Annotated in this window: 45 protein-coding genes and 2 pseudogenes (2 of these 47 cut by a window edge); 22 read left to right on the forward strand and 25 right to left on the reverse strand. The window is 62.1% G+C overall.

Going from position 1 to position 57,671, the window contains the following annotated elements:
• Nucleotides 1–1,171 carry the 3' portion of an FAD-dependent oxidoreductase gene (locus IHQ43_RS19155; RefSeq protein WP_192561719.1) on the forward strand. Its footprint begins 359 nt before the window's first position, so only the last 1,171 of its 1,530 coding nucleotides appear in the window; the start codon falls outside the window, past its left edge; the stop codon is at nt 1,169–1,171.
• Between the two features lie 129 nt (nt 1,172–1,300).
• On the opposite strand, the gene hemB is transcribed toward IHQ43_RS19155, so the two are convergent.
• A complete protein-coding gene (gene hemB / locus IHQ43_RS19160; RefSeq protein WP_007958982.1) occupies nt 1,301–2,275 on the reverse strand; it encodes a porphobilinogen synthase in 975 nt (324 codons plus the stop codon).
• A gap of 253 nt (nt 2,276–2,528) precedes the next feature.
• A complete protein-coding gene (locus IHQ43_RS19165) occupies nt 2,529–3,227 on the reverse strand; it encodes a glutathione S-transferase family protein (protein ID WP_039770231.1) in 699 nt (232 codons plus the stop codon).
• Nucleotides 3,228–3,522: 295 nt separating this feature from the next.
• Between IHQ43_RS19165 and IHQ43_RS19170 the strand changes: the two genes are divergently transcribed.
• The gene (locus IHQ43_RS19170) at nt 3,523–4,197 is read left to right on the forward strand and encodes a histidine phosphatase family protein (RefSeq protein WP_192561720.1); all 675 of its coding nucleotides are present in this window, start codon (nt 3,523–3,525) and stop codon (nt 4,195–4,197) included.
• A gap of 78 nt (nt 4,198–4,275) precedes the next feature.
• On the opposite strand, the gene mnmH is transcribed toward IHQ43_RS19170, so the two are convergent.
• Nucleotides 4,276–5,379, reverse strand: coding sequence for a tRNA 2-selenouridine(34) synthase MnmH (gene mnmH, locus IHQ43_RS19175; protein ID WP_192561721.1), 1,104 nt, complete (start codon nt 5,377–5,379; stop codon nt 4,276–4,278).
• Complete coding sequence (gene selD / locus IHQ43_RS19180; protein WP_192561722.1) at nt 5,379–6,413, reverse strand: selenide, water dikinase SelD; 1,035 nt, start codon at nt 6,411–6,413, stop codon at nt 5,379–5,381. The genes mnmH and selD overlap by 1 nt, the downstream gene beginning before the upstream one ends.
• Before the next feature lie 154 nt (nt 6,414–6,567).
• Between selD and IHQ43_RS19185 the strand changes: the two genes are divergently transcribed.
• The 3 genes from IHQ43_RS19185 (at nt 6,568) to IHQ43_RS19195 (ending at nt 10,576) form a co-directional block, all read left to right on the forward strand.
• The gene (locus IHQ43_RS19185; RefSeq protein WP_192561723.1) at nt 6,568–7,545 is read left to right on the forward strand and encodes a hypothetical protein; all 978 of its coding nucleotides are present in this window, start codon (nt 6,568–6,570) and stop codon (nt 7,543–7,545) included.
• Between the two features lie 13 nt (nt 7,546–7,558).
• Complete coding sequence (locus IHQ43_RS19190; protein ID WP_192561724.1) at nt 7,559–9,214, forward strand: lactate permease; 1,656 nt, start codon at nt 7,559–7,561, stop codon at nt 9,212–9,214.
• Between the two features lie 123 nt (nt 9,215–9,337).
• Nucleotides 9,338–10,576 (forward strand): OmpA family protein, encoded by a 1,239-nt coding sequence (locus IHQ43_RS19195; protein WP_192561725.1) that lies wholly within the window; start codon nt 9,338–9,340, stop codon nt 10,574–10,576.
• Nucleotides 10,577–10,661: 85 nt separating this feature from the next.
• Here the strand turns inward: IHQ43_RS19195 and IHQ43_RS19200 are convergent, their stop codons facing one another.
• Entirely contained in the window at nt 10,662–21,182 is a 10,521-nt protein-coding gene (locus IHQ43_RS19200; RefSeq protein WP_192561726.1) for an autotransporter-associated beta strand repeat-containing protein, read from the reverse strand.
• Nucleotides 21,183–21,501: 319 nt separating this feature from the next.
• On the opposite strand from IHQ43_RS19200, the gene IHQ43_RS19205 reads away from it, so the two are divergent.
• On the forward strand, nt 21,502–22,461 hold the full coding sequence (locus tag IHQ43_RS19205) for a nucleoside-specific channel-forming protein Tsx (RefSeq protein WP_192561727.1): 960 nt from the start codon (nt 21,502–21,504) through the stop codon (nt 22,459–22,461).
• Between the two features lie 47 nt (nt 22,462–22,508).
• Here IHQ43_RS19205 and IHQ43_RS19210 read toward each other — a convergent pair whose 3' ends face one another.
• From IHQ43_RS19210 to IHQ43_RS19220, 3 genes are all read right to left on the reverse strand, one after another.
• The gene (locus tag IHQ43_RS19210; RefSeq protein ID WP_192561728.1) at nt 22,509–23,465 is read right to left on the reverse strand and encodes a quinone oxidoreductase family protein; all 957 of its coding nucleotides are present in this window, start codon (nt 23,463–23,465) and stop codon (nt 22,509–22,511) included.
• Nucleotides 23,466–23,496: 31 nt separating this feature from the next.
• Nucleotides 23,497–23,670, reverse strand: coding sequence for a DUF1427 family protein (locus tag IHQ43_RS19215; protein WP_007958996.1), 174 nt, complete (start codon nt 23,668–23,670; stop codon nt 23,497–23,499).
• Nucleotides 23,671–23,759: 89 nt separating this feature from the next.
• The gene (locus tag IHQ43_RS19220; RefSeq protein ID WP_192561729.1) at nt 23,760–24,548 is read right to left on the reverse strand and encodes an AraC family transcriptional regulator; all 789 of its coding nucleotides are present in this window, start codon (nt 24,546–24,548) and stop codon (nt 23,760–23,762) included.
• A gap of 137 nt (nt 24,549–24,685) precedes the next feature.
• Between IHQ43_RS19220 and IHQ43_RS19225 the strand changes: the two genes are divergently transcribed.
• Both IHQ43_RS19225 and IHQ43_RS19230 read left to right on the forward strand, forming a co-directional pair.
• Entirely contained in the window at nt 24,686–24,913 is a 228-nt protein-coding gene (locus IHQ43_RS19225; protein ID WP_011335095.1) for a DUF6555 family protein, read from the forward strand.
• A gap of 38 nt (nt 24,914–24,951) precedes the next feature.
• Complete coding sequence (locus IHQ43_RS19230; protein ID WP_192561730.1) at nt 24,952–25,224, forward strand: hypothetical protein; 273 nt, start codon at nt 24,952–24,954, stop codon at nt 25,222–25,224.
• A gap of 24 nt (nt 25,225–25,248) precedes the next feature.
• On the opposite strand, the gene IHQ43_RS19235 is transcribed toward IHQ43_RS19230, so the two are convergent.
• From IHQ43_RS19235 to IHQ43_RS19245, 3 genes are all read right to left on the reverse strand, one after another.
• Nucleotides 25,249–25,416, reverse strand: a complete 168-nt coding sequence (locus tag IHQ43_RS19235; RefSeq protein ID WP_074689145.1) for a metallothionein — start codon at nt 25,414–25,416, stop codon at nt 25,249–25,251.
• Nucleotides 25,417–25,871: 455 nt separating this feature from the next.
• Complete coding sequence (locus IHQ43_RS19240) at nt 25,872–26,327, reverse strand: DMT family transporter (protein ID WP_192561731.1); 456 nt, start codon at nt 26,325–26,327, stop codon at nt 25,872–25,874.
• Nucleotides 26,328–26,330: 3 nt separating this feature from the next.
• Nucleotides 26,331–26,819 carry a DMT family transporter gene (locus IHQ43_RS19245; RefSeq protein WP_192561732.1) on the reverse strand — a complete coding sequence of 163 codons (489 nt, stop codon included), beginning with the start codon at nt 26,817–26,819 and terminating at the stop codon, nt 26,331–26,333.
• Nucleotides 26,820–26,930: 111 nt separating this feature from the next.
• Here IHQ43_RS19245 and IHQ43_RS19250 point away from each other — a divergent pair, with 111 nt between their 5' ends.
• The gene (locus IHQ43_RS19250) at nt 26,931–27,866 is read left to right on the forward strand and encodes a LysR family transcriptional regulator (RefSeq protein WP_192561733.1); all 936 of its coding nucleotides are present in this window, start codon (nt 26,931–26,933) and stop codon (nt 27,864–27,866) included.
• Between the two features lie 138 nt (nt 27,867–28,004).
• On the opposite strand, the gene IHQ43_RS29815 is transcribed toward IHQ43_RS19250, so the two are convergent.
• From IHQ43_RS29815 to IHQ43_RS19260, 3 genes and pseudogenes are all read right to left on the reverse strand, one after another.
• On the reverse strand, nt 28,005–28,826 hold the full coding sequence (locus tag IHQ43_RS29815) for a methyl-accepting chemotaxis protein (RefSeq protein ID WP_425220308.1): 822 nt from the start codon (nt 28,824–28,826) through the stop codon (nt 28,005–28,007).
• 84 nt (nt 28,827–28,910) lie between these two features.
• Nucleotides 28,911–29,687: pseudogene (locus tag IHQ43_RS29820) on the reverse strand (cache domain-containing protein); the annotation flags it as partial.
• A 90-nt stretch (nt 29,688–29,777) separates the two neighbouring features.
• Entirely contained in the window at nt 29,778–31,094 is a 1,317-nt protein-coding gene (locus IHQ43_RS19260) for a Na+/H+ antiporter family protein (protein WP_192561735.1), read from the reverse strand.
• A gap of 1,457 nt (nt 31,095–32,551) precedes the next feature.
• On the opposite strand from IHQ43_RS19260, the pseudogene IHQ43_RS29825 reads away from it, so the two are divergent.
• Both IHQ43_RS29825 and IHQ43_RS29830 read left to right on the forward strand, forming a co-directional pair.
• Nucleotides 32,552–32,698 (forward strand): annotated as a pseudogene (locus IHQ43_RS29825) (HAMP domain-containing protein); the annotation flags it as partial.
• Nucleotides 32,699–32,800: 102 nt separating this feature from the next.
• Nucleotides 32,801–33,556, forward strand: coding sequence for a methyl-accepting chemotaxis protein (locus tag IHQ43_RS29830; protein WP_371807414.1), 756 nt, complete (start codon nt 32,801–32,803; stop codon nt 33,554–33,556).
• 132 nt (nt 33,557–33,688) lie between these two features.
• Here IHQ43_RS29830 and IHQ43_RS19270 read toward each other — a convergent pair whose 3' ends face one another.
• From IHQ43_RS19270 to IHQ43_RS19285, 4 genes are read right to left on the reverse strand one after another with little or no spacing between them, the layout of a single operon-like run.
• Nucleotides 33,689–35,002 (reverse strand): sensor histidine kinase, encoded by a 1,314-nt coding sequence (locus IHQ43_RS19270; RefSeq protein ID WP_192561737.1) that lies wholly within the window; start codon nt 35,000–35,002, stop codon nt 33,689–33,691.
• Nucleotides 34,999–35,667 carry a response regulator transcription factor gene (locus IHQ43_RS19275; protein ID WP_011335105.1) on the reverse strand — a complete coding sequence of 223 codons (669 nt, stop codon included), beginning with the start codon at nt 35,665–35,667 and terminating at the stop codon, nt 34,999–35,001. Before IHQ43_RS19275 ends, IHQ43_RS19270 begins: the two co-directional genes overlap by 4 nt.
• Before the next feature lie 3 nt (nt 35,668–35,670).
• Nucleotides 35,671–35,982, reverse strand: coding sequence for a PepSY domain-containing protein (locus IHQ43_RS19280; RefSeq protein WP_039770259.1), 312 nt, complete (start codon nt 35,980–35,982; stop codon nt 35,671–35,673).
• The gene (locus IHQ43_RS19285; RefSeq protein ID WP_192561738.1) at nt 35,982–36,290 is read right to left on the reverse strand and encodes a PepSY domain-containing protein; all 309 of its coding nucleotides are present in this window, start codon (nt 36,288–36,290) and stop codon (nt 35,982–35,984) included. Before IHQ43_RS19285 ends, IHQ43_RS19280 begins: the two co-directional genes overlap by 1 nt.
• A 259-nt stretch (nt 36,291–36,549) precedes the next feature.
• Here IHQ43_RS19285 and IHQ43_RS19290 point away from each other — a divergent pair, with 259 nt between their 5' ends.
• The 7 genes from IHQ43_RS19290 (at nt 36,550) to IHQ43_RS19320 (ending at nt 44,333) form a co-directional block, all read left to right on the forward strand.
• Nucleotides 36,550–37,629: a patatin-like phospholipase family protein gene (locus IHQ43_RS19290; RefSeq protein WP_192561739.1), complete on the forward strand. Its 1,080-nt coding sequence runs from the start codon at nt 36,550–36,552 to the stop codon at nt 37,627–37,629.
• An 86-nt stretch (nt 37,630–37,715) separates the two neighbouring features.
• Nucleotides 37,716–38,072: a 6-carboxytetrahydropterin synthase QueD gene (gene queD / locus IHQ43_RS19295; RefSeq protein WP_007955941.1), complete on the forward strand. Its 357-nt coding sequence runs from the start codon at nt 37,716–37,718 to the stop codon at nt 38,070–38,072.
• Between the two features lie 211 nt (nt 38,073–38,283).
• Nucleotides 38,284–39,096 (forward strand): alpha/beta fold hydrolase, encoded by an 813-nt coding sequence (locus IHQ43_RS19300; protein ID WP_192561740.1) that lies wholly within the window; start codon nt 38,284–38,286, stop codon nt 39,094–39,096.
• A 237-nt stretch (nt 39,097–39,333) separates the two neighbouring features.
• Complete coding sequence (codB, locus tag IHQ43_RS19305) at nt 39,334–40,605, forward strand: cytosine permease (protein ID WP_074689162.1); 1,272 nt, start codon at nt 39,334–39,336, stop codon at nt 40,603–40,605.
• Between the two features lie 13 nt (nt 40,606–40,618).
• On the forward strand, nt 40,619–41,854 hold the full coding sequence (gene codA / locus IHQ43_RS19310; protein ID WP_192561741.1) for a cytosine deaminase: 1,236 nt from the start codon (nt 40,619–40,621) through the stop codon (nt 41,852–41,854).
• Nucleotides 41,855–41,968: 114 nt separating this feature from the next.
• Nucleotides 41,969–42,625, forward strand: coding sequence for a carboxymuconolactone decarboxylase family protein (locus IHQ43_RS19315; RefSeq protein WP_192561742.1), 657 nt, complete (start codon nt 41,969–41,971; stop codon nt 42,623–42,625).
• Between the two features lie 136 nt (nt 42,626–42,761).
• Nucleotides 42,762–44,333 carry a glucan 1,4-alpha-maltotetraohydrolase domain-containing protein gene (locus IHQ43_RS19320; protein WP_192561743.1) on the forward strand — a complete coding sequence of 524 codons (1,572 nt, stop codon included), beginning with the start codon at nt 42,762–42,764 and terminating at the stop codon, nt 44,331–44,333.
• 14 nt (nt 44,334–44,347) lie between these two features.
• Here IHQ43_RS19320 and IHQ43_RS19325 read toward each other — a convergent pair whose 3' ends face one another.
• On the reverse strand, nt 44,348–45,340 hold the full coding sequence (locus IHQ43_RS19325; RefSeq protein ID WP_192561744.1) for a diaminopimelate epimerase: 993 nt from the start codon (nt 45,338–45,340) through the stop codon (nt 44,348–44,350).
• Nucleotides 45,341–45,475: 135 nt separating this feature from the next.
• Here IHQ43_RS19325 and IHQ43_RS19330 point away from each other — a divergent pair, with 135 nt between their 5' ends.
• Nucleotides 45,476–46,627: an MFS transporter gene (locus tag IHQ43_RS19330; RefSeq protein WP_064597996.1), complete on the forward strand. Its 1,152-nt coding sequence runs from the start codon at nt 45,476–45,478 to the stop codon at nt 46,625–46,627.
• A 133-nt stretch (nt 46,628–46,760) separates the two neighbouring features.
• On the opposite strand, the gene IHQ43_RS19335 is transcribed toward IHQ43_RS19330, so the two are convergent.
• The 4 genes from IHQ43_RS19335 to IHQ43_RS19350 all read right to left on the reverse strand — a co-directional run bounded on the left by IHQ43_RS19335 (nt 46,761) and on the right by IHQ43_RS19350 (nt 51,630).
• Nucleotides 46,761–49,184 carry a TonB-dependent siderophore receptor gene (locus tag IHQ43_RS19335; protein WP_192561745.1) on the reverse strand — a complete coding sequence of 808 codons (2,424 nt, stop codon included), beginning with the start codon at nt 49,182–49,184 and terminating at the stop codon, nt 46,761–46,763.
• 98 nt (nt 49,185–49,282) lie between these two features.
• The gene (locus tag IHQ43_RS19340) at nt 49,283–50,266 is read right to left on the reverse strand and encodes a FecR family protein (protein WP_192561746.1); all 984 of its coding nucleotides are present in this window, start codon (nt 50,264–50,266) and stop codon (nt 49,283–49,285) included.
• 40 nt (nt 50,267–50,306) lie between these two features.
• The gene (locus tag IHQ43_RS19345; RefSeq protein WP_045121794.1) at nt 50,307–50,807 is read right to left on the reverse strand and encodes a sigma-70 family RNA polymerase sigma factor; all 501 of its coding nucleotides are present in this window, start codon (nt 50,805–50,807) and stop codon (nt 50,307–50,309) included.
• A gap of 43 nt (nt 50,808–50,850) precedes the next feature.
• The gene (locus IHQ43_RS19350) at nt 50,851–51,630 is read right to left on the reverse strand and encodes a class I SAM-dependent methyltransferase (protein WP_244142220.1); all 780 of its coding nucleotides are present in this window, start codon (nt 51,628–51,630) and stop codon (nt 50,851–50,853) included.
• Nucleotides 51,631–51,810: 180 nt separating this feature from the next.
• Between IHQ43_RS19350 and IHQ43_RS19355 the strand changes: the two genes are divergently transcribed.
• Genes IHQ43_RS19355 through IHQ43_RS19365 form a run of 3 tightly spaced genes read left to right on the forward strand, consistent with a single transcriptional unit; the run spans nt 51,811 to nt 55,729 of the window.
• Nucleotides 51,811–52,980, forward strand: coding sequence for an aromatic ring-hydroxylating oxygenase subunit alpha (locus tag IHQ43_RS19355; protein ID WP_192561747.1), 1,170 nt, complete (start codon nt 51,811–51,813; stop codon nt 52,978–52,980).
• 39 nt (nt 52,981–53,019) lie between these two features.
• Nucleotides 53,020–54,681 (forward strand): choline dehydrogenase, encoded by a 1,662-nt coding sequence (locus IHQ43_RS19360; RefSeq protein ID WP_192561748.1) that lies wholly within the window; start codon nt 53,020–53,022, stop codon nt 54,679–54,681.
• A gap of 13 nt (nt 54,682–54,694) precedes the next feature.
• Entirely contained in the window at nt 54,695–55,729 is a 1,035-nt protein-coding gene (locus tag IHQ43_RS19365) for a GlxA family transcriptional regulator (protein ID WP_192561749.1), read from the forward strand.
• Nucleotide 55,730: 1 nt separating this feature from the next.
• Here the strand turns inward: IHQ43_RS19365 and IHQ43_RS19370 are convergent, their stop codons facing one another.
• Both IHQ43_RS19370 and IHQ43_RS19375 read right to left on the reverse strand, forming a co-directional pair.
• On the reverse strand, nt 55,731–56,459 hold the full coding sequence (locus IHQ43_RS19370) for a class II aldolase and adducin N-terminal domain-containing protein (RefSeq protein ID WP_192561750.1): 729 nt from the start codon (nt 56,457–56,459) through the stop codon (nt 55,731–55,733).
• Nucleotides 56,460–56,604: 145 nt separating this feature from the next.
• Nucleotides 56,605–57,671, reverse strand: the 3' portion of a protein-coding gene (locus IHQ43_RS19375) for a hemagglutinin repeat-containing protein (protein WP_192561751.1). 3,403 nt of this gene lie beyond the right edge of the window; only the last 1,067 of its 4,470 coding nucleotides appear in the window; the start codon falls outside the window, past its right edge; its stop codon occupies nt 56,605–56,607.

A 57,671-nucleotide genomic window follows, 5' to 3' on the forward strand; every position in this document is an offset into this window, starting at 1 on the left:
CGACGTGACCGTCGAGCGCAACACGACGCTGGAGAGTTTCACGGAAAACGGCGACGGCCTCACCGCGCATTTGCGCCTGCCGGATGGCGAGCAGGAAATCTGTCAGGCCTGCTATCTGGCCGGATGCGACGGCGCCCGTTCGGTCGTGCGCAAAACCCTCGACACCGGTTTTCCCGGTGGCACTTATCAGCAGATTTTTTATGTCGCGGATGTGCAGGCCAGCGGCCCGGCGCTCAACGGCGAGTTGCATCTGGATCTGGATGAAGCGGACTTCCTCGCTGTTTTCCCGCTGGCCGGCGAAGGCCGTGCGCGGCTGATCGGCACGGTGCGTGACGAACGCGCTGATCGCGCCGAAACCCTGGAATTTTCCGATGTCAGCAATCGCGCCATCGAACATCTGAACGTGCACATCGAGGACGTCAACTGGTTCTCCACCTACCGCGTGCATCACCGGGTGGCGGATCACTTTCGCAAGGGTCGGGCATTTCTGCTCGGCGATGCGGCACACGTACACAGCCCGGCGGGCGGTCAGGGCATGAACACCGGGATCGGCGATGCAATCAACCTGGCGTGGAAACTCGCGGCGGTGCTCGGCGGCGCTGCCACGCCCGGGTTGCTCGACAGCTACGAAACCGAACGCATCGCCTTCGCCCGGCGACTGGTGTCGACCACCGACAAGGTCTTCAGCTTCGTCACCGCCGAAGGTCGTATGGCCGACCTGCTGCGCACGCGGCTGGCACCGTTCCTGATTCCGAAAATGGCGTCATTCGAGACCAGTCGCGAATTCCTGTTTCGCACTGTCTCGCAAATCACCGTCAACTATCGGGGCATGGTGTTGAGTGAAGGCGTGGCCGGGCACGTCCACGGCGGCGACCGCTTGCCGTGGGCCCATGATGGTGAGGGCGATAATTACGAACCGTTGCGCCATCCGTGCTGGCAGGTGCATGTGTATGGCGACACCAGCGACGAGATGATCGCCTGGTGCAACGAACACCACTTGCCGCTGCACGTGTTCGACTGGCGTCCGGCGTTTGAAACGGCGGGGCTGGGGCGCAACGGTTTTTACCTGCTGCGCCCGGATACCTACGTGGCGATTGCCGACAACAGCGCGGATCCGAAGGTGATCGAACGGTATTTCCGTGATCACGGGATCCGGCCGTTTTTCACCTGACTCAAGAACACCACAAACCACTGTGGGAGCGAGCTTGCTCGCGATAGCGGTCTGTCAGTCAATGCAGGGTTGTCTGATACGCCGATATCGCGAGCAAGCTCGCTCCCACATTGGGTGTTGTGATGTTGCTTAGATTCCGGCCAGGGCCAGATCCATCGCAAAGTAGGTGAAGATCAGATCCGCACCCGCGCGCTTGATCGCGCCGAGGCTTTCGCGCACTACGCGATCTTCGTCGATCGCCCCGGCCTGGGCCCCGAACTTGATCATCGCGTACTCGCCGCTGACCTGATACGCCGCCAGCGGCAGGGTCGAGGCTTCGCGGATGTCGCGGATGATGTCGAGGTACGCGCCGGCGGGTTTGACCATCAGCGCATCGGCGCCTTCCTGCTCGTCGAGCAACGATTCGCGCAGGGCTTCGCGGCGATTCATCGGGTTCATCTGGTAGCTTTTGCGATCGCCTTTCAGCGCGCTGCCGCCAGCCTCGCGGAACGGGCCGTAGAGCGCCGAGGCGAATTTGGTCGAGTAGGCCATGATCGGAATCTGCGTGAAGCCGGCGTCGTCCAGCGCCCGGCGAATCGCCCGCACCTGGCCGTCCATCGCTGCCGACGGTGCAATCACGTCGGCACCGGCACGCGCTGCTGCAACGGCTTGTTTGCCGAGGTTGATCAGGGTCTGGTCGTTGTCGACTTCATGGTTGTGCATCACGCCGCAATGGCCGTGGTCGGTGTACTCGCAGAAGCAGGTGTCGGACATCACGATCATTTCCGGCACGGCGTCCTTGGCGATCCGCGACATGCGCGACACCAGCCCGTTTTCGCGCCAGGTGTCGCTGCCGTTGGCGTCCAGATGATGGGACACGCCGAAGGTCATCACCGACTTGATCCCGGCCCGGGCGTAACGCTCGATCTCGCCGGCCAGTTTGCGCTCCGGAATGCGCATCACGCCGGGCATGCTCTTGATCGGTACGAAGTCGTCGATCTCTTCTTCGACGAAGATCGGCAGCACCAGATCGTTGAGGGAAAACTCGGTTTCCTGGAACAGGCTGCGCAGGCTCGCATTGCGGCGCAGACGGCGTGGACGTGCTTCGGGGAACTGACTGGACATGGGGCCTTTCCTGAAAACAGCGGATGAGACGAAAGTCGTAGGGGGCGAAGCTTATGCCTTGCGGGGATCGGGGTACAAACCTGGATCAATCAACAGTGCGTTACCCAGGACGCAATAATCATAAGAACCACCCGATGACCTGTGGGAGCTGGCTTGCCAGCGATAGCAATGGGTCAATCAGCATCGATGTTGACTGTGACAGCCTCATCGCTGGCAAGCCAGCTCCCACAGGGTCAGGTGTAGAACCCTGAAATCAGGACGGGATAGTCAGGCCGCGCACAACGGCCGGCCGTGCCAGGAAGCGCTCCAGCACCCGGGTGACGTTCGGGAAGTTGTTGATGCCGACCAGATCGCCGGCCTCGTAGAAGCCGATCAGGTTGCGCACCCACGGGAACGTGGCGATGTCGGCAATGGTGTAGCGCTCGCCCATGATCCAGTCGCGCCCTTCCAGGCGGGTGTTCAGGACGCTGAGCAGGCGGCGGCTTTCTTCGACGTAGCGGTCACGGGGACGTTTGTCTTCGTAGTCCTTGCCGGCAAATTTGTTGAAGAAACCGAGCTGGCCGAACATCGGGCCGATACCGCCCATCTGGAACATCAGCCACTGAATGGTTTCGTAGCGCAGCGCACCTTCCTGGGCCAGCAACTGACCGCTCTTGTCGGCGAGGTAGATCAGGATCGCGCCGGACTCGAACAACGGCAGCGGTTTGTCTTCAGGGCCGTGGGGGTCGAGGATCGCCGGGATCTTGTTGTTCGGGTTCAGCGACAGGAATTCCGGGGACATCTGGTCATTGGTGTCGAAGCCCACGCGGTGCGGCTCGTAGGGCAGGCCGATTTCTTCGAGCATGATCGAGACCTTGACGCCGTTGGGGGTCGGCAGGGAATAGAGCTGAATCCAGTCAGGGTACTGCGCCGGCCATTTCTGGGTGATCGGGAACGCGGACAGATCAGTCATGTGTAGCATCCAGTCACAAAATGAAAGGCCTGAGCATAATCCACGATCAGCGCTCTGGCTCGGGTTCTTTACGCCCTCGCCCGCTGGCTTACTTAAATCCGCAACATCCTGTGGTTAACCTTCCCTCCAACCGCACAGGCTGAACGGTAAAGTGCGGCGCACTCAAGCGAATCGAACCAAACGGGCCTCAGGGGGCTCCAAGCAAGCCATTGATGACAGGGAAAACACCCGGCGCGCCTGCACCGGTGAAGAGGTTTGTCAGCCTTAACCGAACAGACTGAAGAATCCTTATCCCATGACGAACTTGATAAAAGTCGCCAAACGCTTCAAACATCGCGCGTACGTGGCCCTGCCCACCCTGCTGGCGGTGAGCGCGCTGTTCCTGTCGCTGGAATCCAGCGAAAGCCGTGCGCAACCGGTGGACGGCACCCAGACCCTGGTGTTCCTGCGCCACGCGGAGAAACCCGCCGGCGGTCTGGGCCAGCTCAACTGCCAGGGCCTGAACCGGGCCATTGACCTGTCGACCCTCCTGCCGGAAAAATTCGGCAAGGCCGACTATGTGTTCGCCGCCAACCCGACGCGCAATGTCGAGGAAGGCGAACTGGACAACTCCTACAGCTACATCCGCCCCCTGATGACCATCAGCCCGGCCGCGATCAAGCTCGGCCTTCCGGTGAACATCGAATTCTCGGCCAACGACACCAGCGATCTGGCCCGGGAGCTGATCGAAGACAAGTACCACAACTCGACCATCTACACCGCGTGGTCCCACGGCTACCTGCCGGAGCTGATCAACAAGGTCGCGGGCAAGGCGGTCGGCGAAAAGCAGAAGATCACCGAGGACTGGGAATCCAGCGACTACGACTCGCTGTATGTGCTGACCCTGACCTGGCACAACGGCAAGGCCAGCCTGCAGAGCCACAGCTACAAACAGGGGCTGGATAACGGGCAGGAAAGCTGTCCAACCTGAGTCATCCTTCGTCTGGGACGGCTCCATCGTCGGATCGCCGCCCGGACCAAGCCCGCGATGAGGCCGGCAGAAGCACCATCAATTTTGCTGATTCACCCGCTCACGCAAGTACTCGATAACGGCCTGCCGCTCCCCCGCAAACTCGATCCGACCGCCCTTCTTCTCGCGCTGAAACACATACATTGGGTCGTAATATTCGCGCAGCAAACCCTCGATCCACGGGCGGTGCAAGTCTACCGCCCCGCTGCGGCCCTGTTCCGCCAGCGCCTCTTCCATCAACACTCGCATCCGTCGATGCCGCTCGCCCCCCAGCCGTTTGTGCACATTGTCGAGGCTATCCAGCAACCGCTCCGAAAACCGCCCGAAACCCTCGTCTCCATGCACAGACTGAAACTCGGCGGACAAATCCACCACATAATCGCGCAGGATCCGCTCGACGCGCTGCTCGAAACGGTCCTCCAGCCAGACCATCGGGTATTGCTGCATGCCCTGATAGAGCGACAGCGGCAGCGCGCAGCTCCCCACCACCCGGCTCTCATCCTCCAGCACAAACTGATCGATGCCGGCGGCACGTTTTTTCAGGAAGTCGATGGCCAGCCGGTTCTCGAAATCGATGTTCGACGGCTGACCGGAGGCGCGTTTGCCGAAACTCGAGCCTCGGTGATTGGCATGGCCTTCCAGGTCCACGCCGTTGCGCAGTTGCACCAGCACTTCGGTCTTGCCGGTGCCGGTCATGCCGCCCAGCAACACGAAATCACAGTCGGCCTGGGTTGATTCAAGAGTGTCGATCAGAAAACCCCGCAGCGCCTTGTAGCCACCGCCGATACGCGGGTAGTCGATACCGGCCTCCGACTTCAGCCACTGCTGGACGATCTGCGAGCGCAGGCCGCCACGAAAGCAATACAGGTAACCGTCCGGATGCACCCGGGCAAAGTCCGCCCAGGCCTGAAGCCGTTCGGCCTTCACCGCGCCGGACACCAATTGATGGCCCAGCTCGATGGCGGCCTGCTGCCCGTGATGCTTGTAGCAAGTGCCGATCCGCTGCCGCTCGATATCGTTCATCAACGGCAGATTGGCCGCACCGGGGAACGCGCCCTTGTGAAATTCGACCGGCGCACGAGCGTCCATCAGCGGCCGGTCGTTGAGGAAGATGTCGTGATAGTCGGTGAAGTCGGCGGCCATCAATTCACCTCGACGGCGGTGCTCTTTCGCTCCAGCAGTTCACCGATGGGTTCCAGTGTCAGACCCAGTTCGGCGGCGACGGCGAGGAATTCGGCATTGCCTTCGGGAGTAACGGCCACCAACAGACCGCCGCTGGTCTGCGGGTCGCACAGCACCCGTTTGTGCAATTCCTGGACCCGCCCGACGCGGCTTGAATAGCTGTCGAAATTGCGCAGGGTGCCGCCCGGCACGCAGCCCTGTTCGAGGTAGTACTCGACGCTCGCCAGACGCGGCACCCGATCATAAAAAATGCGCGCCGTCAGGTGACTGCCGTCGGCCATTTCCACCAGATGCCCGAGCAGCCCGAACCCGGTGACGTCGGTCATCGCGGTGACTCCGGCCAGTTTGCCGAAACGGCTGCCGGGCTTGTTCAGCGTACACATCCAGTCCCGGGCCACGCCGATGTCGTCGGGGCGCAGCTTGCCCTTCTTCTCGGCGGTGGTGAGGATGCCGATGCCCAACGGTTTGGTCAGGTACAGCAGGCAACCGGCGGTGGCGGTGTCGTTGCGTTTCATGAAGCGCTTTTCCACCAGTCCGGTGACGGCCAGACCGAAGATCGGCTCCGGCGCATCGATCGAATGCCCGCCGGCCAGCGGAATTCCCGCCGCATCGCACACCGCGCGCCCGCCGCGAATCACCTCTCGCGCCACTTCCGGCGCCAGCACGTTGACCGGCCAGCCGAGAATCGCAATCGCCATCAACGGATCGCCGCCCATGGCGTAGATATCGCTGATGGCATTGGTGGCGGCGATCCGGCCGAAGTCGAATGGATCGTCGACGATCGGCATGAAGAAATCCGTGGTCGAGACCACCCCGCGCTCGGCATCGATTTCATACACCGCCGCATCATCGCGCGACGCATTGCCGACCCACAGTTTCGGATCAAGATTCTGCGCCCCGCTGCCGGCCAGAATCACCTCCAGCACCTTGGGCGAAATCTTGCAGCCACAACCGGCGCCGTGGCTGTATTGGGTCAGACGGATGGGCTCGGTCATGGGGACAGTCTCCTGGCAGGGAATGACGCGAATACTAGCAGAGAGCCAAATGGGGCTGCCGTGTCAATCCTTCCTAAGATAACTGAAGGCATATTGACATCACCTTTCAACAAGGGAGAATCCCCGCCATATCTGAAAAAGTCAGGGATTACTTATGAAATTTCGCGCCTACTGCCCCACGGAAGAAACGATTATCGATAGTTGGCTGCGCGAAACCGCTGCCCCTTGTGCCGCAAACTTTCGCTCGACTGACATTTTCTCTTCCATCACCAGCGCTGTAGGCCGGGCATTTGACGCGACGCGCGAGACGGTGACAGAAGCTGCGGACATCGTCGGAGATAAAGTCGGCAATCTGTATGACGCCACTGTAGAAACGATTTCCGATGCTGCGGACGTTGTAACTGAAGTAGCCGAAAAGGTCGGTGACGCTGTATCCGATGCCTACAATTCCACCGTCGAAACCGCCTCCAGCGCTGCCGATGTTGTGGCTGACGCCTACACCTCGGCTGTCGAGTCCGTGGTAGACGCGGCAGACAAAGTGGGTGATGTGCTTGGTGATGCCTACGACTTCACACGTGAAACCATAGCCAGCGGTTACGACAGCTCTCGTGACTATGTGGCCGAATTCGGCACGTCAATGGCAACCTACTGGAATGCAAAAAAAGAGCTGGAAGAGCGTAAGGAAAAAAACGCGGAAGCTCGTGGTGAAATGCGCCAGAAAGCCAAGAGTGAAATTCGGGAAAAGCGCTTCACCGAGGCACTGGCAAAAGCCAAGGCCTGCATCGATAGCCACGAAGCCTACTTCAAGATGCTGATTGCCATGCAAGCTGTCGCCCAGGCAAGTGCTGCCTGCGCCGGGGTGGCCAGCAAAGAAGATAAACAGCAGATCGACGAGTTCCTGATGGGAATGGGCGGCGGATTCCTCCCAGCGACAGTACAAAGTGCAATAAACCTGCTGTCCCTCAACCCTCCCACGCTCAAAGAAGCTTTCGTTCGCGCACGAAAAGTCGGCCCCGAGGCGCAGCCATTATTTGAAGAGATCATTGATTTCGTCACGACACTGAATGGCGAAATGAACGTGCCGCAAAAGGCGTTTCGCTCGGGATGGGCACAGTTGTCTGCCGTTGCTTGAAAGGAGAAACACCATGACGGATCGAATTGAACGTTTCAAAGCCCGGCAACGTCAGCAAGCAGCCTTGAGTAACACCGCACGACTTGTCGAATTGCCCGAGTCCGATATCGCTCGACAATTGCTTGAAGAACCCTTGCTCCGTACGACGGAGGACGTGTTTATCAGCGCTGATTTTTCGGTGGACTTGCACGTTGCCGACGACGAAGCAGAGGCCATTCTCAAAGGGTATTCGCAAACCTTCAACCAGCAACGATTCGATCAGTTGATCGGAGACAGCAAACGCGAAGTCTTGCAGGCCATCGCGGTGCCTTTCGGTCTGGGCCGCGTGTTGGCGGTGTACGACAAAAAAGGTGGCAACGTCGATACCATTAACAATGCGCGAAACAAGGTGTATGCGACCGATGCTGCAGCAGACAAATATGCAGATCTGCCCAAGTACGACTCGAACAAGTTCCATGGGGACAAGGCTTACATCGCAAAAAACGCAAAAGACACTCTCGCTCAGAATTCAGGCGTGCTCAAGGACGCCTACACCAACGAAACCTTCAGTCAGAACAAAAACCATGACCCGCGTAACCTTGATCACACCATTTCAGCCAATGTGATTCACAACGATGCAGGACGTGTACTGGCCGATGTGGATGGGCCGACGCTGGCCAATGCAGATTCGAATCTGAACCCGACCAAAAAAGCTTTGAACCAGTCAAAGGGCAAAAAAAACGCCACTCAATTCGTCGAGGAGCTGCAAAAGAACACCCAAAGCCGCCAGGAAGAAATGCAGCGTTTGTCCGACAAAGAAGAGCTGACGCCCAAAGACGAAAATCGTCTGCGATTACTCAAGCAACAAGAGGCCATCGCACAAACCCCCGATTTGCTCCTGGCCAAGGACAAAGCAGCGCGCGAGGCGTATGAAAAGAAGCTCAGTGATGCCTATTACAAAAGCGAAAAATTCAAATCCGACCTCGCCAAAACCAGCCTGAAGGAAGGCGGCAAGATGGCCTTTCAGCAAGCCTTCGGCGTCATGCTCATCGAATTCTTCAGCGCGACCTTCGACGAAGTTACAGATCTGTACCGCAATGGCCGATCTCATGAGTCGTTGGTGCCTGAGTTGCGGACACGTCTGGAACGCATTGCGAAGCGAGTCGCAAATCAATGGCAAACAGCCTTGGCGGCAGGCGGTGGAGGCTTCGTGGCCGGCGTTCTGGCCAACCTGGTGACAACGCTGATCAACGTCTTCGTCACCACGGGCAAACGCGCGGTGCGCATGTTTCGTGAAGGATTCATGTCACTGCTCAAGGCACTCAAAACGCTGTTGCTGCCCCCGAAAGGGCTCACATTACGTGAGGCGGCACACGAGGCAATCAAAATCACCTGCGCCGGCGGAGTCATCATCGCTGGAGTCGCACTGGAAGAAATCATCGAAAAACAGATGCTCACGATTCCCGGTCTGGGTGCCTTGGGTGCGATCTTGTCAGCCGTAATCGTCGGTGCACTGACAGGCCTGGCCAGCACTTTTGTTGTTTATCTGGTGGACAAGCTGGATCTGCTGGGCGTGAACCGAGACCGCGAGTTGATCGCGCTCAACGAACAGTCGGATCGAAACCTGCGGCAGGCGATGGCAGAAAACGACAGATTGCTTTTGGAGCTGGAAAGTAGCCTGGCTACCTGACCCCCCTCTCTGCCGAGCCAGTTTTAGCTGGCCATCGAACATGGCTCGTCGTTTCACTTGCTTGGTCAATCAAGAAAAACAAACCTGCATGCATCGCGTGCAGGCTCTTCCTCAGGAAAACTCGTGTCTGAATTACTTGAAACCCTTCAAAAACTTTCCTCCTTTGCAGCCAAATCAACCATTGCACTTGGCATTCTTATCACCTGGGGTTACTGCGCTTTCCTGATCAATTTCTTCCCGACCGGCCTCAACCTGGCAGATAGCCTGGTTTTTATTTTCATAGCACTAGGGTTTGGTTTTTTGTATTCGTACTGGTTGGGAAGCAGCTTTATAGCTTTTAACTTTGCTTTCGCTGCATTCAAAGATAAAAACCTCATCGACAAAGTATTCTCCATTTTATTCAGCTTCTTTTTCTTCAGCGCGCTTGCCCTGGTTGCTTACTTCATGCAGGACTGGGCTGCTTTCTTTGCGCCCATCGCCAGCGGATTCATCTTGTACATTGCAGTAAACCACTGGAAATCCGACCTGTCCGATACAGCTGAAAAACAAAAGCGAACACTGCAACGAATCGTTTTGCTGGTGATTGCCATCATTATCCCGGCAGCCATGGTGCCACCGGTTTTCGGCAAGTTCATTGACGGGACCTTTGGCTTTATTGGAGTCCAGCAAAAAGACGTTTCACTGGTGTTAAGCGAAGAAAATCAAAGAATCATCAGCGACACTGCAAAAGAACTGAACCTCTCGATTTATGGCTGTACGAAGGAGGGAAACCAAACCAATATTGCTCATCACTTCAATGTCCTCTGGCACGGATTGGGCGAACGCAGTCTTGTACAACTGCTCGCCTACGATACTGAAAGCAAGAAATGGAACAAAAAAATCGCAAAAATCGAACTGGATCGCAGCGGCGTTAAAGTCCTGACTCCGGAGAACAAGCGAAATAGTTTCAAGACCTGCTTAACCGTGAACACCGACACGCTTTTCGATATTTACGACGACAAAATCAGCGCTAACGGGAAGAAGCAACTCGCTCAATTTACTCAGGAAACCGAACTAAGGCTGGCAGCCGATCATCTGAAGATACTTTCCGCCAACATCATCGGCCACACCGACAGAATCCCCGTGCTCAAGCCGGGAGACTCCAATGCGGCCCTGTCCATGCGGCGCGCCGACAGCGTGTATGCAGAGATCAAAGAACTGTTTTCCGACCTGCCTGAGGCACAAGTAAAACGACTCGGACAAGGCTCGCTGGAACCCAAGTCGACATGCACCAGAGACCTGCCACTCCCTGAACAAAAGGAATGCCTGGCGGTAGACCGACGCGTTGAGATCGAACTGAAAGTACAACTAAAAGAGCAATGATCATTCCTTCATACGGATAGCAAACGAAAAGCAACGATCAAAAAAAAGCCGCCCTTGCGGGCGGCTGAAGTGCTTCGCTCCTGAATCAGAACCCGAGGCTGAAGCTGATGGTCATCGCATGGTCGTTGCTCTCGTTCGACAGCTGCCCTGAATAGCCGATGCCGAGTTTGCCGGTCGGGCTGATCTGGAAGTCCACGCCTGCTTCGACCACCGCGCTGTCCTTGGCAATCGGCACGCCCTGGGTGTTGAACGAGGCGCCGCCGTCGATGAAGGTCAGGTCGGCGTCGGGTTTGGTGTCGCCGAAGGCATGCCGCCAGCCGAGCGCCGCACGCGGGGTGAATTGCCCGCCGTTGGCCAGGGTGATGACCTTGCCGGCGCGCACGCCCAGGGTCGAGAAGGTGATGTCCTGATCGGCCTCGGCGCGCAGGCGGCCCACCCCGCCTTTTTCCTTGGCCTTGTCACTGTCGTAGTTGACGTATGCCAGGCCGGCGAACGGTTCCAGGGCAATCCCGGCCGCTTCGATGGCGTAGCCGACTTCACCGAACACCTGAGCGCTGCGCGCGTCGTAGTTGGCCTTCAAGCGGTCGTTGTAGGCGCCGACGCTGACGTCGCGCTTGGTCTCGATGTCGTGCCAGCTGTACGCCGCGCCGAGGCGCACTGCCAGAGCATCGAATTGCGAGTTGAGGTACGCCGCCAGGTGGTAGCTCTCGACCGTGGCATCCGAGCGACGATCATGGGCATCCAGATCGCTGCGGGTGTAGCCGGCGGCCATGCCGACGCGCCATTGGTCATCGATCTGCTTGTCGGTGCCGAGCATGAAGCCGCTCAGGTTGCGATCCAGTTTCGCGCTGTTGCTGTCGCCGTCCGACTCGCCCCAGGCGCCGAGTGCACGGGCCCAGCCGACCATTTCGCCGTGGCAGCCGTTGCTGCTCAGCTGATTTTCGCTCGGAGCCAGGGCGCGGCGTGGATCGTCCGGAGCACTGCACGACGGCTGGCGCATACGGTCGTTGACCGCGTCCCGCACGTAGCGCGAATCCTCAAGGATTGCGCTGGCGGTGCTGGCATGGATTTCACCCGACAGACTGTCGAAGGCGTTACGAGCGCCGGCCACACTGAGGTTGACGAGTTCGTTCTGCAACGCTGCGCCCGCTGCTCCGTTGCGCATCAACGCCGAGGCAGTGTTGCGCTGGTTGCGGGTGGCCGCGACGTCGACGAACGAGTTGCCGTTGCGGCTGACTACCAGATTCACCGCGTTAGCGTCATACACCAGCGCCGAGTCAAGGAACGCATACTGCGGCAGATCGGCGGCGCTGAACGTGCCGATCACCCCGCCTCCGGCGGTGATCAGTGAGTACACGGTATTGCCGGTGAACGGTGCCAGGCTGTTGACCTGCAGACCGCCGCCCAAGGTGGCAGTACCACCGACTGCCAGTGGTGTGGCGGTCGGCGAGCTGACAGTCAGGGCCAACACACCGTCGGCGGCGTTGGTCAGGTTGCCGGCGACACTCAAGGTGCCAGCCTCGGCACCGGACTGCACCACACCATGGTTGACCAACGAACCGACGCTGCCGTTACCGCTCAACCCGGCGCCGTTGGCCACGGTGACCCGCCCGCCGAGCGAAGCCCGGGCCGAGCGGCTGCCGACCTGCAGCACGCCCTGATCGACCGCAACGGTGCCGCTGAACGGCTGATTGCCGGTCAACAACAGGGTTGCGTCACCCCGCTTGGCCAACGCGCCGGTACCACTGAGTACCCCGTTGAACTGACCATTGGCGTTCTGCTGGAACACCAGCGATGCTTTGTTGAGGATGTTGCCCTGCAGGCTGGTGGTGTTACCGATCAGCGTACCGCCGCTGACCGTGGTCCCGCCGCTGTAGGTGTTGGCGCCGCTGAGGATCAGGGTGCCGGAATCCAGCTTCTCGATGCCGCCACTGCCCACCAGCGGTACGGAGATTTCCGCGCTGCCACCGGCATTCACCCGCACGGGTGCGAGACTGCCGTCCGCGCCGTTGACCGGTGTCAACGTACCGCCGGCGCCCGGAACCAGGCTGTAACCGTTGGTGAGGAACTGCAACCCGGTGAAGTTCTGATTGCCTTGCACGGTGACCGTGCCGCTCTGTCCGCCGAACACCGCGAACTGACCGCTCGACGCCTGCGCCTGAGTACCGGTCGGATCGGTCCAGTTGGTACCCGGGCCCCACACGCCGCTGCCGCCGCCGATGCTGCCGTCCGGGTTGGTGGTGCCGCCGTTCCAGAACTGCACCTCACCCGGCGTGTTCTGCACCAGCAGGTTGACCTGATTGGCCAACGCGGTTTGCAGAGTCAGGTTGGCCGCCGACACTGGCAGGCTGCCGTACACCAGACCGTTGTTGGTCAGGCTGCCGCCGTAGCTGAACAGTTGGTAGACCCCGGTGCCGAAGCCGCCGGCGTTGCTGATGTTCAGCGTACCGTCGAGGGTCAGGTTGCCGGCGACGTTGACCACGGTTGTGGAGCTGGCGGCCGAGCCGAGCGTGAAGTCCAGGTTGGTGCCGGAAGACAGTGCCAGCGAACCGACCGACAACGCGGTCGAGTGCCCGCCGCCGAGCAGTGTTGCCCCGTTGGCCAGTTGCACGGCGCCGCCGAGTTGACCACCGCCACCGAGCTTCGCACCACTGGCAACGTTGACGTTGGCACTGTTGAGCACACCGCTGACGTTCAGCGAACCGGCCTGCACCGCGGTGTTGCCGGTGAAGGTGTTGTTGCCGGTCAGCAGCAAGGCGCCAGTGCCGGTTTTGTTGAGGGTGCCGGCGCCCGTCAGGTTGCCGGTGTAGCTGCCGTCGCTGTTCTGCTCGAAGGTCAGCGCCGCGTTATTGACGATGGCGCCTTGCAGGCTGCTGGTGTCGCCACGGGTGCTGCCGCCGTTGAGCGTCGTACCGCCGCTGTAGGTGTTGGCGCCGCTGAGGACGAGGTCGCCGTTGCCGTTTTTCACCAGACTGCCGCTGCCGGTGATCGCCCCGATCAGGGTGGTGTTCTGGTTGCCGGCCAGGGTCAGTTGCGCACCCAGGTTGATGGCGTTGGCCAGTTGCAGCGCAGAGGTGCTGTCGAGGGTACCGTTGCCGAGCACGCTGAGGGCGCCGCTGCTGATCGCGCTGTTGTTGCCCAGGATCAGCGAGCCGCCGGACAGTTGAGTGCCGCCGCTGTAAGTGTTGCTGCCGTTAAGGGTCAGGCTCGATGCGCCGGTCTTGATCAGACTGCCGCTGCCACTGACCACACCGCCAAGGGTCAGCGCGTTGGAACCGGTGACGGTGAGTCCGCCATTGAGCACCACATCGTTGGCCAGACTGGCCGCCGTGTTGCTGTCCAGCGCCGTGCCATTGGCGGCGGTCAACACGCCAGTGCCGAGGGCGGCGTTGTTGCCAACCACGATCTTGCCGCCATTGAGCGCGGTGCCGCCGGTGTAGCCGTTGGCCGCATTGAGCACCAGGGTGCCAGTGTCGTATTTGCCCAGCGTACCGGCACCGTTGAGCGCGACGCCCACGGTGGCGGTGACATTCGGATCGACCCTTACGGTCGCATTGCCCAGCGAACCGTCGACCAGATTCAGCGAACCGGCCGTGCCGTTCTGCAGGCTGTAGCCATCGGTGACGAACTGCATGCCGGTGATGGTTTGCGCGCCGTTGACCGTGACCGTGCCCGCGGTGCCCTGGAACACTGCGAAGTTGTTGGTCCAGGCCTGATTGGTGGTGCCGTTGACGTCGGTCCAGTTGGTGGTGCCAGTGCCCCACGTGCCGCTGCCGCCATCCACCGAACCGTTGGCGACGAGTTGGTTGCCGTCCCAGAACTGCACGGTGACGCCCGGTGCGGTGACCAGCAGGTTGATCTGGTTGGCCAGCGCGGTTTGCAGGGTCAGGTCACCCGGGGTGACGCTGCCCGGCACGGTGCCGATCAGCATGCCGTTGTCGGTCAGGCCGCCGGTGTAGTTGATCAACCGGTACACACCGCTGCCGAAACCGCCGATGTCGCTGACGTTGAGGGTGCCGTCGAGGGTCAGGTTGCCACCGACGTTGACCAGCGCGTTGCCGCCACCGGACACCGGCGCGCCGAGGCCGACATCGAAGTTGGAGTTGGCGTTGAACACCAGCGAATTCACCGACAGGGTGCTGCCGGTAGCGCCGGCCAGATGACCGCCATCCGCCACGGTCACGGTCCCGCCGAGCGAACCGCCGCCGGTCAGGGTGCCGCCGCTGTTGACCAGCACACTGGCGCTGTCCAGCGAACCGCTGACGTTCAAGGTGCCGGCGTTGACCGTGGTGTTGCCGGTCAGGCTGTTGAGGCCGGTCAGGGTCAGCGTACCGGTGCCGAGTTTGCTCAGTTCGCCCGTGCCCGTGAGCACACCGTCAAAAATACCGCTGGCGTTGTTGCCGCCGATGCTCAGCGTGTTGCCGCCGCCGATCAGTGCGGTCCCGCTGCCGGTCAGGCTGGCGAGGCTGCCCGAGCCGCCTAGGTTGAGAGTCGCCGCAGCGCCGAGATTGACCCCGGCGTTGCTGCCCAGTGCCGAGTTGCCCAGGGTGGTCAGGCTGCCGGACTGCACATCGAAGGTGCCGCTGAAGGTGTTGTTGCCGGTCAGCGTCAGGTCGGCCAGACCGTTCTTGGTCAGGGTGCCGGCCCCGGCGATCACGCCACCGAGGGTCAGGTTGTTGTTGCCCGCCACGCTGAGGTTGGCATTGACGTTTAGGTTGTTGGCCAGTACCAGCGGCGCCGTGGTGTCGAGGGTCGACGCGCCCGCCACGGTCACCGCGCCGGAGCCCAGGCCTGACGAGGTGCCGAGGGTCACGGTGCCGGCGTTCAGCGTAGTGCCGCCGCTGTAGGTGTTGATGCCGTTGAGGGTCAGGTTGGAGGCGCCATTTTTGATCAGTCCACCGGTACCGCTGACCACGCCGCTGAGGGCCACGTCGCTGTTGCCGGTGTTGGTCAGGTTGGCGTTGAGTACCACGTTGTTGCCCAGCGACACCGAGGTGTTGCTGTCCAGCGCCGAGGCACCGGCCACGGTCAGGTTGCCCAGACCAAGGGCGCCGTTGCTGCCGGCGGTCAGGGTGCCGGCGTTGAGGGTGACGCCACCGAGGAAGTTGTTGGCCCCGCTCAGGATCAGGTTGGCCGCACCGTTCTTGGTCAGGCTGCCGGCGCCGTTGATCGCGCCTGACAACGTCAGGTTGTTGCTGCCGACGATAGCGAGGTTGCCCGCCAGGTTGATCGCATTGCCCGCACTGAAGGCGCCACTGGCATCGAGTGTGGTGCCGTTCGCCGCGTTCAGGGTGGCTGAACCCAGCGCGCTGTTCGACGCCAGAACCAGACCGCCCGCGTTCAGTGCCACCGGCCCGAGGAAGGCGTTGTTGCCGCCGAGGGTCAGGCTGGCCGAGCCGTTCTTGATCAAGCCGCCGGTGCCGGAAATGACACCGTTGAGGGTCAGCGCATTGCTGCCGAGCACGGTCAGGTTGCCATTCAGCGTGGCAGCGTTGGCCAGGGTCGCAGCGGTGTTGCTGTCGAGTTGCGTGCCGGCATTGGCGATCAGCGCGCCAGTGCCCAGTGCGGTGTTGCTGCCGACCACCAGGGTGCCGCCGTCCAGTTGCGTGCCGCCGGTGTAGCTGTTGGCGCCGTTGAGTACCAGGGTGCCCGCGTCGAGTTTGTTGAGGATGCCGCTGCCGTCGATGTTCACACCGACCGTGGCGGTCACGCCCGGATCGACCCGCATCGCCGTGGTGCCGCCGGAGCCGTTGACGGCGGTCAGCAGCCCCGATGTGCCGTTGACCACGTTGTAGCCATCGGTGAGGAACTGCATCCCGGTGAACAGTTGCGTGCCGTTGACCGACACCGTGCCGGCCGTGCCCTGGAACACCGCGAAGTCGCCGGCCCAGGTCTGGTTCACCGTGCCGCTGGAATTGGTCCAGTTGGTGCCGCCGGCAGTCCATGTGCCGGTGCCGCCATCCACGGTGCCGTTGGCGATCGTCTGGCTGCCGTCCCAGAAACGCAGGTTGGTGTTCGGCGCCGACACGATCAGGTTGACCTGGTTACCCAGGGTCTGCACAAGAATGTCGCCGAGGCCGTATCCCACCGGTACACCGGCCACGGTCAAACCGTTGTCGGTCAGCGCGCCGATGTAGTTGAACAAGCGATAGACACCGACGCCGAAACCGCCGGCATCGGTGACGTTGAGGTTGCCGTCGAGGGTCAGGTTGCCGCCGATGTTCATCAGCGAGCTGGTCGATGGCGTGGCGAGGCTTGCGTCAACATTGCTGTTGGCCGTGAGGATCAGTGACGAGGTAGACAGGGTATTGCCCGAGGACAACGCCAGATGACCACCGCTGTTGATGGTGATGAAACCAAGCGCCGATCCGGTGCCCGTGAGGGTCGCACCGTTGTTGACGTTGAGCTGGTTGCTGGCCAGCGAACCGGTAAGGTTCAGCGTACCGCCATTGACGTTGGTGTTGCCGGTGATGCCGTTGGTGCCAGTGAGGTTCAGCGTCCCGGTGCCGACTTTGGTCAGCGCACCGCTGCCACCGAGGTCGCCGTCGAAGGTGCTGGTGCTGTTCACGCCGCCCACGGTCAGGGTGTTGCCGCCGGCGATCTGCACACTGCCGCTGCCGCTCAAGCCGTTGAGGCTGGCGCTGCTGTTGAGATAGAGATTGGCACCGGCGCTGATGTTGGCGCCGGAGGTGTTGCCCAGCGCCCCGCTGCTCACGGTGGTGACGCTGCCGGAGGCGATGTTCAGCGCGCCGGTGAAGGTGTTGTTGCCGCTGAGCGTCAGGTCGCCGAAGCCGTCCTTGGTCAGGCTGCCGGCGCCATCGATCACGCCGCTGAGGTTCAGGGTGTTGCTGCCGGCCAGGGTCAGGCCGGCGTTGAGAGTGATGTTGTTGCCGACGCTCATGCCGGTGCTGGTATCCAGCGTCGATGCACCGCCGACCGTCAAGCCGCCACTGCCCAACGCAGCGGCCGAACCCAGTGTCAGCGTACCCGCGTTGAGCGTGCTGCCACCGCTGAAGGTGTTGGTGCCATTGACCGTCAGGTTGGCCGCGCCATTCTTGATCAACTGGCCGGCGCCACTGATCACGCCGCCGAGGGTCAGGTCCTGGGTGCCGCCGACGCTCAGCGCTGCATTGAGCACGACCGCGTTGGCCAGGCTGACCAGCGGCGAACTGCTATCGAGGGTTGCTGCGCCACCGACGGTCAAGGCGCCGGTGCCGAGGGCCGAGCTGTTGCCGGCGGTCACTGTACCGGCGTTCAGCGTGGTGCCGCCGGCGTAGGTGTTGGTGCCATTGAGATTCAGATTGGCTGCGCCGTTTTTCACCAGGCTGCCGGCGCCGGCGACGGTTCCGGTGAGGCTCAGATCGGCGCTGCCGCCGATGTTCATCGCACCGGCCAGGTTGACCTGGTTGCCCAGAGTGACGGCCGTGTTGGTATCCAGCGTGGTGCCGGCCGCTGCGTTCAATGCGCCGCTGCCGATCGCGGTATTGCTGCCGACAATCAGCTTGCCCACGTTCAGCGCGGTGTTGCCGAAGTAGGTGTTGGCGCCGTTGAGAATCAGGTCGGCCGGGCCGCTTTTGGTCAGGCCACCGACCCCGGAGACCACGCCCGCGAGGGTCAGCGCGTTGCTGCCGCCGATGGTCACGTTGCCGCCGAGGTTGACGTTGTTGGCCAGACTGGTCGCGGTACTGGCGTCCAGCGTGGTGTTGTTGCCGGCATTGAGGATGCCGGTGCCGAGGGCGGTATTGGAGCCGACGACCAGTGTCCCGGCGTTCAGCGACGTAGAGCCGGTGTAGGTGTTGTTGCCGGTCAGGGTCAGGGTCGAGGAGCCAGTCTTGATCAGGTTGCTGCCACCACTGATCACGCCGCCGAGGGTCAGTGGGTTGGCGCCGCCGGCGGTGAGGTTGGAGTTGAGGGCAATCGCGTTGTTCAGCGTCACGTTGGCGCTGCTGTTGAGCGTCGCACCCGCCCCGCCCACCGTCAGCGTGCCGGTGCCGAGTGCCGCGCCGTTGCCGACGGTCAGGCTGCCGGCGTTGAGCGCGGTGCCGCCGGTGAAGGTGTTGGCGCCGTTGAGGGTCAGGTTGGCGGTGCCGTTCTTGATCAACTGACTGGCGCCGCTGAGCACGCCGCCCAGGATCATGCCGTTGCTGCCGCCGATGGCCAGGTTGCCGTTGAGGGCGACGTTGTTGTTCAGGATGACCGAGGTATTGCTGTCGAGGGTCGCGGCGCTGGCGACAGTCAGGGCGCCGCTGCCCAGCGCGGCGGCGTTGCCGACGGTCAGGGTGCCGGCGTTCAGCGTGGTGCCGCCGCTGAAGGTGTTGGCACCGTTGAGAATCAGGTTGGCCGCGCCGTTCTTGGTCAGCCCGCCGCTGCCGCTGACGACACCACCGAGGGTCAGGTTGGCGTTGCCGGCGATGTTCAGGTTGCCGCCCAGAGCAACGGCGTTGCCCAGCGCCACGGTGGTGCTGGCGTCGAGAGTGGTGCCCGCCGCCGTGGTCAGTGCGCCGGTACCGAGCGCGGTGTTGGAGCCGACGATCAACGTTCCGTTGTTCAGCGCCGTGCCACCGGAGAAGGTGTTGTTGCCGCTGAGGGTCAGGTTCGCTGTGCCACCCTTGATCAGGTTGCCGGCACCGCTGATAACACCGCTCAGGCCCAGCGCCTGTGTGCCGCCAATGGTCAGCCCGCCGGCCAGCGCGACGGCGTTGGCCAAGGTCACGGCGGTGGTCGCATCCAGCGTGGTGCCGGCCGCTGCGTTCAAGGCGCCCGTGCCGAGCGCGGTGTTGCTGCCGACGAGCAAGCTGCCGCCGTTGAGCGCGGTGGTGCCGCTGTTGGTGTTGTTGCCGGTCAGGGTCAGGCTGGCGCTGCCGCTTTTGGTGATCGCGCCGGTGCCGGACACGATGCCGGCCAGGGTCAGGGCATTGCTGCCGAGCACGTTCAGCGCACCGGTGATGCCGACGTTGTTGGCCAGGGTCACGTTGCCAGTGCTGTCGAGACTGGTGCCGTTGCTGGTGTTGAGCACGCCAGTGCCCAACGCGTTGTTGTTGCCGACGCGCAAGGTCCCGGCGCTGAGGCTGGTGATCCCGGTGTAGGTGTTGATGCCGTTGAGGGTCAGGCTGCCGCTGCCGGTTTTGGTCAGGTTGGCGGCGCCGCTGATCACCCCGCCCAGAGTCAGCGCACCGGTGCCGGTCGCGGTCAGGGTGCTGTTGAGCGTGATCGCGTTAGCCAGCGAAATCGGCGTCGTCGCCGAAATGCTCGACGAGCCGCCAACGGTGATGCCGCCGGTGCTGAACGCCTGATTGTTGCCCACCAGCACCACACCGCCGTTGAGCACGGTGTTACCGGAGTAGGTGTTGATGCCGTTGAGATTGATCTGGCCGCTGCCGATCTTGGTCAGGCCGCCCGTGCCGGAAATCACCCCGTTCAGGGTCATGCCGTTGATGCCCTGCAGGGTCAGGCCAGTCCCGCCCAGGTTGATCTGGTTGGCCAGCGTCAAACCGGCATTGCTGGCCTGGAGGATCCCGCCGTTGGACGTCAGCACACCGCTGCCGAACGCCGCGTTGTCGTTGAACTGCGCGACACCGCCATTGAGGGTGGTCGCACCGCTGACCAATGGCCCCTGCAAGGTCCAGGTGCCGCTGTTGAGGGTCAGATTGTTGAAGTTGACGTAGGTCGCGCTGGACGCTGTACCGGTCCCGGTGGTGCCGCCGCCGAGGCCGATCGGGTTTTGCAGGATCAGCGTGTTGGTACCGGCCGCACCGCCATCGATCGTCCCGGTGGGTGCGAAGGTCAGGTTGACGCCGATCAGGCCACCGAGACCAACGGACACTTGCACACCGTCGCCGACGTTAACGCTGGAACCTGTGATCGCGTAGAAGGTGTTGGTGCTGCCCGCCCCCATCGACACGCCGCCCGTGATGTTACCGGCGTTGGTGAAGGTGTTGCCCGCCACCGACGTCTCGAACGCAACCCGGCCGTTGATCGTACCGCTGGCACTGTTAGTCATGTTGACTTGCGAGCCGCCATACACCCCGACCACTGGGGTATCGGCCAGGGTGATGCCGCCGACCGACAGCCCGGTCGAAGTAATCGTGCCGTCGTTGGTGATGGTCGTGGTGCCCGACACCGAGTTGTTCACCGCAATCCCCAGACCGTCGATGCTGGTCAGGTTGAGGCCGAGCAACATGCCGGTGCCGCGAATGAGCCCGGTGGTGTTGTTGGCGATGCTCACGGTGCTGGTTGCGCCGGTGCCGATGAAAGCGCCGCCACTGAGGATCGACACCAGGCCCAGCAACGCTGGGTCGATGGTCCCGGAGTTGTTCAGGTTGATGTTGGCCCCGGTCAGGTTGATGACCTTGCCGCCCAGCGTCGAGTTCATCTGCGCGCCGTTGGTGACGTTGACCGTCAGGCCGCTGGTGGCACTGCTGTAGTCATTGAGAAACAGCGGCAGGGTCGGGACACCCGAGCAGGTAATCGTGGAGCCCGCCGCCGAGCAGGTGGCGAACGCCTGCTCGCTGACACCGCCGAACAGCAGTCCGGCGACGCTCAGGTGCACAGCAAGGGACAGTGGGGAAAAACGCGAAACGAGGGCGACACCAAACCTTGCTTCCACGGGTTACTCCTTTCGTGGTCAATTTCATCCTTGAAAGCGCGCAACGGCAGGCAGATCGAACACGCGCATCAAGAGTGCGACGGTCATCACAAAAACCGTTTCATTCCCGACACACGCTAGTTGATGCCCCGCAATGGGACATTGGTTAAATGGCATTAATACTTTTGTGATAGAGCCTTCAGGAATAAGGATCCATGAGGCATTCACAGCAAAACTGGTATGAGTTATGCAAACGTTTGCGAGGCGTCAATCCCGACACTTTCACTTCACAATCGCCCTACCCCGCCGTTACGGGGCCGATCCGCAAAAAGGACTTTGAATGCACGTTTTTTCCTGCCACCGCCGTCGCGGTGTGCGCACTTTTGCTGTTTCCCTGCTACTGGCCGGCGTTACCGGAGTTCTCAGTCAGACCGCACTGGCACAAACCGCCCTGCCCGAGGAATCCGCTCAGGGCGAAGCCCTCAGCCCCGAAGCCAGCCCGCCGAAAAAAGGCGCGTACCTGTCGGACTGGTACAACCAGGACCTGATGCTGATCGGCAGCAAGGACATCAGCTTCGGCCCGCAACCGGCCGACGACATCTACCTGGAATACGAGTACTTCGGGCGCAAGGGCCCGTTCGAGCTGTACGGCTACATCGACATCCCGAAGATCTTCAACATCGGCAACAGTCACGACAAAGGCGTGTGGGATCACGGCTCGCCGGTGTTCATGGAGCACGAACCGCGCATCTCCATCGACTACCTTGCCGGCCGCAGCTTGGCCATCGGGCCGTTCAAGGAATGGTACGTGGCGTTCGACTGGATCTACGATCACGGCAGCCGCAAGGAGAACCGCGCCAACACGCTGTACAGCGGTTTCGGCACCGACATCGACACCCATTCGCGGGTCAATCTGTCGGCCAACCTGTACGGGCGCTACCAGTGGGAAAACTACGGTGCCAGCAACGAATATTCGTGGGACGGCTACCGTGCGCAGCTCAAGTACATCGTGCCGATCGACAAATTCAGCAACGGCGCGTCACTGACCTACATCGGCTTCACCAACTTCGATTTCGGCTCGGACCTGCACAAAGACAACCCGGCACGCACCGCCAATGCCACGGTGGCGACCAACGTGTTGCTGTACTCGTTCACCCACCTGCGCTTCACCCTGGTCGGGCGTTATTTCCACAACGGCGGCAACTGGGAGGACGGCAGCGAGCTGAATTTTGGCGACGGTAATTTCCGGGCGCGCTCAAATGGCTGGGGGTATTACGCGGGGGTCGGGTATCAGTTCTAATGCGCAAGGGATCGCAGCCATAGGCTGCGATCCCTTGTCGTTTTGCATCAAGGAATCAGGATGACCTTGTCACCACTGCCCTGATTCACATCGGCATACCGCGCCAGCCCCTCGACCAGCGGCGCTTCGACCAGCCCCTGCGGCAGTGGCAGCAGGTCTTCGTCGAAGAACCGGCCAAACTGCTCCAGCATCGCCGCACAGGCTTCAACGCCATACAGCAACGAGTTGATGCCGACCACCGAACCGCCCTTGCGATACAGCGCCAGCGCCGGCAGTTGCACATGCCCATCGACCGGCGCAGCGATGATCGCGATCCGCCCGAAGGTCGCCAGTGCCGCGACCGAGGCCGGCAGCCAGAATCCGGTGGTGTCGAAGATCACGTCGGCACCACCGCGATACACCGCGTTGACCTGCGCACCCAGCTCCTCGGGTTTATCCAGCTGTATCGTCTGATAACCCTGCGCCTGCAAGTCCCTGACCTGCTCCGGCCGCCGCGCCGCCGCCAGCAACTGCGAGCCGCGCACCTTGGCCAGCGCCAAGGCTGCCGTCGCCACCGCCCCGCCGCCGATCACCAACAAACGAGTTTCAGCGCTGACCAGACTACGTTCCAGCGCATCCCACGCCGTGGTGTAAGGCACGCCAAGACTGGCGGCCTGAGTGAAACTCAGGTGCGAAGGCTTGTGCGCCACGCCATTGGCCGGCAGTTTGACGAACTGCGCATGGGAGCCGTCGGCGAAAAAGCCCAGCTCACGTCCGGTGCCCCAGACCTCCTGACCGATCAACGCCTGCGGCCCTTCGACCACGACACCGGCAAAGTCCCGACCGGGAATGCGCGGCAGCGTGGTGTACGGGAAGCGCCCGAGCACGTTCTTCACGTCGCTGGGATTGAGGCCGGCAGCCTTGATCTGCACCAGCACCTCGTCAGCGCCCGGCATCGGTGTCGGCACCTCGACGTAGCGCAGGGACGACAGGTCGCCGGTTTTATCGAATTGCAGTGCTTTCATGGAAATCTCCACCGAAGAAAAAAGACAGGATTCAGGACAACCAGCCACTGACCAGTTGCCGCCCCATCGGCCACAACTGCTCACCCGCCAGCATGCCCAACAGGCCCACCAGCGCGATGGTCGGCGGCGCCGGAGAACGGACATCCAGCGCGCCATACAGCAGGCCGACACCCAGACCGACGCCCAGTGAAATCAGGTAATTCATGGGATCACTCCGCCACACGAAAGGAATGGGCTAAGTCTAGGGAAAGGCGGCGACCGGCATCGGCCAAGGACTTCTGAATTTCGGCCAAATCAGCCGGCAAGCGCCCCGCCATCGAACTGCGAAGGCGCGACACCCAGCTCACGACGGAACATGTCGCTGAAACTGCTCGGCGAATAACCCAGCTCACGGGCAATCGCGCTGACCGGCACGCCCTGGATCAACTCCGCCACCGCCGTCGCCAACTGCACCTGACGCCGCCATTCGGCGAAGCCCATGCCCAGCCCTTCCTTGAACAACCGCGCCAGAGTGCGCACGCTGGCCCCGGCATTTTCGGCATGTTGCTCGAAAGGAATATCCAGCGACGGCGCGGCCATCACCGCCTGACACAGACTCATCAACCGCCGGTCGGCATCGTCCGGCAACGGGATCTTCAACTGCGAACGCCTTGCGCGTTTCAGCTCCAGCAGCGCCAGCCCGACCAACGCCTCGTAATACTCGGTATCACCGCTGTCGCCCTGCGCCACCAGCCCGACAATCAACTCGCGCAGCAGACCACCGACCTCGATCACCTGCACCGTCTCATCCAGCGTCGCCGCCAGCGCCGGGCGCAGGTAGATATTGCGCATCTGCAAATCCGACACCACCCGAATCCCGTGCGGCACCCCCGGCGGCAACCACACAGCCCGCTGCGGCGGCACCACCAGCGCCTCGTGCGGGGTCTCGACCCACATCACGCCGCTCATCGCATACAGCAGCTGCCCCCAGACATGCTCATGCGGCTCGATGAACAACCCGCGCGGATACGTGCGCGCCAGCGGCTGCACCGGCACATCGGTATCACTCAGATCGGGGGGTGCAGCGAGGGCCATGGCGAGCATTCATCGGGGTTGGCGGGAGCACCATGGTAACCAGTGCGCCCCTTCCCTCGCCATTGATAGATACCGTCGGACAATCCGAGTGAATTTTCCCGGTGCCCAGCGATCCCTCTATTACCACAGGGAGGAAGATGGGCTTTATGAACAACGCAAAACTGTACGTCATCGATTACACCCTTCACGGCGCGCCGAAGTCGTTCATTATCCGCTCGGACAAAATGGACAACACCGAAGCGTGGCACTGGGCAAGCTGCGACGCAGGGGTCGGCCGCATCCCGCGCTTCGGCCGGGAGAAAGTGCAAAAGACCAGCAAGCCGATGGCAGAAAAATTCGGCGTGGAAAACGTCACATGGCGACCGGCCAGCTAAGCTTGCGCGCAGGCGGGGACATTTTCGGGGGAACACACATGACAACCATCTGCAGCCCGGCGCGGCTGGATTACAGCCTGGATACCGCGTCCGGCAGAGTCACCAGAGGCATCGATTGCCCGGTTGGCCTGGAACCCGTCGAAAACGATCCCTACTGCTTCGCCCTGCGCGTCCCGGCCCCGCAACCGGAAGACCTCGAACAGGCCACAACCGTCGACGTCCGAGTCGAAGGCCGACGCCTGCAAGGCACCGTCCGCCACACCGAACGCCTGGACGACGACAGCCTGAAACTGGAAGTGGAGCCCGACTAGGCTCCACTTTTTTCATGCAGCCCGTTATTTGGGGTGCGCGCACTGGCAGCCCTTGCCAGAACACTCCTCACCGCTCTTGTGATGGTGCGCACAGGCCTCACAGCAATAATGTTTACCGTGCGCCACATAAGAATGCTCACCCTCCTTGATCGTGCAACGACATCCCGGACAATCGCATTTTCTATCTGCCATGGAACAGACTCCTCTGGTGGTGGTTGTCTGAGGCCGAAAGAACAAGCCGTGCTACCAGTGTAGAAGGTGAAAACAACCCAACAACCAAACCACTCAGTCCCACCACTCAACACGATGAGCGTTAGCTCGAGTAAAGCTTTTGATCTCAAGGCCCGTCGGCAGGCTGAGTGGAGGGATTGATCCGGGGGTGGGAGCGCAGCGACCGTGCGGCGCAGCCGCATGCATCGAGAGGAGGTGCAGCGAAGCAAACCGTAGGCGATGCCCCCGGATCAATCCCGGAGCGAAGGAACCCGAGCCACAGCGAGGGCCGTACGTCAGGGCCCAAGACCTTTGGTTACTTTGGGGCGTTTGCCAAAGTGACTCGCTGTAAGAGCGAAACCGCCAGCGGCCGCACCCGCAGAAACGGATATGTACTCAATAACCCGATAACCTGGTCGGCCCGAAGGCCGCCAAGTTCAAACGGCCTGGCGCACGCTGCTGCGATACATGAATACCAGCGCCAGCCCCAAACAAACCATCGCCAGAATCCGCGCCCCGGACAATTCGATTGCGGGGTTGCCCAGCCAGCCAAAATTGTCGATCAACATGCCCATCCCAAGTTGCCCGACAATCACCGCCACCGTCGCCACAGCCGTCCCGACACGTGGCACTGCACCAACCATGACCATCATGTAAACGACGCCGAAGAGCGCACCGCTGAGCTGCCATTTCGGCACGTCCAGCAGGCTGACCGCCTGGGCTGGCTCGAAAAACAGGATCAGCAGCCCCGTACTCACCGCGCCAACCACGAAAGTCAGGAGGCTACTGCGCAACACACCAACGGTTTCCCCAAGACGCCCATTGATCGCCGCCTGCACACTCAACACCGCACCGGCCAACACCACCACCGCCAACAAAATAACCAGACTCATCACTCACCCCCGCGCAATCAAAACCAAAGCCGCCACAATCAACCCCAACGCCAGCCAACGCTCAGCATTGACCTTCTTGCGCGTAGCCCCAAACCAGCCGAAATGGTCAATCAACACACTCTTGCCCACTTGCCCCGACAGAATCGCGATCATGGTCATCGCAATCCCGATATGCGGCGTCGCCAGCGTCAGCACCACCACATACATCGGCCCCAGAAACCCGCCAATCAACTGCCAGCGCGGCAGATCCGTCAGCGCCGGTCCCTTCTGCGGTCCCGCAAACAACAACAGCAAAAACAGAATCGCCGACCCGACCCCGAAGATGCTCAAGGTCGCCCAAAAATGTCCGACCTGCTCGCCCAGCGGCCCGAGCAACCCGGCCTCCACCGACAAGCCCATGCCGGCCAGGATCACCAGCGGCAACAGCAACAAACGCAAACCCGGCCGGGCGACCGGGGCCGGCGCGGCACTCACTTCATCAAACGACTGCATCTGAAAAACCTCTGAAGGAAACGATGGCGCGGATTATCGGCTGGTGCAGCTGTGCGATAAATGGGAGCATCCTGACAACACTTTTGCGCAACTCGCACAGCAGGACACACGATGCACGGGCTCAACGAACTGGGATTCAAGGCGCTAAAGTTGTTTGTGGCGGTGCTCGACCACGGCAGTTTTTCCGAGGTCGCCCGCCGTGAGGGCGTGGCGCCCTCCTCGATTTCCCGACAGATCCAGTTGATGGAGCAAGCGCTGAACCAGCAACTGCTCTACCGCCACACCCGCGCGGTCACGCCGACCGAAGCCGGGCGCATGCTCGGCCACCACGCGCGACTGGTGCTGGTGCAACTGGAGGAGGCGGAACAGGCGTTGCAGGAACAGCAAAGCGAACCCACCGGTCTGGTACGAATCAACGCCCCGGTGGTGTTCGGTCAGCGTCATCTGACGCCATGGCTGGGCCGTTTGTGCGAGCGCTATCCGAAGCTGCAACTGGACATCCAGCAGACCGACCACTACATCGATCCGCTGCAGGAAGGCGCCGACCTGCTGTTTCGCATCGGCCCGCTGCACGACTCGAGCATGCAGGCGCGGATCCTCGCGCCACACCGCTTTCAGGTCGCGGCCAGCCCGGCGTACCTCAAGCGCTTCGGCACGCCACAGCATCCCGACGATCTCGCCCGCCACCAGTGCCTGGCCTACAAGGGCGCGACTGGCCAGCAGCGCTGGTTCTTCCGTCAGGATCAGGGCGAGTGGACGCCGTATTCGGTCAAAGGCCCGATCACCGGCAATCACGCGGACACATTGACTCAGGCCGCTGTGCAAGGGCTGGGGCTGGTGATGTTTCCGTCTTGGCTGATCGGCGAGGCGGTACGTGAGGGCACGCTGGTGCCGGTGCTGGGGGAGTATCAGGTGTCGAACAGTGTGGAGCCGCAGCAGATTTCGGTGCTGTGGCCGGGGAGCCGGCGGTTGTCGGTGAAGGTGCGGACGGTCATCGACTTTTTTGTTGAGTGTTTTGGAGAGGTGCCCTACTGGGACAGGCCCTAAATACTCAAGCACCACCCCCCCTGTGGAAGCTGGCTTGCCAGCGATGAGGCCGGCAAATCCGGCATTGATATTGACTGACTTGCCGGCATCGCTGGCAAGCCAGCTCCCAAAGGGTTTTGTGTCTGGACCAAGGTAGCTTCAGATCCGGAACTGGCCGACCAGTTTGCCCAGACGCTGCCCCAGATCCGCCAGACTCCGCGAAGTCTGCGCCCCCAACTGGGTCTCATCCGCCACGTTATCCACCGCCACCGCAATCTGATGCACGCTGCGGTTGATCTCTTCCGCCACCGCCGTCTGCTCTTCAGCGGCACTGGCAATCTGCGCGTTCATCGAGTTGATGGTCGCAATCAGATCCGCCATGGCATCCAGCGACGCACCGGCCTGATTGGCCTGAGCCGATGTACCGTCACCCGCCTCGCTGGAACGGCGCATCGCTTCAACCGCCGACTGCGTCCCCGCCTGCAAGCGGTCGATCATCCCCTGAATTTCCTGAGTGCTGATCTGCGTGCGCGACGCCAGCGCCCGCACCTCGTCCGCCACCACCGCAAACCCGCGCCCGGCCTCACCGGCCCGCGCCGCTTCAATCGCGGCGTTGAGTGCCAGCAGGTTGGTCTGTTCTGCAATCGAGCGGATCACCCCAAGCACGCCAACAATCGACGACACATCCTGCTGCAGACTGTCGAGGGACACGCCGCTGCTGCGGATGTCGTCCACCAGCGCATGAATCTGCTTGATGCTGCCGGCCACCACGCGTTTGGCGCTCTGGCCTTCTGCGTCGGTCTGTTGCGCGGCGACGGCGGCGTTCTGTGCGCTCTTGGCGACTTCCTGGGCGGCGGCGGACATTTCGTTGATCGCCGTGGCGACCTGATCGGTTTCGTGACGCTGACGCTCCATGGCTTGATCGGAACGCTGGGCCTGATCCGACACTTGGGTCACCAGCCCGGTCAGTTGCGAAGTCATCTCGGTGATCTGCCGCACCAGGCCATGGATCTTGTCGACGAAACGGTTGAACGAGCCGGCCAGTTCGCCGAGTTCGTCCTGACTGGTGATGGTCAGGCGCCGGGTCAGATCGCCCTCACCCGCCGCGATGTCATCGAGGTTGGCTTTCATCAGGGTCAGCGGTCGCAGGATCGTATTGGCCAGCAGCATTCCCGCCGCCGCGATCACCAGCAGCACCACCACCGCCACGCCGACGATGCTCAGCACCACGCCCTGCATGCGCTCTTGCACCTTGGCCTCGACCACCGCCACTTGCGCTTCGATGCCGTCGAGGTTGACCGACGTACCGACCGCCATGTCCCACTTCGCCAGGTATTCGGTGTAACCGAGTTTCGGCACCAGCACTTGCGCATTGCCCGGCAACGGTGAGCTGTATTGCAGGTAATGGGTGCCGTCCTTCGCGACTTTCACCAGGTCGCGATTGACGTAGACGCCATTCGGGTCGCGGTTGTCCTTGAAGCTTTTGCCCACGCCTTCGGGGTCGTTGGCCTTGAACAGGCGTACGGTCTCGGAGTCGTAGCCGAAGAAGTAGCCGTCCTTGCCGTACTTGATGCTCGACAGCAGTTTGATGACCTGCGCCCGTGCATCGGCGTCACCGGGGGCGGCGTCGTCGTACAACGGTTTGATGGTGGTCATGGCCACGGCGACGTAGCTGGCCAGAGTGGCCTTGGCGTCGCCGAGCAGGCGTTCGCGGGTCTGTTCGACTTCCTTGCGCGCCTGTTCCTGAAGGATGAACAGCGTGGTCAGGCTGATGACCAGCGCAAAGAGCAAGACCGGAAGGACGGCAAGGGACAGGACTTTAGCCTTGAGACTCAGGCGCATGGGGGCTCACTCTTTTGGTTTTATTGGCGTGGATAAAGGCTTTAACGGCACACCGGAACAAAAGTTGAGTGAGCCCCCGCAGGGGCAGTGTTACAGGACCATCGCGGCCACCCAGCCAAACGCCAGCAGCGGCAGGTTGTAGTGCAGGAAGGTCGGGACCACGGTGTCCCAGATGTGATGGTGCTGGCCGTCGATGTTCAGGCCGGAGGTCGGGCCGAGGGTCGAGTCCGACGCGGGCGAACCGGCATCACCCAAGGCACCGGCCGTGCCGACGATGCAGACGATGGCAATCGGGCTGAAACCCAGTTGCACGCACAGCGGCACGAAAATCGCCGCCAGGATCGGCACCGTGGAAAACGAAGAACCGATGCCCATCGTCACCAGCAACCCCACCAGCAGCATCAGCAAGGCACCGATGCCCTTGCTGTGATTGATCCACGAGGCCGACGACTCGACCAGCGTCTGCACCTCGCCGGTGGCCTTCATCACTTCGGCGAAGCCGGAAGCGGCGATCATGATGAAACCGATCATCGCCATCATCTTCATGCCTTCGGTAAACAGATCATCCGTCTCGCGCCATTTAACGATGCCCGATGCCGAAAAGATCAGGAAACCGGCCAGCGCCCCGATAATCATCGAGTCCAGCAGCAACTGAATAATGAAGGCCGCCGCAATCGCGACACCGGCGATCAACAGGCTTCGCGGGTTGTATTGCACCGCCACCTGCTCGACCTGCTCGATTTTCCCCAGGTCGTAAACGCGCTTCTTGCGATAACTGATAAAGGCGATGCCCAGCCCCACCAGCATGCCCAACGCCGGAATCCCCATGGCATGGGTGACGTTGATCCCGCTGATGTCGACGCCACTGCGGGCGACGTTGGCCAGCAGGATCTCGTTGAGGAAAATGTTGCCGAAGCCCACTGGCAAGAACATGTACGGCGTGATCAGGCCGAAGGTCATTACGCAGGCAATCAGCCGGCGGTCCAGTTGCAGCTTGGTCAGTACATAGAGAAGCGGAGGCACCAGCAACGGAATGAACGCAATGTGAATCGGCAGGATGTTCTGCGAAGCGATCGCCACCACCCACAGCAGGCCGATCAGCAGCCATTTGACGCTGCCGCCACCGGTCGCATGCTGGCGGTCGACCATCGCCAGAGCCTTGTCGGCCAACGCATGGGCCAGACCGGACTTGGCAATCGCCACGGCGAAAGCGCCGAGCAACGCGTAGGACAACGCCACGGTCGCCCCGCCACCCAGGCCACTGTTGAAGGCCTTGAGCGTGGCGTCGATGCCCAGACCACCGGTCAGGCCACCGACCAGCGCACCGACGATCAACGCGATCACCACATGCACCCGGGACAGGCTGAGGATCAGCATGATGCCGACCGCAGCAATCACTGCATTCATTTCACTACCTCGAAAACACGACGGTAAAGCCATTCACCGCCAGACAGGATGAGTCCGGGCGACAAGCCACGAGGGTCGCCAGCGGATTTGCATAGAGGGTCTTATTAGAAGGGCGCGCACTGTGCCGCAGAGCGGGCGCAGTGTCAAAGCGACCCGTCGCGCCACTGTGTAACTTTCCATGATCGAACCACTTTACAAGGCATATCTGCCACAACATGCGTCAATTCGCCATATTGCATTTACGCCATAAAGAAAGTCGAAACGCGGCCGTTACAGTGCAAAGTCTCAGATATTTATCGAATAAGGACGTTTCCATGTCGCTCAGACAACTTTCCATCCAATGGAAAATCACCCTGCTCGCCGGCCTCTGCCTGGCCGGTATCGTGACCCTGTTGGTGGGTCTTTCGCTGTATCGCATGGAGCACAGTTCCGAACTGGTGAAGGCTTCGAGCATGGAAATGCTCACCGAATCGGCTCAGGCCCGCATCGAATCCCAGGGTGAAGTTCAGGCGGCGGGCATTCGCCAGCAGTTCATGGACGCCTATCAATATGGCCACGGCTTCTCGCGTCAGGTGCTGTTCCTGCGTGAACAGGCCGAAAAGCGCTTCCTCGATGCCTTCGACCTGCGCGAGGACATGACCCGTCAGGTGAAATCGGCGCTGCAGGCCAACCCGGAACTGCTCGGCCTGTCGCTGGTGTTCGAAGCCAACGCGCTGGACGGCAAGGACGAACTGTTTGCCGGCCAGGCTGAACTGGGCAGCAACGACAAAGGCCGTTTCGCCCTGTACTGGTCGCAGCCGACCCCGGGCAAAGTGACCTCGATGGCCCTGCCGGAAAGCGACATGGCCGACACCAGCACCGGCCCCAGCGGCCAGGCCGCCAACGCCTGGTTCACCTGCCCGCGCACCACGCTCAAGCCGTGCGTGATCGAACCCTACTTCTATGTGATCGACGGGCAAAAGGTGCTGATGACCAGCATCGTGTTCCCGCTGATGGTCAACGGCAAAGTCATCGCCTCGCTGTCGGTCGACATCAACCTCAACAGCCTGCAAGCAATCAGCCAGGGCGCGAGCAAAAAGCTCTACGACGGCCAGACCGCCGTGAGCATCATCAGCCCTGCCGGTCTGCTCGCCGGTTACAGCCCGGACGCCAACAAACTCAGCCAGCGCCTGGATGCCGTGGACACCATCAGCGGCGCCGAACTGCTGCGCATGCTGGCCGCCAGCACCAGCGTCAGCAGCCTGCACTCCAACGGCCAGTTGAAAGTGCTGTCGCCGTTCCAGCCGATTCCCGGCGGCCCGTCGTGGGGCGTGCTGCTCGATGTGCCGGAGAAAGTGCTGGTAAGCCGCGCCGAAGCGCTCAAGCAACAACTGGATGCCAGCAACACCTCGGGCACCCTGATCGAACTGAGCCTGGGCGGACTCGCCGCGTTGATCGGCCTGTTGCTGGTGTGGCTGATGGCACGCAGCGTGACCAAACCGATCCTCGGCGTGGCCCACATGCTGGAAGACATCGCCAGCGGTGAAGGCGATCTGACCCGTCGCCTGGCCTACGACAAGAAGGACGAGCTCGGTCAACTGGCCGGCTGGTTCAACCGCTTCCTCGACAAGCTGCAACCGATCATCGCCGAGGTGAAACGCTCGGTGCAGGATGCGCGCAACACCGCCGACCAGTCTTCCGCGATTGCCACCCAGACCAGCGCCGGCATGGAGCAGCAATACCGTCAGGTCGATCAGGTGGCCACCGCGTCCCACGAAATGAGCGCCACCGCCCAGGACGTGGCCCGCAGTGCGGCGCAAGCTGCTGAAGCCGCCAAGGATGCCGACCGCGCCACCCGTCAGGGCCTGACTGTGATCGACCGCACCACCGCCAGCATCGACACCCTCGCCGCCGACATGAGCGCAGCGATGGTGCAGGTCGAAGGCCTGGCCGCCAACAGCGAGAAGATCGGCACCGTGCTGGAAACCATCCGCGCCATCGCCGAGCAGACCAATCTGCTGGCCCTGAACGCCGCCATCGAAGCCGCCCGCGCCGGTGAAGCCGGGCGCGGTTTTGCGGTGGTCGCCGACGAAGTGCGCAACCTCGCCCGCCGCACCCAGGAATCGGTGGAAGAAACCCGCCAGGTGATCGAGCAACTGCAGAACGGCACCCAGGACGTGGTCGGTTCGATGGGCAACAGCCATCGCCAGGCTCAGGGCAGTGTTGAACAGGTGGGTCAGGCCGTGACGGCGCTGCGCCAGATCGGCGATGCGGTGACAGTGATCAGCGACATGAACCTGCAGATTGCCAGCGCTGCCGAAGAGCAGAGCGCGGTGGCCGAAGAGATCAACAACAACGTGGCGACCATTCGTGATGTGACGGAATCGCTGTCGGGGCAGGCGAATGAATCGGCGCGGGTGAGTCAGTCGCTCAATAGCCTGGCGAATCAGCAGCAGAGTCTGATGGATCAGTTCCGCGTATAAAAAACATCGCAAAACCTGTGTGGGAACCAGCCTGCTGGCGATGACGGCGTCACATTCACCCTTATTGTGGATGGAAGACCGCTATCGCGAGCAGGCTCGCTCCCACAGGACGGATTTTCATTGTGCTGAGGATTAGCGCCGAGGCAACTGAATCTCCACCTTCAACCCACCCCACTCGCTTTCGCCCAGCACCAGCACCCCGCCCCACGTCTCGACGATATCCCGCACAATCCCCAGCCCCAACCCATGCCCGTGGGTCTGCTCATCCAACCGCGCCCCCCGGCTGAACACCTGAGCTCGTTGCGCTTCGGGAATCCCCGGCCCGTCGTCTTCCACGCTCAGCACAAAACCTTCCGCCGTCTCGACCACGCTCAAACGCACCTCGGCATCCGCCCATTTACAGGCGTTGTCTAGCAGGTTGCCGAGCAGTTCCAGCAAGTCTTCACGATCCCATGGGAGTTGCAGGCCGGGCGGTGCCACGTAACTCAGTTCCAGATGCTCGCCATGAATCATGTTCAACGTCGACAGCAACCCCGGCAGCTCGGCGTCGCAATCGAACAGCGCCCCCGGCAACGCATCGCCGGAAAGGCGCGCACGGTTGAGCTCGCGGTTCAGCCGTTGCTGAACCTGTTCCAGTTGTTCCTTGAGGATCTTGCGCAGCTCCGGGTACGCGTCGAGCCTTTCACTCGACGCCAGACTGAGCAGCACCGCCAACGGAGTTTTCAGCGCATGCCCGAGGTTGCCCAAGGCATTGCGCGAGCGCTTGAGGCTGTCTTCGGTATGTGCCAGCAAATGGTTGATCTGCGCCACCAGCGGCTCCAGCTCCGCCGGCACCTGTTCATCGAGTTGCGAACGCTGCCCCTGCTGCAACTGGGCAATCTGCTCGCGGGCCTTCTCAAGCGGCCGCAAGGCGCGGCGCACGGTCAGGCGTTGCAGCAACAGAATCAGCAGCAACCCGGCCAGTCCGAGGCCGAGACCGATCTGGCGCATGCGCTGGAAGCTCTCGCGCACCGGCGTGTAATCCTGGGCCACGCTGATGGAAATCGACTGGCCGAGCCGTCGATAGTCCGAACGCAGCACCAGCAGTTGCTGGCCGTCCGGCCCCAGTTGCAGGTTGCTGTGCAGGCCGGATCGCTCGAGTAACGGCAAATCCTGATCCCACAACGAGCGGGAGCGCCAATGGCTGTCGGCGAAATCGATGCGGAAATAATGCCCGGAAAACGGTCGCTGGTAGGCCGGCGACAAGTGCCGCTCATCCAGCTGCAAGCCTTGCGGCCCGCGAACCAGCGCCACCAGCAGACTCTCGCTGTCGTTACGCAGCCCGGCTTCGAGATAGCGCTGCAATCCCACTTCGAACAGCCACAGACTGGTTTGCGCCAGCAGCACGCCAACGACCACCAGCACGCTGATCAACCCCAGGCTCAAGCGGCGCTGGATCGATCTCACGAAGCCTGTCCGCCAAACAGATAACCCTGACCGCGACGGGTTTCGATCACGCTCTTGCCGAGCTTGCGCCGCAGGTGATTGACGTGGACTTCAAGCACGTTGGAATCACGCTCGGTCTCACCGTCGTAGAGGTGTTCGGCGAGGTGGCTTTTGGAGAGGATCTGTTCCGGGTGCAGCATGAAGTAGCGCAGCAGGCGAAATTCGGCAGCGGTCAGCTGAATGTCGGCGCCATCGCGCACGACACACTGCCGGCCCTCGTCCAGATGCAGCCCGGCGGCCTTGAGCGTCGGCTGGTTGGCCTGGCCCTTGGAGCGGCGCAGCAGCGACTGGATGCGCAAATACAATTCTTCCGGGTGGAAGGGTTTGGTCAGATAATCGTCGGCACCGGCCTTCAGGCCTTCGATGCGCTCGGCCCAGGAATCGCGGGCAGTGAGGATCAGCACCGGAATCGTCAGACCGCCGGCACGCCACTGCGCCAGCACCTCAAGCCCCGGCACGCCGGGCAGGCCAAGGTCGAGGACGATCAGGTCATAGGGCTCGCTGCTGCCCTGATAAACCGCATCGCGCCCGTCCGCCAGCCAGTCCACCGCGTAGCCCTGACGTTGCAGGCCGGCGAGCAATTCATCGGCCAGCGGTACGTGGTCTTCCACCAGAAGCAAGCGCATCGGTCAATCTTCCTTGTCTTTCACGAGTTCGCCGGTATCGGCCTTCAGATGCAGCTCACGGGCCACACCTTCGACAGTCAGCAACTCGACTTCATAAATGTAGACGTCGTGTTTTTCTTCCAGCTCGACTTCCAGCAGTTTCGCACCGGGATAACGGTCCATCGCCTGCTGCAATACCTGCTCCAGCGGCAGGATCACGCCCTGCTTGCGCAGATTGAGGGCTTCGTCGGGACCCAGGTCGCGGGCCATGGCCGTCGAGCAAAACATCACCAGCGCCAACGCCGTACGGCGGGTGGCGCGAACATTAACCTTCATTACGTATCCTGATGATCCTTGAGCACTTGCCCGCTCACCGCGTCCAGTTCCAGATCCCATTCCAACCCCTGCGGATCACGCAGTTCGATCTGGTAGATGTACTTGCCGTACTGCTCTTCCAGCTCGGTGTCGGTGATGGTCGAACCCGGGTGTTTGGCCAACGCGGTGGCGTTGAGCTTCTCGAAGGAGACGATAGTACCAGCGTCACGCAGGCGCAGGGCTTCATCCGGGCCGAGATCGCGGGCGTGAACGGTGCTGGCGGTGAGGCCGATGATCGAGGCAAGGGTCAGGGCAGTCAGGGTTTGCATGGTGTCTCCGTATTTTTATGTGTCGCTATGGGCGGCACCTTAACGGTGCGAACTTAACTGAAACTGAATGGCCATCATTGCCCCAGCTCAGCACCGGATCTGTTGAATCATGCAAAACCCTGTGGGAGCGGGCTTGTCCGCGATGGCGTCCTTTCAACTACAGAGATGCAAGCTGTCCCGCCGTCATCGCGGGCAAGCCCGCTCCCACGGGTTCTGTGGTTCGCCTATAATTGCCAGCTTGCTAACGATCGAGACCGGTATGACCGCCATTCACATCAAGTTCCCTGCCCTCACCCTCAAGGCCGGCCCACGGGCCATGGCGCGCATTCGTGCCCAGGGCCTGAACGCCGCCGACGTCGGCACCCTGCCCGGCGCGGCTGGCGGACCGAAGGCGCTGGGTATTCAGGGACTGGATCTGGCGCTGTTCGGCGAGTGGCTGCCGGCGGCGCCGCGTGAGCGTTCGCTGATCGGTGCGTCGGTGGGTTCCTGGCGCTTCGCCAGCGCCTGCCTGCCGGACGCTGCCGAAGGCATCCGCCGCCTCGGTCATCTGTACACCGAGCAGAACTTCAACAAAGGCGTGACCATCGGCGACGTCAGTCGCAGCTCGCAGCGCATGCTCGATGACCTGCTCGACGGGCGCGATGCCTTGCTCCTCAACAACGCCCATTACCGCTTGAACATCATGGTGGTCAAAAGCCACGGCGGGCTGGCGGACGACCATCGCGGCCGGCTCGGGCTGGCGTTGGGCTCGGTGATCGCCGACAACCTGCGGGGCCGGGCGCGGTTGTCGCGGCACTTCGAACGGCTGATCATCCACGACCCGCGCCTGGCGCCGCCGGTGCATGCGCTGAATGATTTCCCGTCGCGCTTCGTCGCCCTCGATGCTGGCAACCTGCGTCAGGCGCTGCTGGCGTCCGGTTCGATCCCGATGGTCATGGAAGGCGTGCGCGACCTGCCGGGCGCCGGTGCCGGCACATACCGCGATGGCGGTTTGCTGGACTACCACCTCGACCTGCCCTACAACGGCGACGGCATCGTGCTCTATCCGCACTTCACCGACCGAGTGATTCCCGGCTGGTTCGACAAGACCCTGCCGTGGCGCAAAGCCTCAGTGGAACGCCTGCAGGACGTGCTGTTGCTGGCGCCATCAAAGGAATACCTGGCGCGCCTGCCCTACGGCAAACTCCCTGACCGTAACGACTTCAAACGCTTCATGGGCGATGCGCCGAGTCGGCAGAAATACTGGCGCGCGGCGATGGACGAGAGTCGCCGATTGGGTGATGAGTTCCTTGAACTGACTGCCAATGGTCGCCTCGCCGAGCGCTTGCTGACCCTTTAGTCAGCACAGCCGGGAACAAGCTGATAAACTCGCCGCCTGCCCGAATTCGCTGCGGCGAACGCCATCTGAACAGAGCTGAAATCACTGTGGAAATCTTCAAGGAATTTACGTTCGAATCCGCCCACCGCCTGCCCCACGTACCGGACGGCCACAAGTGCGGACGCCTGCACGGTCACTCGTTCAAAGTGGCGATTCACCTGAGCGGCGACCTCGACCCGCACACCGGCTGGATCCGTGATTTCTCCGAGATCAAGGCGATTTTCAAGCCGCTGTACGAGCGTCTGGACCACAACTACCTCAACGACATTCCGGGCCTCGAGAACCCGACCAGCGAAGTGCTGGCCAAATTCATCTGGAATGAATTGAAGCCCCTGCTGCCGGAACTCAGTGCGATCCGCATCCACGAGACTTGCACCAGCGGTTGCATCTATCGCGGCGAATAACCCGTCCAGAATTCGCTGAAAAACCCTGTGGGAGCGAGCTTGCTCGCGAAAGCGGTTTGCCAGTGAAGCAAATGTTGCCTGACACGGCGCCTTCGCGAGCAAGCTCGCTCCCACCGGGATAGAAGGCGCCTCAGTGTTTGAATAAACAGCCCCCGAGGCTGTTTTTTTACGCCTATGCTTTTTGGCTCGAACCCGCCAAGAGGACAGGCCCATGACGGACTGGCTGCTGGATCAGGTCTTTGATTTCAACGGACGACAGATTCGCCACGGGGTGCGCGGCGACGGCCCGCCTCTGGTGTTCGTGCACGGCACGCCTTTCTCTTCCTGCGTGTGGCACCGCATCGCGCCGCACTTTTTCGCCACACACCGAGTGCATTACTTCGACCTGCTGGGCTACGGGCGGTCCGAGCAACCGGACGCCGATGTCTCCCTCGGCGTGCAGAACGAATTGCTCGCGCAACTGCTGGATCACTGGAATCTGCAACGCCCGGACGTGGTCGCCCACGACTTCGGCGGTGCCACCGTGCTGCGCGCTCATCTGCTCAACGGCAAGGATTACCGCAGCCTGACGCTGATCGACCCGGTGGCGCTGATGCCCTGGGGTTCGCCCTTCGTGCAGCACGTGCGCGAGCATGAAGCGGCGTTCAGCGGCCTGCCGGATTACATCCAGCGCGCCATCGTGCCGACCTACATTCGCGGGGCGATTCACCGGGATATTCCCGATGATGAACTGGCGCCCTATGTGCAGCCGTGGCTGGGCGAACCGGGGCAAGCGGCGTTCTACCGGCAGATCGCGCAGATGGACCAGCGCTATACGCTGGAGGTGCAGCCGCTGTACCCGACGATCCGCTGCCCGGTGCAGATTCTCTGGGGTGAAGACGATCAGTGGATCCCCATTGAACGCGGACGCGAGTTGCACAAGATGATTCCCGGATCGCAGTTTCATCCGATTCCGAATGCCGGGCATCTGGTGCAGGAGGATGCGCCTGAGGCCGTCGTTGCTGCGCTGCTGCGATTCCTCTGATCCGAAACACAACCCGTGGCCAGCCTGCTGGCGACAGGGCCGGCACATTCAACATTTGCGTTGTTTGACACACCGCCCTCGCCAGCAGGCTGGCTCCTACATTGTGCTTTGGTGGATACAGACGCACCGCTTTCGCGCCAAATCCGTAACCTCGTCTATACATAACCCCGTCAATCCGTGGCTGGCACGACCGCTGCAACCTCTTCGCGTCCTCCCCTTTCCAGCAAGGAACGCCCCATGACGCAAAACGATCCCGGCAACGATTACCCCCTCAGTGAAGTGCCGATGCACGCGCGCAAGGGCCTGGCCTCCACGGCGATGGTGCTGCTGGGCTTCACCTTCTTCACCGCGACGATGTTCGCCGGCGGCAAGCTCGGCGTGGCGTTCAACTTCGGCGAAATGCTCGCCGTCATCGTCATCGGCAACCTGCTGCTCGGCGTGTACGCCGCAGGCCTGGGCTACATCGCCTTCAAGAGCGGGCTGAATTCGGTGCTCATGGGGCGTTTCTGTTTTGGCGAAGTCGGCAGCAAGCTCAGCGACCTGATCCTCGGGTTCACCCAGATCGGCTGGTACGCCTGGGGCACCGCGACGGCGGCGGTGGTGCTCGGCAAGTATTTCGACTTGAACGAAGCCACGGTGCTGGGGCTGATGGTGCTGTTCGGCCTGGTGTTCTGCGCCACGGCGTATGTCGGTTATCGCGGCCTGGAGATTCTGTCGTACATCGCGGTGCCAGCGATGATGTTGCTGTTGATGCTGTCGATGTGGGTCGCGACCGTGAAAGTCGGCGGCCTCGACGGATTGCTCAGCGTCGTACCCAGCGGTTCGCTGGACTGGTCGACCGCTATCACGCTGGTGTTCGGCACGTTTGTCAGCGGCGCGACCCAGGCCACCAACTGGACGCGTTTTTCCCGTTCGGCACGGGTCGCGGTGCTGGCCAGCCTGATCGGTTTTTTCATAGGCAACGGCCTGATGGTGCTGATCGGCGCCTATGGCGCAATCGTCTATCAACAGCCCGACGTGGTCGAAGTGCTGCTGTTGCAGGGCTTCGCCATGGCGGCGATGGCGATGCTGTTGCTGAACATCTGGAGCACCCAGGACAACACCATCTACAACTTCGCCGTCGCCGGCTGCAACCTGCTGCGCACCGGGCGCCGCAAGACCGTGACCCTGGCCGGTGCCGTGATCGGCACGGCGCTCGCGCTGCTGGGCATGTACGACATGCTGGTGCCTTATCTGATCCTGCTCGGCACGGTGATCCCGCCGATTGGCGGGGTGATCATGGCGGACTTTTTCTTCCGCTGGCGCGGGCGCTATCCGCGTCTGGCCGACGCACGGTTACCGGCGTTCAACTGGCCGGGGCTCGCGGCCTACGCCGCCGGGACGGTCGCGGCGTTCGGCTCGCCGTGGGTCGCGCCGCTGGTCGGGATCGCCGTTGCCGCGTTAACGTATATCGCAGTGACCGGCCTGCTCGGCGCCCGCAACGCGGCCGCCCCTCTACAAGATCTATAAAAGGATTCGCCCGATGCACATCATCAACGCCCGACTGCGCAACCAGGAAGGTCTGCACGAATTGCACCTCGAAGACGGCCTGATCCGCAGCATCGCGCGCCAGACCGAAGCGCCGACCCTGGCCCCCGACGACCTCGACGCCAGCGGCAATCTGGTGGTGCCGCCCTTCGTCGAGCCGCACATTCACCTCGACGCCACCCTGACCGCCGGCGAGCCGCGCTGGAACATGAGCGGCACGCTGTTCGAAGGCATCGAGTGCTGGGGCGAGCGCAAGGTCACCATCACCCAGGAAGACACCAAAACCCGGGCCAGGAAAACCATTCAGACTCTGGCCGCCCACGGCATCCAGCACGTGCGCACCCACGTCGACGTCACCGACCCGCAACTCACCGCGCTCAAGGCGATGCTTGAAGTGCGCGAGGAAAGCCGACACCTGATCGACCTGCAAATCGTCGCCTTCCCCCAGGAAGGCATCGAGTCGTTCCGCAACGGTCGCGAGCTGATGGAAGAAGCGATCCGCATGGGCGCAGACGTGGTCGGCGGGATTCCGCATTTCGAATACACCCGCGACCAGGGCGTCAGTTCGGTGAAGTTCCTGATGGACCTGGCCGAACGCACCGGCTGCCTGGTGGACGTGCACTGCGACGAAACCGACGACCCGCATTCACGCTTCCTCGAAGTGCTGGCCGAAGAGGCCCGCAGCCGCGACATGGGCGCCCTCGTGACCGCCAGCCACACCACCGCGATGGGCTCCTACGACAACGCCTACTGCGCCAAACTGTTCCGCCTGCTCGGGCATTCGGGGATCAGTTTTGTCTCCTGCCCGACCGAAAGCATTCACCTGCAAGGGCGCTTCGACAACTTCCCGAAACGCCGTGGCGTGACCCGCGTGAACGAGTTGCTCGAAGCGGGCATGAACGTCTGCTTCGGTCAGGACTCGATCGTCGATCCGTGGTATCCGCTGGGCAACGGCAACATCCTGCGGGTGCTCGAAGCCGGCCTGCACATCTGCCACATGCTTGGCTACCGCAACCTGCAAAGCGCGCTGGATCTGGTCACCGACAACAGCGCCAAAGCCATGCACCTTGGTGAGCGCTATGGCCTGGAACAGGGTCGCCCGGCCAACCTGCTGATCCTGTCGGCAGACAGCGACTACGAAGTGATCCGCAGCCAGGGCCTGCCGCTGTATTCGATTCGCGGCGGCAAAGTGCTGATGAAGCGGCAAATGCCGGTGGTGGAGTTCGTCTAAGGTGTAGAAGTCGGCGCCGCAACGGCGCCGACTTCTGTCGATGGACGCCCTGTCATGCCGTAGTTCGCGCGTAGTTGCTCCGCTGCCATCCTCATTGATCCGTGAGGACGCGACATGAATCAAAAAAATACTTCCAATCCGATGGCCACGCTTTACCAGGAAGGCCGCCAAACGTTTATCGAACTCGTACCCGATGGCGGGCCCCGGCTCGATGCCTTGTTTCATACCGTCCCGGCACTGCGCGAAATGGCTGTCGGCGTGGTGTACGGACATCTGGAATCGCGCCCCGGCCTTGATCCGCGATTACGCGAAGCGGTGTCCTTTGCCGCAATTATCGCCTCGGGCATGGTCGGACCTCCGCTGAGCGTGCACGGCATAACTGGCCTGGCATCGGGCCTCGCACCGGGTGAACTGACTGAAGTGCTCCTGCAGGCCTCGGCCTTCGCCGGTTTCCCCCGCGCAGTCAGTGCGGCGGAGCAACTCAATCATCTGTTTGCAGATGCGGGTCTTGCATCACCGCCACCGCCCACCCCGAGAGAAGTCACGTCAGGATTTTGCGCAGATGTTCGTGCTGGCCGTTCACCGACTCCGCTGAGTGCCGCAGTGAAACGCCAATTGCGCCAGGCGGACCGTTTGGCGCTGCAAGCCTGCTCGGCGCAGGCCGTGATCGTCGAGTGCTATCAAAACCCGGAGACGCAGCCCAAAGCCCTGCTCTATGTAGAGGTGGTCGATGACACTGTTATCGCCGTGAAACTGTTCAAGGGCCAATGAACGGTTTCATGGTTATGGATCGGGGCGGCTTTATCGCAAAACGATAGAGCCGACCTGTCAGATCTGACAGGCGACAAGCGCTGCGAGCCGGCTCACAGTAAGCCCCAAGGGATCCATCGTTCCCGGGGGGACGATCATGAAAGGGACTTCACCACTTCAGCTGATTTTCGCGCTTGCCCTCGCCATCGCCGCAACTGCCGTTGCAAGCGCCGCCGTTCGCAACGGCAGCGGTGAAGAGATTCTGCTGCAGGGCTTCCACTGGAACTCCAGCCGCAATCCAACGCCCTGGTATTCGGTGCTTGCGCAACAGGCGGCGACCATTGGCAACGACGGATTCACCCTTGTCTGGTTACCGCCTCCCTGGACGGACAACTCAAGCTGGACCGACAGCCGGGCTCAGACCTCCGGTGGTGGCGAAGGCTACTTTTGGGACAGTTTCGACAAGAACAGCCGCTACGGCAGCGATCAGCAACTCAAGGCCGCGGCGTCAGCATTGAAGAATGCCGGCGTAAAAGTCGTCTACGACGTAGTGCCCAATCACATGAACGACAAAGCAGTCTTTTCCATGTTCCCGCGCGCAAGCAATGAGTGGCGACATGACTGCGCGCAATGTGACGAAGACGACGCGTTTTTGGATGGAAGGGCGGATCTGAATACTGCGAATCCAAAAGTCTTCGAGACCTTCAAAAACGAATTCATCAATCTGCGTGACAACTACGGTGCTCAAGGCCTGCGCTTTGACTTTGTCCGTGGTTATGCGCCGGAAACCGTGGATCGTTGGATGAACGCCTTCGGCAACCAGCAATTCTGCGTCGGCGAAAACTGGAAAAGCCCCGGCGAGTACCCGCCGGGCGACTGGCGACACAATGCGAGCTGGCAGGATGTGCTCAAGGACTGGTCGGATCGCTCGCATTGCACGGTGTTTGATTTTGCTCTCAAGGAGCGTATGCAGAACGGCTCGCTCGCCGAGTGGCGTCACGGTCTGAATGGCAATCCGGATCCTGCCTGGCGCGCAATCGCGGTGACCTTCGTCGACAATCACGACACCGGTTATTCACCCGGCGCCTACGGTGGCCAACATCACTGGGCGTTGCCCGATCCACTGGTCAATCTGGCTTACGCCTACATCCTCAGCAGTCCCGGCACACCGACCGTGTACTGGCCGCACATCTACGACTGGCAGCGCGATCAACTGATCCGGCAATTGATCAAGCTGCGCAAAAGCGCCGGAGTCCGCGCGGATTCGCCGGTCCGCTTCAATACCGCGTATTCGGGATTGGTCGCCACCACGTCGGGCGTGCGCGGGACGCTGGTAATAGCTTTGAAATCCGATCTGCAGCAACTGCCACAGGGGCTGGGTGCGCCGACCTTGAGCTGGGATAACGGCGACATCCGGATCTGGAGCGGCCCTGTCGAACCGGCGACAGTTGCAGTCAAGGTGCATTGCGACAACGCCAATCCGCAACCCGGTGAACGCGTTTATGCGGCGGGTTCATCGCTTGAGTTCGGCGCCTGGGACCCACAACATGCGATAGCGCTGACGTTGAACAACAACCGCTGGAGCACAACCGTCGAGGTGCCAGGTCAGCAAAAGCTTGAGTGGAAGTGCATCGTGCGGGGCCAGGCGCCGACAGCGGTGTATTGGCAGGCCGGCGCGAACAATGCATTCACCAGCGGTACGGTGAACGACACTGTCGGGCGCTTCTGATTTCTGGATTTCAGTTATTTTTCGCAGCGTACTGCGGTGCCGAACAGGCGCACGCCGGTCAGTTCGCCGTCTTGTTCCTCCAGTAAAATCGGCGCCGTACCGCCCGGCATCACCACCTGCACCTCTCCCGCCGACACCCAGCCCACCCGCCACGCCGCACTCGCCACCGCACTGGCGCTGGTGCCGGATGAGGCGGTCGGGCCTTCGCCCCGTTCGAACACTCGCGCCACAATGCGTTGATCGCCAGCGCGCGTCGCCCATTGCAGATTGACCCCGGCCGGGCACGGCTGGCCGGCGCCGGTGGGCATGGCGTAGGCGATGGCGGTCAGACGGTCCGCCAGCGGTGATTCAAGCATCTGTTCGTTGCTCGGCAATGCGGCTTCATCCTGCACCAGCGTCACGCAGTGCGGATTGCCGATGCGCACGAACTGGCTGTGCGCCCAGGGGGGATCGATTAGCGCCAGCGGCCGGACACGGCTGACCTCCACACCGTTGAACGACACCAGTTCAACGTCGAGCGCACCGACCGCCGCCGGGCCGAAGCCGGGTTGGCCGAGGTCCAGCCAGAAGCCTTGCAGGCCCGCCACTTGCGCCGGTTTGACCGAGGTCGGCACTGGCGACTGCGCATCCTGTTTGTCGTGATGCACCCGCAGCGTCGCCCCCTCCGGCAGCATCAGCCCCTGCTCAAGCAGCGCCTGGGAGAAAATCGTCAGGCCGTTGCCGCTGCGTTCGGCCAGCGTGCCGTCGGTGTTGACGATCAGCAGATCGAAGGGCGGCGCGGATTGAAACGGGCCGATCAACAGGCCATCGCTGCGATGGGATTTGCTGCCGACGGGGCGCCGGCCTTCGGGCCAATCGCAGCACAACGCGATGGCGGCAGGGCCCCACGCCTGTCGAGACAGCGCGCATTGCGCGGCGCTGGTCGGCAAATCGATCCCGGCATCGCGCAGCGCCTGGGGCGAAACGACCCCATAGATATTGCCGCGTGCATCGTAGAACTGCGTCATGAACCCGCCCTTGTTTTTTCATCGCCAGGGGCGCCACTGTAAATCGCAACGCCCTGCAGACGCGAGCGGGCTCGCTCCAGCGAATGAGCTGTGCAAGGATGTCCGCTGCTGAAACGTTTTTTGCCAAGGATCGTTATGACCAGCCTCACCCCTCAAGACACGTTCGTTCCCGGACGCCTCGAACAGATGTCCACGCGCATCGCTTTCTTCATCGCCGGGCTCGGCATTGCCGCGTGGGCGCCGTTGGTGCCCTACGCCAAGGCACGGGCCGGGCTCGATGAAGGGACGCTGGGTCTGTTGTTGCTGTGCCTGGGCGTCGGTTCGATTCTGGCGATGCCGCTGGCGGGAATTCTGGCTACGCGGTTTGGCTGCAAAAAGGTGGCAACCGGTGGCACGCTGCTGATCTGTGCAGCGTTGCCGTTGCTGGCGACGGTGTCGTCGATCCCGGCGTTGATCGCCACGCTGTTCATGTTCGGCGCCGGGCTGGGCACGGTGGATTCGACGGTGAACCTGCAAGCGGTGATCGTCGAGCGGGCCAGCGGCAAGAACATGATGTCGGGGTTTCACGGCCTGTTCAGCCTCGGCGGGATCGTCGGCGCGGCGGGTGTGAGCGCCCTGCTCGGTCTCGGGCTGTCGCCACTGGCGGCGATGCTGGTGGTGGTCGTGGTGCTGATCGCGGCGCTGTTCAAGGCGGTGCCGCACATGTTGCCTTACGGCAGTGAAAGCTCGGGTCCGGCGTTCGCGGTGCCCCACGGGATCGTGCTGTTCATCGGCGGCATGTGCTTCATCGTGTTCCTCACCGAAGGCGCAGCACTGGACTGGAGCGCGGTGTTCCTCGCCCAGGAACGCGGGATCGACACCGCCTATGCGGGGCTGGGTTACGCAGCGTTCGCGTTGACCATGACGGCCGGCCGTTTGACCGGTGACCGGATCGTCCGTGCACTGGGTGCGACACGGATCATTCTGTTTGGCGGTCTGCTGGCCGCGGCGGGATTGTTTCTGGCGACGTTCGCCCCGAGCTGGCAAGCCGCGCTGCTCGGTTATGCGCTGGTTGGTGCCGGCTGTTCGAACATCGTTCCGGTACTGTACACAGCGGTGGGCAAGCAGACGGTGATGCCGGAAAGCATCGCCGTGCCGGCAATCACCACGCTGGGTTATGCAGGGATTCTGGCAGGGCCGGCGGTGATCGGGTTTGTCGCTCACGCCAGCAGCCTGAGTTTTGCGTTTGGGTTGATGGCGACGCTGCTGGTGGCGGTGGCGATTGGCGGCAAAGCGCTTAAAGTCTGAGCCTGATCTGATCTGTTCAGATCGTTCCCACGCTCTGCGTGGGAATGCAGCCAGGGACGCTCCGCGTCCCAAGAAAAGCGGACACGGAGGTATTCCCACGCAGACGGTTCGACGTGGGAACAACCAGTGCAGATCAGAAGCCTACGCTGGCCTGCACAAAGAACGTCCGCGGCGTGCCCACGTAGATCCCCGAGTTGTTGTCGCTGGAGCGGGTGAAATACTGCTTGTCGAAGATGTTTTTCACCCCGGCGCCGAGCTTAAGGTTCGAGAGCTGCGAACCGAAGTCATAGCCGCCGCGCACATTCCAGGTCACGTAGCCCGGAATGTCGCCGTACTGCCCGTCCGCCGTGCCTTCGGTGATGTAGTTGCCGTTGAAGCTGCCGTCGGCGTTCACACCAGTGCCGGGGGCGCGCTGTTTGGACTGGGCGAAACCGTCGATGTTGTAGGTCCAGCGGTTGATGTCGTAACGCAGGCCGACGGTCGCCACCTGGCGCGAGTAATACGGCAAGTCGCGGCCCTTGAAGCCTGGAATCTCGCCTTCGTACGTGGCGCGGGTGTAGGTGAAGCCGGCGTTGGCGGTCAGGCCGTCGAGGCGTGGATCGAGCGCAGCCATGTCGTAGTGCACCGACGCTTCGACACCCTGGTGCTTGGTCGCGCCGAGGTTGGTCCAGCCCACGTCGTTGCTGACGTATTGCAGCTCATCGTCGAAGTCGATGTAGAACAGCGTCACTTCCCCGCCCCACACGTCATCGTTGTAGCGCGTGCCGATTTCGTAGGTCTTGGCTTTTTCCGGTTCCAGGCCATTGGCGGTCTGGTCACCCGAGCCGCCCTGGCCGAGCTGGAAGTATTGCAGGCTGCCGAACGACGTCTCGTAGTTGGCGAACAGCTTCCACGCATCGGACAGGTGATACATCACGCTCAGGGCTGGTAACGGCTCGTTGCTTTCGATGCTGCGGTTTTTCTCCGGGACGCGTTTGCCGGCGGTGTCGAGCACGGCGCGGTCGTGCCAGTCGGTGCTGATGTGTTCGAAGCGAATACCCGGGGTCACGGTCCAGTTGCCGACGTCGATCTTGTTGTCGATGTAGACCGAGTTGGCCTCGGTGCCGCCGGTGCGGTCCTGGAACACATGACCGTCGGAGGTCTTGGTGACCACCGGCACATTGTTGACCAGCGCCAGGCGGCTCGACTGCTCGTGCATCGCCTCTTTCAAGTAACGATAACCGACGCTGACTTCCTGGGTGGTCGGGCCGACGTCGAACACTCGCGAAACGCGCGGCTCGATGCCCAGCGTGTAGTAGGAACGCGGGAACGAGCTGAGGGTTTTCTGATCGCGGGCGGCGATGGTGCTGCCGCGAAAGCTGTCGGAATAGTAGGTCAGCACTTCCGCCTGGGTGCGCTCGTCGATCTGCCGGATCCACTTGAACGATACGTCCTTGCGGCGGCCGCTGAAGCCGTCGTAGTCGCGGTCGGACTGGAACGGCTTGTCGTCGTACTGTTTCTGCGTCAGGCCGCCGGGCATGTCAGCGCTGGCGTCGTAGTAGTGGAAGTTGAGGCTGAAATCGTCCTGCTCGGTCGGCGCCCAGTGGGTCTTGAGGATCACGTCGTCGATGTCGTTCCCGTTGTTGCGCTCGCGGTAACCGTTGCCATTGACGCCCGAATACAACAGCGCCATACCGATGCCGTTGTCGGCGGTGCCGCCGAGGAACGCGGTGTCGATGTGTTTCCAGCCACCGTGCTGCGAGGTTTCCAGGGTCGTGCCGATTTCACCGGTGGTTTTTTCCGGGATCGCGCGGGTCACAAAGTTGATCACGCCGCCGACGTTCTGCGGCCCGTAACGCACGGAGCCGGCACCCCGGACCACGTCGATGCTGTCGAGGTTGCCGGAAGAAATCGGTGCCATCGACAGTTGCGGCTGACCGTACGGAGCGAACGCGGCCGGCACGCCATCAATCAATACGGTGGAGCGTGGCGACAGGCGCGACGTCAAACCCCGCACGCCGACGTTCAGCGAAATATCGCTGCCGCCGGTGCCGTTGGCTTCCTGCACCTGCACGCCCGGCACGCGGCGCAGCACGTCGCCGACGTTCATCGCGCCCTGCTCGACCATCGCTTCGCGGCGGATCACGGTGCGCGCGCCGGGGTGGTTCTGCACCACGGCGGCGTTGGCGTCGCCGAGCCAGTCGCCGACCACTTTGATGTCGGTTACGCCCAGTTCCAGCGGGCCGTTGGCAGCGGAAGTCGGGGCCGGGGACAAGGTCACCGAGCCTTCATTGATCTGATAATCCAGACCGCTGCCTTGCAGCAACTGGCGCAAGGCCTGCTCCGGGGAAAGATTGCCGTCCACCGCCGGTGCCTGTTTACCGGCGACCAGGTCCGGGCTGAAAAACACCTGCAACGACGTTTGCTGACCCAGTTCGCTCAGGGCCTGGCCCAGCGGCTGGGCGCGGATGTGAATGGCTTCGGCGGCAAAGGCCATCGGCACGGCGGCGTTGACCGCCAGCGCAAGCGCCAGCGGCAACCAAGGGGATTTTTTGTTTTTGGCGGTGGAGTTTTTCACGTCGAACGGAGTCCTGTGGATCGCAAGAGTGTGCGGCTGTTAATGCAAACCAGTTGCAGTTGAACAGGAAGACGACGAACTCGAAAAAAACCTGAATTTTATTTTGAAATTATTTCCTGGCTGCCGTCGGCAAGGGTGCGCACGGCTACCGGAAGGATGCTCGGCAAGGCCTTGAGCAAGGCATCGGTGTTGTCGGATTTGAACACGCTGGTCAGGCGCAAATTGCCCACCGCCGGGTTGGCGACCTTCAGCGGCTTGTCGCGATAACGCGACACTTCCTCGGCAACTTCGCTGAGGCTGGCGTTGTTGAACACCAGTTTGCCGCTGCGCCAGGCCGTCAACTCTGCGGGGTTCACCGCGTAGGCCGGCGCCACTTTGCCCTGGGCATCGATCCGCGTGCCGAGGCCGGCAGTCAGGCTGATGAAATCGCCATCGGCCGCCTCACGCCCCTGCACCCTGACCGTGCCCTGCTCCACGGCGACCCGGGTCTGGGTCACGTCACGCCGTACATCGAAACGGGTGCCAGTGACCGTGACCTTGCCGCTACCGGCCTCGACCACGAACGGACGGGACGTGTCGTGCTCGACGCTGAACATCGCCTCGCCTTCGGTCAATTCGATGAGCCGCCGATCCTTCTCGAAACGCACCTGCAAGCGGCTGCGGCTGTTGAGGTCGATCATCGAGCCGTCCGGCAACGCCACATGCTTGCGCTCGCCCAGCGCGGTGGCGAATTCGGCGCTGTAACCTTGCGGGTGATTCAGACCGCTGAACAGCCCGAGCCCGAGCGCCACCGCGACCACGCTGGCCGCCACGGCATAACGCAACAATGGGCTGCGTTCGCGCCGCGCCGGCGGGGTTTCGCAAAGGGCCTTGAGCCGTGGCGCCGGCAGCAGATCCGCTGCCGTCCACAGACCTTGCAGCAACTGGAATTCGTCACGGTGCTGCGGATGTTCGTTCAGCCACGCATCGAAGCGCTGCTGTTCGTCGGCACTGACGGCCGGCTCCTGCAAACGCACAAACCAGCGTGCCGCGTCATCGCGCACCGTTGTTTGCCCGCACGCGCAATCACGAGTATCCATCATGGAATGTCCTGTTTGGCTGGGGATGAAAAGACGCCACGGCTCATGATTGCGCCCCGTCCAGGCGATCACGCAGATGCCGCAGGGTGCGGATCATATACTTTTCCACCATGTTCTTGGACAGGCCCAGGCGTTCGGCGATTTCCGCCTGGGTCAGGCCTTCGATCTTCTGCCAGACGAAAATTCGTCGACAGTTGACTGGAAGCTCCGTGAGCGCACGTTCGATGGAATCGGCCAGCTGGATCGCATGCATGTAATGCTCCGGATCGCCGGTCGGCGACTCACTGAGATCGATCGCCTCCGACTCCATGGCGCCCCGCCGGTCCTCACGCCGATAGCCGTCCACCGCGATGTTGCGCGCGGTCTGGTGCAGATACGCCCGGGGTTGCTGCACCGCCGACGAATCGGACTCGAGCACCCGCACAAAGGTGTCGTGCGCCAGATCCTCGGCCTGCGAGCGATTGCGCAGGCGACGGGTCCAGGTGCCGATCAACTCTTCGTAATGCTCTAGAAAGCCGGGTCTGCGGGGCAGCATGGGGATCATTGCGGCGTGCTGAGGAAAGGGGCGTGAATAGTAATGCTTCCTATTAAGCCGAAGCAATGGATTCCTCGGGAATGCCGACGAAGCTGTTTTCCCCAATGCCTCCAGCGCTCGAATCCGCGGCAATCTCTGCTTTGCGCGGGCAGAACCATCCATGCATCAAACCCGCCTGAAAGAACTGGACCGGCGCCTCGAACCCCGCCGACTCGATCAGACCGGCGACCTGCAGCGCTGGCAGAATTGCCACGTCCCGGGCATACGCCGTGCGCGCTCGCTCGAGCATTTCCGCCGGCACCTGGGCCGATGCCATCAGGGTCATCCAGTGACACAGCAATGCTTCATAGGCCGGGGATTGAGTATCCGAGGCCAGATCAGCATTCGCCAGAACTCCGCCCGGCACCAGACGACGGGCAATCCCGCGGAAAAAGTCGATACGCACCTGAGGATCAAGCAAAAACTGCGACACCAGAAAACAGGTCGCGCCGTCATAACCGGATTCATCCGTCAGCGTATCGAGATAGCCTTCGTGAAAACGGCAGCGGTCAATGAAACCGCCTTCTTTCGCTCGCTGACGGCACACGTCGAGCATGGCACCCGAAGGGTCGACTGCGGTGAATTGCCAGCCGGGAAACTGCTGCGCCAGATGGGCCATTTCCACACCGGTGCCCACGCCCACGCAGAGTATCCGGGCATTCTCCGGCAGGCCCGCGAATACCGAATCCAGCAGCAAATACAGGGCATCACGAAGGGGCGCCATGCCGCTCCACTGTTTGTCATAGACGGCGGATTGCTGGTCGAACAGGGCCTTGAGTGCTTGATTGTCCATGGAAAACCTTCCTCTGCATCATGATCGCGGTGAAGTTTCATTATCGCAGGGCTGTCAAGACCTCCCCGGTACAGCCTGAGATTGATCATTCCACCCATCAACTGGTCGCAATCCATCAACCCCACACCTGCGCCGCGCCCTAGATTAGATCCCACAACAACACGCCGTGGAGATCGCCTCATGCACAGTTTCCAGACCCGCAAGCAGCACAGTCCGGTCGACGCCTGGGATCAGCAGGATCCGGAGCAGGCCTTCACCCTGCCCTCGCGTTATTTCTACGACGACAGCCTGTTCCGTGCCGAGCGCGACAACATTTTCATGAAGGCCTGGCATGTCGCCGGGCATGTCAGTGAGTTCGCCGAGCCGGGGCAGTTCGTGGTCACCGATCTGTTCGACCAGAGCGTGGTGGTGGCGAAGAATCGGCAGGGGCAGATCCATGGTTTTCACAACGTCTGCCAGCATCGCGGCAATCGCCTGCTCGAAGAACGCCGTGGCACTACCGGCGGCGTGGTGCGCTGCGCCTATCACTCGTGGTGTTACGAGATGGACGGCAGCCTGCGCGGTGCGCCGCGTTGCGAGCGGATGAAGAATTTCGAGCTGGCGCAGTTCAACATTCCACAGGTGCGCACCGAAGAACTCGGCGGTTTCATCTACTTCAACCTCGACCCGAACGCGCCGTCGCTGCGGGATCTGTTCCCGGGCGCCGACGAGGAAATGCGCCGGGTGTTTCCGGATCTGGCAGACATGCGCCTGATCGAGGAACAGGACGTGATCGTGCCGGCCAACTGGAAAGTGATCATGGACAATTCCATCGAGGGCTATCACTTCAAACTGTCCGGCCCGTGCCACATCGACCTCGCCCGGCTGATCGACTTCAAGGGTTACCAGTTGATCAAACGCGACAACTGGTGGACCTATGCCGCACCGGCCAATCTGTCGGCGACCGAGGCCTATGGCGTACCGCTGAAAACCGAGCGGAACCCGCAGGAGTGCTTTTTCAACATCGGCCTGTGGCCGAACAACACCTTCTATACCTTCCCGTTCTCCGAGTTTCTCGGCTCGTTCATCATGATTCCGCTGGATGCCGAACGCTCGCTGCTGCGCTTCGGTTACTACTCCAGCAACCCCCAGACCGCCGCCGTCAGCACCGCATGCATGAAGTGGATGAACGAAGACCTCGGCCCCGAAGACATCGCCCTGAACATCTCGGTGCAGAAGGGCCTGCGCTCGCTCGGCTATGACCAGGGCCGCTACATGATCGACGCCCAGCGCAGCAACGAAAGCGAGCATCTGGTGCATCACTTTCATCGCCTGGTGTTCAACGGCATTCACGGCCATTGCGTGGACTGATCCGCCCTTCCCTCGTCATTTGTCAGAACGGAGCAAACCATGGACGAAACCGGGTTTGATTACCTGATCGTGGGCGCCGGCTCGGCCGGTTGCGTATTGGCCAATCGCCTGAGCGAAGACCCCAACGTGCGCATCCTGCTGCTGGAGGCCGGGCCCGAGGACAAGAGCTGGACGATCGACATGCCGTCCGCCGTGGGCCTTGTGGTGGGCGGGTCGCGCTACAACTGGCGCTATCAGTCGGAGCCCGAGCCATACCTCGACGGCCGGCGAATCGGCACACCGAGAGGCCGCACCCTGGGCGGTTCATCGTCGATCAACGGCATGGTCTACATCCGTGGCCATGCCCGGGATTATGACGGCTGGGCCGAACAGGGCTGCACCGGCTGGAGCTATCGCGAAGTGCTGCCGTACTTCAAACGAGCGCAGACTCACGCCGACGGTGGCGATGACTATCGCGGCGGCGACGGCCATTTGCACGTCACTCCCGGCGATGTCGAAACACCGTTGTGCGCGGCGTTCGTCGCGGCCGGGACCGAGGCCGGTTATGGCGTCAGCGAGGACTTGAACGGCTATCGTCAGGAAGCCTTCGGGCCGGTGGATCGCACCACGCGCAACGGTCGGCGCTGGAGCACTTCGCGCGGTTATCTCAGCGAAGCGCTGGCCCGGGGCAATGTGCGGGTGGTCACCGATGCACTGGTGCTGCGCATCCTGTTCGAGGGACGCCGGGCGGTCGGGATTGACTACGAACAGAACGGCGAAACGAACACCGTCCGCGCCCGCCGGGAAGTATTGCTGACCGCCGGCGCGATCAACTCCCCGCAGTTGCTGTTGCTCTCGGGCGTGGGCCCGGCGGCAGAATTGCGTGACCTCGGAATCAGCGTGGTTCACGACCTGCCCGGCGTCGGCAAACGCCTCAACGATCACCCGGATGCAGTCGTGCAATTTCGCTGCAAGCAACCGGTGTCGCTGTATCGCTGGACTACCGCGCCGGGCAAATGGTGGATCGGCGCGCGCTGGTTCGTCCGTCACGATGGCCTGGCGGCGAGCAATCATTTCGAGGCCGGCGCGTTCCTGCGCTCCCGGGCCGGCGTCGAACACCCGGATCTGCAACTGACCTTCATGCCGCTGGCGGTGCAACCGGGCAGCGTCGAACTGGTGCCGACCCACGCGTTCCAGATCCACATCGACCTGATGCGCCCCACCAGCCTGGGCAGCGTGACCCTGTACAGCGCCGAACCCCGGCGGCCGCCGAGGATTCTGTTCAACTACCTGAAGACCGCGCAGGACCGTGCCGACATGCGCGCCGGCGCACGGCTGGTACGCGAAATCATCGAGCAACCGGCGATGGCGCCGTTCAAGGGCGAAGAGCTGGTGCCGGGCCGTTCGGTGCAGACCGACGCCGAGCTCGATGCCTGGGCACGGCAGGTCACGGAAACCGGCTACCATGCCAGCGGCACCTGCAAGATGGGACCGGCGGGCGACCCTGAAGCGGTGGTCGATCCACAACTGCGAGTGCACGGCCTCGACGGCTTGCGGGTGGTGGATGCGTCGATCATGCCGGTGATCGTCAGCGGCAACACCAACGCACCGACGGTGATGATCGCGGAAAAGGCCAGCGACCTGATCCGCAACCTCGCGGCGTTGCCGGCCCTCGATGTACCGGTGTGGATCAACCCGCACTGGCAGACCGAACAACGATGAAGCAGAGATGGCGATGACCCGATCCGCTGAAGCTGTACCGCGCAATCAAGCACCGCTGCGAGTGGCGGTGTTGTTGCTGCCGGCGTTTTCCAATTTCGGGCTGGCAGCGGTGCTGGAACCGCTGGCCATCGCCAACTGGCTGAGCCAGCTCACGCTGTTCGAGTGGACGTTGCTGTCGTTGCAGCCCGGCCCGGTGATGGCCAGCAACGGTCTGGCGAGCATCGCCGAGGACGGCTTGAACAACGAGCAGGCCTTCGACGCCTGCGTGGTGCTGGCCAGTTTCGAGGTGCATCAACACAGTCGCAATCCGGCGCTCAAGAGTTGGTTGCGCAAGCAGGCGCTGTTCGGCGCGGTGTTGATCGGCGTGGAAACCGGCACTGAATTGCTGGCCGCCGCCGGTGTGCTCGACGGCTACGAAGCGGCGGTGCATTGGGACAACCTGCAAGGTTTTCAGGAAAGTTACCCCAAAGTCCGCGCCCGACCGCAGCTCTATACTCTCGAACGCCAGCGCCTGACCTGCGCCGGCGCCACCACCATTCTCGACATGCTGCTGGGCTGGATCGGCCAGCGCATCGACCCGGACCTGGCCCGGGAAATCGGCCTGCACCTGTTGATGGGCCAGATGCGCGCGCCGGCGGACAATCAGCTCGACGGCGGTCTGGGCAACAGCGGGATGTACGGCAACAAGATCCGCCGCGCCGTGCAGTTGATGGAAAAGGCGCTGGAAGAACCGCTGGACTGCGAGGCGATTGCCAGCGAAGTGGGCCTGTCGCGGCGGCAACTGGAGCGCCAGTTCAAACATCAGACCGGGCTCTCGCCGCTCAAGTACTACATCACCCTGCGCCTTGCTCGGGCACATAACCTGCTGCAACAGACGCAGATGAGCGTGGCCCAGGTGGCGGCGTGTTCGGGGTTTGGCTCGCTTGAGCATTTCTCCCGCACTTACCGCGCACGGTTTGGCTGCCCGCCGAGCGAGGATCGGCGTCAGGCGTGGAGCGCTCCGGTGATGCGCCAGCCGTTGAGCAAGGCGCATTTGTCACCGGAATGAATTACTGCCGATACGCCGGCTCTTCCTCATCAAGAATGTCCATCAACGCGTTGAAATGCTTATCCGCAAACCCCGGATACTCCAGCCATTGGCGACAAGTCTTGCGCGCCACTTCATCGCTGACCACACGTAATTCGCGCCCGGTCGCCAGTGCGGTGATGTACACCTCGCAAGCCCGCTCGAAGTAATACAGATCATCAAACGCCTGGGCCACGCTCGGTGCCGCGACCAGCAAGCCGTGATTGCCCATCAGCAGGATCGACTTGTCGCCGAGCAACCGACTGACCCGCTCCGCCTCTTCCCCCAGCCCCATGCCATCGAAGCCCTCATCAATCGCCACCCGCTCGAAAAACCGCATGCTGTTCTGCTCGACCGGTGGCAGCCGCGAGTCCTTCAGACAGGCCAGCGTCGTCGCATATTTGCTGTGGGTATGGAGGATGCACCGGGCCTGAGGCTGGTTGCGATGCAAGGCGCTATGCAAGGCCCAGGCGGTGATGTCCGGGGCGTCCGGGCGGTCGAGACTGGCCGGATCGTCGGCATCGAGCAGCAGCAGATCACTCGCGCGGATTCGCGAGAAATGTTTGCCGTAAGGATTGATCAGAAACTCGCGACCGTCCTGCGAAGTGGCCACGCTGAAATGGTTGGCGATGGATTCGTGCAGGTTCAAACGCGCGGCCCAGCGCAGGGCGCAGGCCAGCTGGATTCTCAGGTGTTCGACGTTGTCGTGCATGGCGCGGCCTCCCGGTTTCACCCGAGTGTAGAGCGCATGCTTTCATCGACTTGACGGGAAACGACAGTGGCTGCCGTTTTGAGCGGGGAATCCATCAGAAGCGGGAGCGAGCAGGCTCGCTCCCGCCGGTTTCACTGATGGTGAATCAACCTCTTTCGTCGATCCCCGCTTGCAGGGACTGACTGTCCAGATGACCGCTCAGGGTCACCGGGCCGACTTTCAGGTTGCCGTTTTCAAGGGACACCTTCGGTGCGTTTTCTTCGGTTTTGTGTGGCAGGTCCAGGCCGGCTTTTACGCCGTAGTCGAGGTTGCTCAGGTCGCTGCTGCTGACCTTCGAACCACCCAGATCGACCTTGCCTTCGGTGGCGGAAATCCGCGCGCCGGTCAGCTGCGTAGCGCCGCCGACGGTGAGATTCACACCCTGACTACCGCTGATGCCGGAGGCCTGTTTCACGCTGTCCTTGTGCGCGTATTCGCCGTCGACTTTCAGCGTTGGCTTGTAGTCGGTGCCAGCCAGTTTGCCCTTGTCGTCGGCCGGGGTCCTCTTGGCGGTCAGGCCCAGATCGACATCAACCTTGGCGTGATTGCTGGTGTCCTGACGGCTTTCGACCGACAGACCACCGGCCACTGTACCGCTGACATTGCGCGCATCAATCCGCGCACCGCTCAGGCTCGCATCACCGCCACTGTTCAACACCACAGAGTCAGCCTTGATCTGGCTGTTCTGCTGGGTCGTGCCTTGCAGGTAATCCACGCCGACCTTGGCCCCGGCATTGAAGCCGTGATCGCTGCTGACTTTTTCATCGGCAGCGGTCGGTGTGCTTTTGCTCAGGTTGCCACCGGCATTCAACGCAACGTTCCAGTTGTTGCGGTTTTCGGTGGACTGCGCGGACTCCTGAACGAAACCGCCCTTCTGCGCATCGATGTCGACGTTTGGCGCAGTGACCTGAGTCCCTTGCAGGCGCACAGAATCGCCGCTCAGCGCGATGCCGTTCTGGCTGTTGAGCTGCCCACCGGTAAGGGTTTGCGTATTCTCGTTGACCCGACCGATGTTGAAGTTGCCACTGAGGTTGCCGCCCTGATCGCGACTCTTCTCGCTGCTGGTTTTGCTGCCGCCGGCCTTCAGACCGCCGCCAAGATTGCTGCCGGTGGCGACGTGGGTGTCGGTGGCCGCTTGCAGGTCTAGCTTGCCGTCAGCCTTCAGGTCGATAG

The organism is Pseudomonas gozinkensis (assembly GCF_014863585.1).
In the GTDB taxonomy this organism is placed as follows: Bacteria; Pseudomonadota; Gammaproteobacteria; order Pseudomonadales; family Pseudomonadaceae; genus Aquipseudomonas; species Aquipseudomonas gozinkensis.

What these genes read in the sequence shown, in the direction of transcription:
- hemB (WP_007958982.1), bottom strand. Translation starts at nt 2,275, where the DNA reads ATGTCCAGTCAGTTCCCCGAAGCACGTCCACGCCGTCTGCGCCGCAAT.
- IHQ43_RS19345 (WP_045121794.1), bottom strand. Translation starts at nt 50,807, where the DNA reads ATGATCCCCATGCTGCCCCGCAGACCCGGCTTTCTAGAGCATTACGAA.
- IHQ43_RS19260 (WP_192561735.1), bottom strand. Translation starts at nt 31,094, where the DNA reads ATGAATGCAGTGATTGCTGCGGTCGGCATCATGCTGATCCTCAGCCTG.
- selD (WP_192561722.1), bottom strand. Translation starts at nt 6,413, where the DNA reads ATGACCGAGCCCATCCGTCTGACCCAATACAGCCACGGCGCCGGTTGT.
- IHQ43_RS19315 (WP_192561742.1), top strand. Translation starts at nt 41,969, where the DNA reads ATGAATCAAAAAAATACTTCCAATCCGATGGCCACGCTTTACCAGGAA.
- IHQ43_RS19245 (WP_192561732.1), bottom strand. Translation starts at nt 26,819, where the DNA reads ATGCAGTCGTTTGATGAAGTGAGTGCCGCGCCGGCCCCGGTCGCCCGG.
- IHQ43_RS19350 (WP_244142220.1), bottom strand. Translation starts at nt 51,630, where the DNA reads ATGGACAATCAAGCACTCAAGGCCCTGTTCGACCAGCAATCCGCCGTC.
- IHQ43_RS19370 (WP_192561750.1), bottom strand. Translation starts at nt 56,459, where the DNA reads ATGCACGACAACGTCGAACACCTGAGAATCCAGCTGGCCTGCGCCCTG.
- IHQ43_RS19240 (WP_192561731.1), bottom strand. Translation starts at nt 26,327, where the DNA reads ATGAGTCTGGTTATTTTGTTGGCGGTGGTGGTGTTGGCCGGTGCGGTG.
- IHQ43_RS19285 (WP_192561738.1), bottom strand. Translation starts at nt 36,290, where the DNA reads ATGCAAACCCTGACTGCCCTGACCCTTGCCTCGATCATCGGCCTCACC.
- IHQ43_RS19205 (WP_192561727.1), top strand. Translation starts at nt 21,502, where the DNA reads ATGCACGTTTTTTCCTGCCACCGCCGTCGCGGTGTGCGCACTTTTGCT.
- IHQ43_RS19170 (WP_192561720.1), top strand. Translation starts at nt 3,523, where the DNA reads ATGACGAACTTGATAAAAGTCGCCAAACGCTTCAAACATCGCGCGTAC.
- IHQ43_RS19210 (WP_192561728.1), bottom strand. Translation starts at nt 23,465, where the DNA reads ATGAAAGCACTGCAATTCGATAAAACCGGCGACCTGTCGTCCCTGCGC.
- IHQ43_RS29815 (WP_425220308.1), bottom strand. Translation starts at nt 28,826, where the DNA reads ATGACTTCGCAACTGACCGGGCTGGTGACCCAAGTGTCGGATCAGGCC.
- codA (WP_192561741.1), top strand. Translation starts at nt 40,619, where the DNA reads ATGCACATCATCAACGCCCGACTGCGCAACCAGGAAGGTCTGCACGAA.
- IHQ43_RS29830 (WP_371807414.1), top strand. Translation starts at nt 32,801, where the DNA reads ATGGAGCAGCAATACCGTCAGGTCGATCAGGTGGCCACCGCGTCCCAC.
- mnmH (WP_192561721.1), bottom strand. Translation starts at nt 5,379, where the DNA reads ATGGCCGCCGACTTCACCGACTATCACGACATCTTCCTCAACGACCGG.
- IHQ43_RS19185 (WP_192561723.1), top strand. Translation starts at nt 6,568, where the DNA reads ATGAAATTTCGCGCCTACTGCCCCACGGAAGAAACGATTATCGATAGT.
- IHQ43_RS19215 (WP_007958996.1), bottom strand. Translation starts at nt 23,670, where the DNA reads ATGAATTACCTGATTTCACTGGGCGTCGGTCTGGGTGTCGGCCTGCTG.
- IHQ43_RS19275 (WP_011335105.1), bottom strand. Translation starts at nt 35,667, where the DNA reads ATGCGCTTGCTTCTGGTGGAAGACCACGTACCGCTGGCCGATGAATTG.
- IHQ43_RS19225 (WP_011335095.1), top strand. Translation starts at nt 24,686, where the DNA reads ATGAACAACGCAAAACTGTACGTCATCGATTACACCCTTCACGGCGCG.
- IHQ43_RS19300 (WP_192561740.1), top strand. Translation starts at nt 38,284, where the DNA reads ATGACGGACTGGCTGCTGGATCAGGTCTTTGATTTCAACGGACGACAG.
- IHQ43_RS19355 (WP_192561747.1), top strand. Translation starts at nt 51,811, where the DNA reads ATGCACAGTTTCCAGACCCGCAAGCAGCACAGTCCGGTCGACGCCTGG.
- IHQ43_RS19330 (WP_064597996.1), top strand. Translation starts at nt 45,476, where the DNA reads ATGACCAGCCTCACCCCTCAAGACACGTTCGTTCCCGGACGCCTCGAA.
- IHQ43_RS19250 (WP_192561733.1), top strand. Translation starts at nt 26,931, where the DNA reads ATGCACGGGCTCAACGAACTGGGATTCAAGGCGCTAAAGTTGTTTGTG.
- IHQ43_RS19280 (WP_039770259.1), bottom strand. Translation starts at nt 35,982, where the DNA reads ATGAAGGTTAATGTTCGCGCCACCCGCCGTACGGCGTTGGCGCTGGTG.
- IHQ43_RS19165 (WP_039770231.1), bottom strand. Translation starts at nt 3,227, where the DNA reads ATGACTGATCTGTCCGCGTTCCCGATCACCCAGAAATGGCCGGCGCAG.
- IHQ43_RS19340 (WP_192561746.1), bottom strand. Translation starts at nt 50,266, where the DNA reads ATGATGGATACTCGTGATTGCGCGTGCGGGCAAACAACGGTGCGCGAT.
- IHQ43_RS19365 (WP_192561749.1), top strand. Translation starts at nt 54,695, where the DNA reads ATGACCCGATCCGCTGAAGCTGTACCGCGCAATCAAGCACCGCTGCGA.
- IHQ43_RS19190 (WP_192561724.1), top strand. Translation starts at nt 7,559, where the DNA reads ATGACGGATCGAATTGAACGTTTCAAAGCCCGGCAACGTCAGCAAGCA.
- IHQ43_RS19325 (WP_192561744.1), bottom strand. Translation starts at nt 45,340, where the DNA reads ATGACGCAGTTCTACGATGCACGCGGCAATATCTATGGGGTCGTTTCG.
- IHQ43_RS19230 (WP_192561730.1), top strand. Translation starts at nt 24,952, where the DNA reads ATGACAACCATCTGCAGCCCGGCGCGGCTGGATTACAGCCTGGATACC.
- IHQ43_RS19290 (WP_192561739.1), top strand. Translation starts at nt 36,550, where the DNA reads ATGACCGCCATTCACATCAAGTTCCCTGCCCTCACCCTCAAGGCCGGC.
- IHQ43_RS19235 (WP_074689145.1), bottom strand. Translation starts at nt 25,416, where the DNA reads ATGGCAGATAGAAAATGCGATTGTCCGGGATGTCGTTGCACGATCAAG.
- IHQ43_RS19220 (WP_192561729.1), bottom strand. Translation starts at nt 24,548, where the DNA reads ATGCTCGCCATGGCCCTCGCTGCACCCCCCGATCTGAGTGATACCGAT.
- IHQ43_RS19320 (WP_192561743.1), top strand. Translation starts at nt 42,762, where the DNA reads ATGAAAGGGACTTCACCACTTCAGCTGATTTTCGCGCTTGCCCTCGCC.
- IHQ43_RS19360 (WP_192561748.1), top strand. Translation starts at nt 53,020, where the DNA reads ATGGACGAAACCGGGTTTGATTACCTGATCGTGGGCGCCGGCTCGGCC.
- codB (WP_074689162.1), top strand. Translation starts at nt 39,334, where the DNA reads ATGACGCAAAACGATCCCGGCAACGATTACCCCCTCAGTGAAGTGCCG.